Origin of the sequence: Oscillatoria nigro-viridis PCC 7112 (genome assembly GCF_000317475.1) — a bacterium.
Lineage (GTDB): Bacteria > Cyanobacteriota > Cyanobacteriia > Cyanobacteriales > Microcoleaceae > Microcoleus > Microcoleus nigroviridis.
In genome coordinates this window covers 6800272-6857942 of the sequence record NC_019729.1, presented here as the reverse complement: position 1 = coordinate 6857942, position 57671 = coordinate 6800272, and the positions used below count along the sequence as shown (strand labels likewise).

Genomic DNA, 57671 nt, shown 5'->3' with positions numbered 1-57671 from the left:
CAGCGCTAATGGCACGGGTGGCGGCGCGATTACTCTTCGCCACGCGGGGAGCACGACTACACCTTTTATTGTCGGCGATGCGACAACGAATGGGACGGCGGGAGCGATTACATCAGGTTCCGAGACTATTTCGCCAGAGTTTGCGGTGCCGGTGCCGCCTAGCAGTTACACTCAGGGCAATATTGCGATCGTTACTTCCGCGCCATCTCCAACGCCGGAACCGACACCAACGCCGGAACCGACACCAACGCCGGAACCGACACCGGAACCGACACCGGAACCGACACCGGAACCGACACCGGAACCGACACCGGAACCGACACCGGAACCGACACCATCTCCAACCCCGGAACCGACACCGGAACCGACACCACCACCAACCCCACAACCAACGCCGGAACCGACACCACAACCGACCCCATCTCCAACCCCACAACCAACCCCATCTCCGACACCACAACCGACACCACCACCAACCCCACAACCAACCCCATCTCCGACACCACAACCGACACCACCACCAACCCCACAACCAACCCCATCTCCGACACCACAACCGACACCACCACCAACCCCACAACCAACCCCATCTCCGATACCACAACCGGCACCACCACCAACCCCGGAACCGACACCATCTCCGATACCACCACCATCTCCAACACCACCACCATCTCCAACACCGGAACCCGCGCCATCTCCAATATCAGAACAAACGACATTACCGGATATTTCAATTACCAATGCACTCTCTCAATCTGACAATCTGAATAGCATTAATAGAATTGAATCTCTTTTTAACTACAGATCCGATTGGGTAAGCGAAGTTGTCCAAACGGCATCGCCTCTAAGTAGAGTTAGCCCCAGCGATATCACACGGCTAATCGATAGAGGCGATATCCCACAAGCCAGTTTCTTTATCGATATCTTCTACAGCGAACAAGTGGGGTCATACGTCAACCAGGAAATCAGGCGGGATTTGCAATCTTTTACGGCCATACAGCAAAGAACTAGAGTCATCGCCAGCCAAACTGGTAAAAAACCAGCCATTATTTACGCCTTAGCCCGCCCTGAACAATTAGACCTGATCGTAGTTCCCCCTACAGGCATCCCAATTTACAAAAGCATCCCCGCCGCCCGGCGCGAAACTTTGATGCAAGTCGCCGCCAATTTTAGGGATGAACTCCTTAATCCCAGAAACATCAATACTGAGAGCTATTTGCCAGCATCCCAACAACTTTACCAGTGGATAATTGCGCCCTTGGAAGCTGATTTGAAAGCTCAGGGAATCGATACGCTAGTTTTTAGTATGGATGCAGGGTTGCGATCGCTCCCCTTAGCCGCCCTCCATGACGGTTCTCAATTTCTAGTAGAAAAGTACAGCATCGGACTCATTCCCAGCGTCAACTTAACCGATACTAGCTATGCAAGTGTTAAAAATGCGGAAGTATTAGCAATGGGAGCCTCGCAATTTACCAATAACCAACCATTGCCAGCAGTGCCTGCTGAACTTAATGCTATTGCCTCCGAATGGAAAGGCGAATCCTTCCTCAACCAAACCTTTACTCTCAACAATCTTAGGTCGCAACGTACGGCCCAAGCCTTTCGGATTATTCACCTCGCCACTCACGGAGAATTTAAGCCAGGAGCACCGAGCAATTCTTATATTCAGTTATCAGATAGAAGGTTAACACTCGATCGCGTGCGCGAACTAGGCTGGAATCAGCCACCTAAAGTTGAGCTATTGGTGTTGAGCGCTTGCAGAACTGCTGTGGGTGATGATGACACCGAATTAGGTTTTGCGGGGTTAGCTGTGCAAGCGGGGGTGAAGTCCGTTTTGGCGAGTCTTTGGTACGTCAGCGATGAAGGTACTTTAGGGTTAATGGCTGAATTTTACGATCGGTTAAAAGTCGCGCCTATTAAAGCCGAAGCCTTGCGGCAGGCTCAAATTGCCATGCTCAAAGGTCAAGTTCGCATTGAAAATGGTCGTTTAATTTTGTCAAACTCAAATAAGGAGTTAAAATTGCCGCCCGAGTTAGCTAAACTAGGTAATGAAAACCTTTCCCATCCTTATTATTGGTCGGGCTTTACGATGATTGGAAGTCCTTGGTAATGTCATTGCGAGGAACAAAGCAATCGTAATACCAATTTAATGTGAAGTTGCACATATCTCGATCCCCCTAAATCCCCCTGGTTGTTGGGGGACTTTGATAAGACTCTTATCCCCCCTTCTTAAGGGGGGCTAGTGGGGATGGAGATTTAATAGTCAAACAGCAGTCTCTGACTGGGTTTGAGCTTAAGTTGACACTAATGGGAAATGCCTTGTCCCTACGGGGATAGAACGATAGGCGGGGGTACTTCATAAACGTGGAATCTGCTGTAAGTTCTATTTGAGTGAAATCTATAAAATTAAACAATTAAAGAGGTTGCATAATGATACAGCAAAAACTTATTTCAACTCTAGTTTTTATTGACTCAAATGTTGAAGATTACCAGAGTTTAATTAGCGGCGTTTCCCCTAATGCTGAAGTGATTATCCTAGATGAAACGCTCGATGGCATCGAGCAAATCACCGAAATTCTGGGTCAACGCAGCATCACCAGCTTGCACATAGTTTCTCACGGCAGAGAAGCAGCAGTAGAAATCGGCCGGGCAGAACTTAATATTGATAATCTAGAAACCTACAGCAACCAATTGCAGCAGTGGGGAAAAGCCCTTAACGAATCCGGCAGCATTCTGCTTTACGGCTGTAACATAGCCGCCGGCGAATCCGGCATTAAATTCCTACAAAAACTCAGCGAATTAACCGGGGCAAATATTGCCGCTTCCAATAACCTAACAGGGAGTGCAGCATTAGGTGGCGACTGGGAATTAGAAATTACTACAGGACAAATAAATACCGACATAGCCTTTGAAAAAGAAGTCCTAGAAAGCTACACATCAGTCCTGGCTACCTTAGCTGCTGAAGAATTTAAAAATTCAACCGTAATCGGGCCTTGGATATATGGAGTTGGCAACGCCTCTACAGCTAACCCAGGCTTAACCGCAGGTAGTACACCCAACAGCAGCGGCGTTATTCCCGCTTTAGGGACTGGCGATACACCCGGAACAGGTACTTTGAGATTAACCTCAAACGCCTTTGACCAAGCAGCTTTTGTAATCTACAACAACCCCATCTCTGCCACAGAAGGTCTGAGAGTTACCTTTGATTTCTTTGCCTATAACAGAGGTACTGTCCCTTCACCAGGGGATGGTTCCCTCCTTGGTGCCGATGGCATTAGTTTTTTCCTCATTGATGGAACAGCTACGCCAACACAAGCGGGAGGCTTTAGCGGCTCTCTCGGCTATGCTCAAAATACTAATTCAAATTCACCCGGTATTGTAGGAGGTTATTTAGGTGTCGGATTAGACGAATTTGGCAATTATTCTAGCACTGTTGCTGGAAAACAGGGGGGCACGGGGCAGCTATCTGATGCAGTAGGACTTAGAGGCAGCCAAAGCACATCTTATAATTTTTTAGGTAGCACAGTCGTTCCCGGTGGCATAGATAATATAAATGCAACCAGTCGCACGGATGCTAATACTAAAAGAACCGTTCAAGTTACATTATTCCCGACGACTTCAGCAACACCTAACCGTCTGACAATTGCCTTTGACTTGAACAGCAACGGCACATTTGATGCGGGCGAAACACTGCTCGACATACCAAATTTGGCAAGCGTAAACGGAGCAGTGCCACGTACTTTTAAATTTGGCTTTGCTGCTTCGACAGGGGGAAACACAAACATTCACGAAGTTAACAATGTCATCGTCCAAAGTATAGATCCGCCTACACTTGTAGCCGACGTTTCCATTGTTAAAAAAGGCCCGCTCTATGCCATACCCAATAGCACCATTACCTATACGATTACCTCCACAAATAACGGGCCCAACAGCGCCGAAAGCGTCCTGATTCAAGATCCGCTCCCAGAGGGCTTAACTTTCGTCAGCACTGACAACAACGGTAGTTTCAATCCCACAACGAGGACGGTCATCTGGCCGGCGATTCCGACTCTGGCTAACGGTGCTAGCGAAACCCGCACCATCACCGCCACAGTTTCCCCAACAGTCACCGCTCCCTTAACTAACAGTGCCTATAGCACCTCCAGCACTTTCGACCCCAATCTAGCTAACAACAATAGCTCCCAACCCTTCTCTCAAGTCTCAACTACAATTGTTGCTGCTCTTGCCGACCTAGTTACCACCAAAAGCGGGACTACCGCAGCAGCACCGGGTGCCACAGTTACTTACACAATTTCGACAGTCAACAACGGCCCGAGCACAGCCGAAAACGTCACCATTACCGACAGCATCGTTCCCGGCTTAACAGGAGTCAACGGCGGTATCTACGATGGCAATACAGGTATTGTCAGCTTCGCGCCAGTTGCCAGCTTAGCCAGCGGTGTCACCGTCACCAACACAGTCAGCTTCATCGCCCCTGCATCCGGCAGCGTCAGCAACACCGCCAGAAGTACCTCACCTACGGCTGACCCCACTCCGGGCAATAACGAAGCTACAGTCACCACAACTCTGACACCTAGTGCCGACCTCGTTACCACCAAAACCGGGACTGCGGCAGCAGCACCGGGTGCCACAGTTACTTACACAATTTCGACAGTCAACAACGGCCCCAGCACAGCCGAAAACGTCACCGTTACCGACAGCATCGTTCCCGGCTTAACAGGAGTCATCCCCTCCAACGGCGGTGTCTACGATGGCAATACAGGTATAGTCACCTTCCCGGCTGTCAGCTTAACCAACACCGCCAGCGTCACCAACACAGTCAGCTTCATCGCCCCAGCATCAGGCAGCGTCAGCAACACCGCCAGAAGTACCTCAACTACGGCTGACCCCACTCCGGGCAACAACGCATCTACAGTCACCACAACTCTGACACCTAGTGCCGACGTTGTTACCACCAAAACCGGGACTACGGCAGCAGCACCGGGTGAAACAGTCACTTACACAATTTCGACAGTCAACAACGGCCCGAGCACAGCCGAAAACGTCACCATTACCGACAGCATCGTTCCCGGCTTAACAGGAGTCAACGGCGGTGTCTACGATGGCAATACAGGTATTGTCAGCTTCGCGCCAGTTGCCAGCTTAGCCAGCGGTGTCACCGTCACCAACACAGTCAGCTTCATCGCACCCCCATCCGGCAGCGTCAGCAACACCGCCAGAAGTACCTCAGCTACCGCTGACCCGACTCCAGGCAACAACGAAGCTACAGTCACCACACCTCTGACTCCCACAACTCCCACACCAACACCGACTCCCACAACTCCCACACCAACACCGACTCCCACAACTCCCACACCAACACCGACTCCCACAACTCCCACACCTCTGACTCCCACAACTCCCACACCTCTGACTCCCACAACTCCCACACCTCTGACTCCCACAACTCCCACACCAACACCGACTCCCACAACTCCAACTCCGACTTTCACGCCAACACCGACTTTCACGCCAACACCGACTTTCACGCCAACACCGACTTTCACGCCAACACCGACTTTCACGCCAACAATTCCCACGCCGACTTTAGGTACTCCGGCTGTCATTTTCCTTGAACCACTTGGCAGTACCAACGTACTGGAAAGCTTGGGCAGCGATATATACAAAGTGCGGCTAAATACTCAACCAACTGCTAATGTCACCGTCGCCATTACTCCTGAAAGCCAAGTTACTGTCAGCCAAAGGGCCCTTACTTTTACTCCCGACAATTGGAATGTCGCCCAAACGGTAACGCTGACTGCGGTTGACGATGCGGTTGTTGAGGGCGATCGTCTAAGTCCAATTAGCCACGCCACTAGCAGCAATGACACATTGTATAATAATCTCGTCGCCCCTCTCACAGTTAATATCAGCGATAACGACAACTTAGGCGATGTCAAAACCTTGTCCCAAAAGTCAGTAATCGGTTTGACAGACAAGGACGATCGCGCCACAGGATCGGCATTGAATGATATTATCCACGCACGCCCCGGCAATGACTATCTTCATGGCAAAGCAGGCGATGACTTGCTTTACGGACAAAAAGGGGATGACGGCATCAGGGGCGGTGATGGCAATGACATTATTTTTGGCGGCCAAGGGAGTGAATTTATTAGTGGCGATCGCGGTATTGACTTGATTTACGGAGGTAAGGAAAACGATCGCATTTACGGGGGCGATGGCGACGATATATTGTTTGGCGACGGGGGCAATGACTACTTATTTGGAGAAATGGGGGCCGACACTCTCACAGGCGGATTGGGAAATGATGTGTTTGCGATCGCGATCGATACTGGTGGAACAGACTTAGCCGCCGCTGATGCGATCGCTGATTTTACCCTAAATCAAGACAAAATTGATTTAATTAGCCCCCTTGCTTTTAACCAGTTAAATATTGCTCAAGGAACCGGCGCGAATGTTAGCGATACTATAATTCAGTATCAGGTAACAGGGGAATATTTAGCTGTCTTGAAAGGAGTCACTGCCAGCAGTATAGTTCAGGCAGTAACTTTTTAGACTGCGTATGTTGTGGCGCTAAAGCGCTTTAGCGCCGCAACATAGCTACCTCATTTCGATCGCCTAGTTGGTAGGGTGTCTCAGCAGTCGATCGCACTTTGGCTGTGATTTTCAGGTATAACAACCGCTTAATGTAAATTGTGTAGCCTGTCTTTGATTTTTGTGCGAGTCACCAATGCAGACTCACAGCGTTCCCAGTACATTTTAGCCACGCGATCGCCCGGATTGTGACGCCAACACTCTTCAAAAAGCCGCGCCGCTTCAAATGACTTCCCTCCTGAGTAAAGTGCCCTAGCTTCTGCAAACAATTCCAGCGTAGCTAACTTGGGCTGTTTAATTTCTGGCGGATCTGCATCAAACACCTCATAAATCGTCACAGCTTCGGATTTTCCCTTGACTTTTACCGTATCGAGAGTGCGGATTGCGTACTGGGATGGATTTTTCAGGCGCGTATAAGTTGGCTGCGTAATTAATAGCGCCACCCCATAATTTTTCGTCAAACTTTCCACACGAGAAGCTAAATTCACCGCATCGCTAATGACTGTCCCGTCCATGCGATTTGGTCCTCCCACAGTTCCCAGCATCAAAGAACCCGTATTAATTCCAATCCCAATCTGAATCGGCGCACAGCCAGCCTTAGCGCAGTATTCATTGTATTCAGCGAGACGGTGCAGCATAGCAATTCCCGCTTTCACCGCATTATCCGCCTCACCGCTAAACAGCGCCATAATCGCATCGCCAATATATTTGTCGATAAACCCGTGATTTTCATTAATGACGGGTTCCATGCGAGAAAGATAAGAATTGATAAATTTGAAATTATCCTCCGGTGTCATAGTTTCCGAAAGCGTGGTGAAGTCGCGAATGTCGGAAAACAACACCGACATTTCTAACTGCACTTGGTCGCCCAGTTCCACATCAATGATGCTTGATTTCTCTAAAAACTGGAGAAATTGATGGGGAATAAATCGCTCGTAAGCTTTGTTAAGTTGAGCCAACCTGCTTTCATTTTCGCGTACTTCTGTATAAAGCTTAGAATTTTGAATCGAGATTGCTGCTTGTCCAGATAACACTTTTAATATTTCCACTCTTTCTGGCGTAAAAGCTCCCGCTGTCAAATTATTTTCTAGGTAAACAATACTAATGATTTGAGATTGATTAATCAGCGGCACACATAAAATTGATTTTGGCTGATGCTTTCGGATGTGGCGGTCGTTGGTAAATTGTCCCGATCGGGCAGCATCATCCAGTACCACGCTTTCTTGAGTGCGGCTCACATAATTGACAATTGCGACAGCAAGTTCTTGACAGGTTTCAACGGGGATTGACTGCAACACGGTGACGAGTTCGTCATCGATTTTCCCTTCAGCTTCAATGAACAGTTGTCCCTGGCTTAACAAAATCAGATAGCCTCGTTGCGCCCCTGCATTTTCCATCAAAATTTTCATCAAGCTAGACAGTAGCTTATCTAGCATAATTTCTCCAGAAATCGCCTGAGAAGCCTTCATGACTGCGGCGATATCTAGGTGATTTCCCGAACCAGTCGTTGTCATTGCTACGGTAGTTTGAGTGTTGTTCCTTCCCGGTTGAGTTACCGCAAATAAGTGTGGATATCGCGTTTCTAAATCCGTTACCTTAGCAGTGGCTCCCCATTCAATATAGCAATAATACGCCTCAAATATGTAGGCTTGAGCAACTTTTATTTTGCCCCATTCCGAGTAGAATTTGGCTGCTAGTTCGTTGGCCAGGGCTTCGTCATTAACATATTCGTTTTCTTGGGCTCCTTCAATTGCGCGATCGTACATTTCAATCGCCTCGGCTTTATTGCCCAACACCCGTTGCCGTTCTGCTTCCACTAAATACCATTTATGCAGATAATTCATGGGAGCATTTTGCGCCCACTTTTGCAGCGTGCTTTGATGGGTTTCCACTAAGGCAATAATTTCAGTTTGCTCAATGGCTGGCTGTTCGGGAAAAAGTGCCAGGTGCGTCAGGGCGGCATAAAAATGAAAAATTGGAACAAAAGCCGATCCAGATACTCCCATCAAATACTGTTTGACTTGGGTAATGTGGTCTAGGGCAGCCGTGTAATTACCATAGCAGTAAGCAAGCAGCAGTTTGAAGATGCAGGCACAGGCGATCGCCGTGAATTCATTATCCTGATAGTGTCTGGGAATCATCACCGTTTCATCGTAGGCAGAGCCTATTAACAAATCCGGCCGAATCTGGGTTTCCCTCAAGTTTTGCACCGTCTGCTGAATCATATCCAAATAAACCCGCGCAGAATATTGTTTTAACTGCGCCATGACAGCCCTGTAACTTGCTATTTCTGGTTCCCAAGTGTCGAGTTCTACCCCAGCGAATAAATGAGTATAAAAACAAATATATATGTTGTAGCCAGCGTCTACAAAGTCGCCTGTTTCCATGCCCAACCTATAGCCTTCTTTCAGCGTCGGTATCGTTGCCAAAAGAGCTTCTTGGCGATGCTGAATCCAACCACCAAACAACAGCAGAATTATAGACTTGAATTCCCGTACATTGAACCTATCTAGCAATGAAAGTGCCAATTGCCCAAAGCCATAGCCGGTTTCGACATCTCCTAAAAAGGTACATAACACCATCCCCTGCATCGCATACCCCACAGTAGAGGCGGGTGCATTCCCAAATTGCAGCGATAAACTCACCATCGTGGAGCTCAGCAGGGGAAGCAAACCGGGCATTCCCTGGAAAATGGGTGGAAATATCATACTAGACAGTTGTATAGCTGCCTGAGTCTGTGGATCACTCATCACAGGTAGGTCAACCAATTCCTCAATCTTTCTGCCGCTTAGTTGGTTTGTAAGGGCTTGTAGCGCTTTGCCAATTTTGGCTTCATCAGGCTCGCCAGGGAGTTCAATCCCCAATTGTAAGAGTGCGTCTCTTGCTACGGCTATCGTTTCTAACACCTTGCTCTGGGCTGTCTGAGCAGCAATTTTAATTTCGTAAATTTTAACTCTATCTAAAAATGTTTGGGCTTCTTGCAAAACCAGTGCTGCCATCTGTTCCATCCCCTCAAAATCACCATTTAAATAGGCAATTTCAGCAGCAGCTACATAAAGATTTAGGGTTAATTCATATTGAGTTTGCCAGCATTGAGGTGCCAGTAGATCGAGCCCCGTTTGTAGATAGATATTTGCCGCAGCGTAGGCGGTAGAATTTCTAGCCTTACGTCCAGCTTCTAAGTTGAGTTGGGCTAAGGCTGAGCGTTCAATTAATTGATGGATTAACTCAATTCCTTGATTTAAATGCCCCACAATATCAAATATTTTTTCCTCAGTTTCTATATCGGAAGAACTTTGTAGCAGTAACTGTCCTATTTTCAGATGAGTGGCTTGTTTTTGGTCGTCGGGAATCAATGAATAAGCCGCTTGCTGGACGCGATCGTGCAGGAACTTATAAGTGGGATTAGCAACAGACTGATTCGGGGATCGAGCATCTGCTTGAATTAAATCATAGCCTTCTGAAATCACTAAAATGAGTCCTTCTTGCAAGGCTTTCCACAGCGCTGATTCCGTTTGTTCTGGTAATTCTTCGCTGACTACTGCCAATGTCTCTAAATCAAACTGCGCCCCAATGCACGCGGCAAGTTTGAGAACATCCTGAGTTTCTTTCGGCAACTTCTGCAATTGCGCCGCCATAAACTCCACCACATCCGAGGCGTCGGCAAATTTAACTTGATTAATATCGCACTGCCACCCCCCTTGACTGCCCCCCTTACTAATAGGGGATTGAGGGGGGTTAAAAATAATTTGACCATCTTCATGCAACGCCTTGAGGAATTGAGTCGAGAAAAATGGATTACCTTGGGTTTTTTGATAAACCAATTCTGTCAGGGGTTCGGCTAAAGATAAATCGCAAATCAGCGTATCTGCTACCAACTGATTGAGATCTGCTAAACTCAACGGTTGCAGGGTAATCGTATTCACCGTGGCTCCCGACTTCACAATCTCATCCACAGTCAACATAAACGGATGAGCCGGTGATACCTCATTATCTCTATAAGCACCCAATACTAACAGATGCCCCGTATCTTCCATCAACAGTTGTAGCAATTTCAGCGATGCCGAATCTGCCCACTGCAAATCGTCCAGAAACATCACTAATGGATGTTCTGCTTGGGTAAATACTTGCACAAATTTCTGCATCAGCAGATTGAAGCGATTTTGGGCGGCACTCCCCGACAATTCTAGTGCAGGACTTTGAGCGCCAATGATGTGTTCTAATTCAGGAATTACGTCAATCAAGACTTGTCCACTCTCGCCTACTGCGGTGAGAATCAGGGTTTTCCATCTGTGTAACTGAGCGTCACTTTCTGATAATAATTGTCCCATCAATTCTCGAAATGCTTGCACAAATGCTGAGAAAGGAATATTGCGTTGAAATTGGTCGTATTTGCCTTTGATAAAATAGCCACGCTGTTGGGCGATCGGCTTGTGGACTTCGTTCACTACTGCGGTTTTACCAATCCCAGAAAAGCCAGCTACTAGCATCATTTCGGCACTAGCATTACGAACTCTTTCAAAGGCATTTAATAGATGCACAACTTCAGTTTCTCTGCCGTATAACTTTTCGGGAATCAGAAAATGGTCTGTAAGATCGAGCGTTCCCAACTCAAATTCTTCTATGCTATCGGTTTCTTGTAATTGAACCAGACACATTTCTAAATCCTGCTTGAGACCTAATGCAGTTTGATAGCGATTTTCCGCATTCTTCGCCATCAATTTACTGACAACTTGAGACACAATTACGGGAATTTCTGGCTTGATTTCGTGCGGGGGAACTGGTTGTCGGGCAATGTGGCAGTGAACTAGCTCTAAAGCGTCTTCTGTCTCAAAAGGCAGTTTTCCTGTCAGCAATTCGTAGAAGGTGACGCCGAGGGAGTAAAAGTCAGTGCGGTAATCGATAGAGCGATTCATTCTACCAGTTTGTTCCGGCGAGATGTAAGCGAGGGTTCCTTCTAAAACGTTGGGATTTTTCAGGGTTGGCATTTCTCGCGTTAGCTGAGTGGAAATGCCAAAGTCGATAATTTTGAGCTGTCCGGTCGCTGGATTGAATACTATATTAGAAGGGTTAATATCCTTGTGTATAATATTGGCGCTGTGAATTTGTCCTAAAGTTTCAGTGGCAGCGATCGCAATTTGCAGAAACTCCTTGAGGCTAAACTTTCGCTGCTGCATCCATATTTTCAAGGATTCCCCGCCAAAGTCCTCTACAAAAATCACCAGGCTGTTTTGGTATTTTTGCAAGTCATAAACTTGCACGACTCCCGCCTCTTTCAGCTCTCGGGTGATACGGTATTCGGTGCGGTAGCGTAGCAATTCTTGAGGTGTAGGGTAGCTTTCTTTGAGCAGTTTGAGGATGAGCGGTTGGCGATCCGCTTCCCGAATCGCCCGGTACACCAGAGAGTTGGCACTTTCGTAAAGCAACTTCTGGATGGCAATGCCTGGAATGGAGAGCATATTATTTATTTTTCTGGTAAAAATTAACGCACTGTCAAAACACACCGGGTTCGTTGTGTCGAGAATAGCGCTTTAGAAAGGAACAAATTATGTTTTTATAACACACTCTTAGTTTTTCGGCAGCGAAGTGGCTTTCAGGTGGTCTGGCAGAGTCAGGGTAAGGAGTTATAATGCGACGTATCTAAGCCTTGTTAATTCTCAACTCCATGAATTGTCCCCGTTTCGGTTCTCCAAACATCGTTAAAAATTTTCCCACCCCCCAGCGCTAAGCAAAACTTTAAATGTATATATTGTCACAGGTAGTTTGTTTAAAACCCCAGACATCAAAGGATTTCAGAAGAAACAAAAAAATTGAGAGATCGGCTTTTATTAGAAAAAATATCTTGAGTTGCGATTGTCACAGTCACGAGGGTCTCCCCCCGCTCGTTCCAATACTATAGCCTTTCTCAAAAAGGTGAGATACGAATTTTGACCTGGAAAGCTTGACAATACAGGGTTTCTGTATACCTCATTTACCTGAGAACCGCTATATGTGTTTTTCAACAATTAGCATCAGTCTCCCGGAAAGTTCATGTAAAGTCAAAAAACCAAGGCAAGCTAACGATCTAACGTGATGAAATGTAGTCTTTCGTAGAGCATCAGGGTAACAAGCCGTGGAAAGAGCTGCCAATTGATGCCTTAACCAAAGAAATTCTCGGGGTTTATAGCAATCCTAAATCAGTCGTAAATTTTTTACCCCACGCCAACCATCCCCCCAGGTTCGGGGAGGGTGTAAGAAATTCACAAATGATGCGAGGATTGGTATATAGGAAGTCGAGTTGAAATGGGTGCTAAAGGTTTTTGGGATTCCCTCCCAGAAGTTTACAGACAATGTGCCGTCCATTATACAGATTTTTGGGTCGGATATAAAAAAGTTTTGCCTCGCCAGCGACACAAATCTGTCGGGAAAGATACGGGCAAAACTTCTGATATCGAAAGATGCAAGAACTCCCTGATGTACAGGATATCTCGCTATTGTTGTAAGAAAGAGTCTTTCCTAATCTAAACTGATCTCCAATCCTGTGCGAGCCTTGTGGTATTTTATCGATCGTTACAACGCTTCTTTATCCCTAAAAATGTTTAGGATTTTTCGTTGTTATGCAGGACTACCAGACTTTGTGCTCGTGATTTGGGAAAGTCATTTATCTACTTCCGCTTACCCTTGCGGGCTACAAACTCCCGCAGCCGGAGTAAACTAGCCGTTTGCCCCAAATTCAGCGGCAGCAGCGACACTCCCTCCAACCGAGACTGCACCCAACCATCGCCCCAATACCACTCGTGAAATCCGTCAATTCCCTGACTCAACAACAGCCGCAGACAATTGTGCTCAACAATATCAACGTGATGCTGAACTGCCACGGGGCCCAGCCAACTTGTAAAGGTCAAACCTCGAGCAAATTCTTCCGGCAAACCGCCAGACAACTGCTGCGGCCACAGCCACTGCTGCAATTGACTCGGACGCAACAAGCTGTCTCTAATCGCTGTTTCGGAAGCTTCAAGCTCAATCCGCAGGTTGCTTTGTTGAAAATTACCGAGCATAAGAATTTTAGATATAACTGCAAGTAACTTTAATGTAACTTATTGCACTGGTTCTAACCTGTTGCGGGCGGGCAAGATGCCCACCCCACAAAAACCAAATGCACTCTTCGCTTCACAGGCCCGAAATGCTGTTCAGGGCGGGCGGGCTAGAAGCCCACCCCACAAGCAGAAAATTCATTCTTCGCGGAACGGGCCCGAAAGCCTGTTCTTAGAAAATAGTGCAAAATGTTCGATCGCACATCACCGTCTATCTACCTTCACCTACACTGAAAAATTTAAGATATTCGATCGCACCTACTGCCCGAAACCCGATTTTCGTATCGAACTGTTAAGCTCTGTTTCATTTCATTGAAATCTCCCCAGCTTCACCCCACGGCATCCAAAGTCCGTGATACCATCACACCTGAGTAATGCCTATAGAAAAAAACTGGAGAGAAAAGCTTTGACACTAAGGGTTGCAGTAGTAGGTTCAGGCCCTGCGGGTTCTTCCGCCGCCGAAACATTGGTAAAAGCAGGCATCGAAACATACCTATTCGAGCGTAAATTAGACAACGCCAAACCCTGCGGTGGGGCGATTCCCCTGTGCATGGTGAGCGAATTTGACTTGCCGCAAAATATTATTGACCGCCAAGTCAGAAAAATGAAAATGATCTCCCCCTCCAACGTCGAGGTGGACATCAATATTGAAAACGCACATGAATACATCGGTATGTGCCGCCGCGAAGTGCTTGACGGCTTCCTGCGCGATCGCGCAGCTTCCTTGGGTGCAAAACTGATTAACGGCACCGTTCACAAATTAGAGATTCCCGCCAACAACACCGACCCCTACATTCTCCACTACGCCGACCACTCCGACGGCAGTGCCATGGGAATTCAGAAAACTCTGAAGGTGGATTTGGTAATTGGGGCTGACGGCGCCAACTCCCGCGTAGCAAAGGCGATCGACGCTGGCGACTACAATTATGCGATCGCCTTCCAAGAACGCATCCGCCTGCCAGAAGATAAAATGGCTTACTACGAAGACTTAGCCGAAATGTACGTCGGCGACGACGTATCTACCGACTTCTACGCTTGGGTGTTCCCCAAATACGACCACGTAGCCGTCGGTACCGGCACGATGAAAGTCAATCAAGCAAGTATCAAAAAGCTGCAAGCAGGCGTCCGCGCCCGCGCTGCCAAAAAACTGATGGGCGGTGAGATTATTAAAGTGGAAGCTCACCCCATCCCGGAACATCCGCGTCCCCGCCGGGTTGTCGGTCGAGTTGCTCTCGTAGGCGACGCCGCCGGCTACGTTACTAAGTCTTCCGGCGAAGGTATCTATTTTGCCGCCAAGTCTGGCCGGATGTGCGCCGAAACTATTGTGGAGATTTCCAATAAAGGCGCGCGCATTCCGACTGAAGAGGAAATTAAGATTTACTTGAAGCGGTGGGATAAAGCCTACGGCATTACTTACAAAGTTCTCGACATTTTGCAGCGGGTGTTTTACCGTTCCGATGCGACTCGCGAAGCTTTTGTGGAAATGTGTGCCGATCGCGACGTGCAGAAACTCACATTCGATAGCTACTTGTATAAAACAGTGGTACCGGCCAATCCCTTCATTCAGATGAAGATTACTGCGAAAACCATTGGTAGCTTGTTGCGTGGGAATGCTTTAGCGCCTTAATTCCCAGCAGGAGATCGAACGCACTTTGTATAAAAAAGCGGGCAGTCACAAAACTGCTCGCTTTTTTTCGTCAAAATTCACAGGCGAGACGCCTGTGCCACGTGTGCTAAGGAAGAGGAGGAAGAAGAATTGTTAGTTCAAGTTCAATTGCACTAAGGTATCGGGGGCGAGGAAGTGGGAAATGTGATAAGCTCGCTCTTCTGTTTTCAGCAGGATTTTTTCGTAGAGGTAGCGGGTAGCTCGATCGCCCAAACTTTCTGCTTGTCCTGCTTGACGGCGCAGCAAACTTATAATAGCTTGTTCCGCCGTCAAATCGTGTTCTAGCATTTGGCGGCAGGAATACACGCCGTCTGGTTCCGGCTCGAAACAGCACAGTTCGGCTAACTTGCTAAAACCCGCTGCTGGTATGCCGCCCAACCCGTTTAACCGTTCGCCTAACTCGTGGACGCTATCTTGAGCTTCTCCGTAGCTTTCCTCAAAGAATTTGTGCAAGGAGTAAAATTCTGCCCCTTCCACCACAAAATGATGTTTTTGATATTGCAGGTATAGAGCCTGAAAACTGGCCAGCAGCGCGTTCATCCCTTCACAAATCGGTGCTGTGACTGAATGTTCCAGTAGAACTGGGTTTTCGGCTATGTGGCCAAATGGTCTCAATGCACTCTGAGTCTGGGCCATGTGTGTTCTCCTCTCAATAGGCAGTTTTGTTGCCAATAGAGTCAGTCTAGCACCCTAGATTTACCCGTCAAGCAGGGTCTGCCTCGATAGTGGAAGATTTTGTAGAGTAGGAAATTTTTTTGCTAAATCTATTGAGAATTATTAGCAGTTGGGTTATGCTTTAAAAAGATGCTCGTTCTAAACGCTTCCTGAAAGTGGGGCGAACCTTCTGAAGGCAGAAGGCAGAAGGCAAAAGGCAGAATTTTTCAGGAAGGGCTTTCGATCGTCTTTGATGTTCTGCTGAAATCTGGCTTTTAACTTCTACCCGCTACCAGTCAGGGTAAAAATTAATGCAAATAATTACTGTTGTTAAAAAATGAATCCAGCAGATCCAGAATTAGAAGTTTGTGACATTGTGCAAGTTAGTTGGCTAGATAGGTGGCAAGTTTACAAACGCTTGCAAGAACTAGAAATTCCCTGCTGGTGTACGGTTGACCAACCTTTGCGGGCAAAAGTCAACACAGTTAAACAAGCGGCTCAGTTAATGAGCGTGTTGAGGCAAGTCAGTGCGCCGAGGGGCGAACTGGTGCAGTGGCTGGAATGCTGCTGGCAAAGGGGCTAAAGGTAGAAGGAAGTTCGGCAACGAGCAGTGTAGAAGATGTAACGGATTTAAGGGATTTAAAGGAGTCATAACAATGTATAAATCTGGCAAGCAAGTGTCCGAATTCAGTTTAGAGGGAGAAATCCTCGCCCTGATTATTGAAGATGGCTGTAAACTTAAATATTTGCGAATTAGCAGCGATCGCGGAGTAGAATATCTTGTTAAACTTTGCAAGGAATTGCGGTCATTTCTGTCGCCTATTTTGACCCCCGGGTTGAGAGTTCAAGTTGTAGGTGAGAAAGAACTAAACTTGAAAAACGGTAAAATAAAACTTAAAGCTCGCAGCCTCAAGCTGGCTCAGGGCAACGACGATCGCTCGCACGAACACCTCGATTCCACCAATGTACCTGTTGGGGTATTGACATCCGACGATCGCGCGATCGGCAAAACCCAAGTCACCTCTCCCACAGCAGCTCAAACTGTAAAAGCTCCGGCAAAAAACCAAACCAAAATATTAGTATGTCAAAAATCCGACTGCCAGAAGCGGGGCGCTGGAGGAGTCTGTAAAGCTTTAGAAAATGCTTTGAATGCGCGCGGTTTAGAAGACAAAGTGACAGTACAGGGAACCGGATGTCTCAAACAGTGTAAAGCAGGCCCAAATATAGTTGTGATGCCGGACAAAACTCGCTACAGCCGCATTGCACCGGCAGAAGTTCCAGCAATTATTGACAAACATTGTGCAGTTGTTAAAGCTTAGGCGATCGCCGGGATACCGAAAGAGTGCGTTAGAGATCGGGAAAAATTATTTTGATAAGACTCGGGGCGATCGCAGGCGCATCTCACGCCTTAATTTGAGTTCGGGTTGAGTTCGATCGCGCCACTCGATTCAGAGGCTCTTGTCCGAAAAAATAGGAAAAATGACAACAACTGTCACTTAGGGGCTTTCTTCTGTAGAATCTCTAAGGATAGACTGTATCACAGACCCTGTGACTATTGGGATAAAAAGCCATGTCAGAAGCTGATCTTCGAGCCCATCAGCACCAACCGCACCCTGCTGTTCCATCCAATACCGAACCATTGCAGTCAAATATTGCTGATGCTGGGGGTTTTGAGCCGATCGCCCCCGATGCTGCAGACACTCCCGCAACGGTACTCCAACAGCCAGAAGAAGACTGGCAAACAGTAGATTTTCCCAACGCCATCGGCGTAGATGCAATTCCCACACAACCTGAAACAAAAAATTCGCAATCTCAGACACAGCCGACCGAGGCGGGCTCGCCCCCGATTTCAGACAATCTAAAAAATATGCTTGGGAATGCCGAACAGGCTAAGGGCAAAGGATCGACCCCAGTCACCCTCATGCAAGCGCTGCACGAATGCAACCGCGACCTTTTGCAGCGCATCGCGCAGCTAGAAACAGCTCTCGAAGAGTCCCAAAAAACCTTGCAGAATCGCGAAACTTTGCTAGCACAGCGGACTGCAGAACTCGAAAATACTCAAGAACAATTGACGCGGCTTTTTGGGAAAGTGGAAGTTTCCCATCAAACCCTCCAAAGTCAAGAAATTTTAGTCGAAAGTTTAAGAAGTCAGTTGGCAACCAGCCAAGTCAGGCTAGCGACTGTTGAGCGAGAATGTGCGTCTACTGTCGAGCGCTACAACGAACAGTTACACCAGTTAGTAGCCACAGAAAATATTTGCAGGGAATTGCGAGCCCGCTTGCACCGCCAGCAGCGCCACACCCTGCAATTCAAAGCTGCCTTGGAAAGAAGTTTGGACAGGCCGCAGGTGAAGTCGCCGAGGATCGAGCCGCCTGACAATGCTGCCGATACCGCCAGCGCGCAATTAGAATCTTTGCTGGCGGCGGTCAAAAGCTCTCAGATGCCGCTGCCGCCAGCCTTCAACGCTTCTCCTGTCCAACCTTGGTCGGAACCCGAAGAGCATCCAGAGGTAGCGGCTGCTGCCGAGGCGATCGAGCCTGAATCCCCAGCCAATACGGAACTCAACAAATTAGCCCAAGTATCCGTCATTCAATTGCAGGAGAGCGAAACCTACCAGCCTGATGAGCCGGCAACTGACTCGGCAGAACCGGTTGCGGAACCTGAACTGCCGGTGGCGGAGTCGGAACCCGAAACTGCTACCAAAGTGGACACCCAAGAATTGGCCAGGGCTTTTCAAATTTTGAACTCCGTTGAAACCTTTGGCATTCAAGAAGTGCGATCGAGTGTGGCAAAACCTACAGCAGTCGCGCAACCCGACTGGCTGACCTTGATTGCCAGTCCGCTGCGGGCTTCTAAAAAACGCCGATCGCTAGCTGAAATTGAATTGCCGAGTTTTCGATAGCGAACTGAAGTTGCTAGTGTTGAGTTTTGAGTCAAAACTCAACACTCTTTTCTCCCCTTTCCCATACCGTAGGTGAGAGCATAGCTGGTAGCCAACAGCCACAGCCAAACAGCCGGATACCGGGGTTCCAACCAAGGCTGTACGCTGCGGGCGAAGCTGGGAAGCCATCCGAAGAGGAAACTGGCCAAAGCCAGCAGAGTAAAATTCAAGTAACTTCCCAGCCAGCGCCAAATATCCCCCAAGCTGACAAAATCTAAAATCCACAAGAGGAGAGAAGGGTTTTTTCCGGCTGCTTCGATCGCCAGTCGGTTGAAAGTTAGCCAGTCGGTTCTGTCTTTGATAAAAGTTTCGGCGACGGCGAGTTTTTGTGCTGCCAAAATACCAAAAAAGGTATTGAGAATTGAATTAATTCTTTGGGGTGGCAAACTAAGACCCGTGGGAACCATCATGCCTTTAGAAAACAGCCAAGTTACTGAAACATTGCTCTGGTAGGCGCGAATTTGATTTAAGTGATTTGCCGTCAACAAATTGTGCTTTAAAGCTGTATCCAAAAGGTCTGTTAAGCGGAAAAGATTGCGGACGAGGGAGCCGAAGCCGGTGAAAACGAGGGGAGATTGCAAGGATGCTGCGTCCCCGATCGAGATTAGGCGATCGATCGCCACGGAGCGATCGCTGCTGTTAGTGCTAAAATGCCCCGGAATATAACCAAAGGTCGGTTTTTTCCACACCAATTTATCGACATCGCAGCGGCGGTATTCCGGCAAAATTGCGAAAAAATCCTCGTACATTTCCAGCAAAGAACCGGGATTCTCTGGATGTACTTGGTGGTAGTGAAATAGATAAACTGTCTGTTCTGTGCCGGCGCCGGGAAACAACTCCCAAATGAGCTGGCGCCCGCGGGAAATGTCCCCGTGAGTGCAGAGCACATCCCCGTACTCGCAATCCCATACTCCCGGCTCAAATCCTCCGTCGATGACTGCTCCCACTGTCGGACAAACGCTATCAAAAGTCCGCCCTTCGTTCAATTGCCAAGCGATCGGAGAAGCCGAACCCATTGCATCCACCAGCAACCGTCCTAATGCAGTACGATCGGCTTTTGTCGGCAAGTGGCGGCCCTGAACTACTACTTTTTCTGCTTCAACATCGGCTCTCAGAAACTCTGTTTCGTCCCAGATTTCTCCACCAGCTTCTGTTAGCTTAAGTCCCGCTAAATTCAGCAATTTCTCTCCGTCCAAAGCTAAATTGAGTACCTTTGGTGTGTGCAGAACTGGCGCTTTAGCAACGGGCGGATTGTTAGCATCAAAAAACTTGTTGTAGCCATCTTTGTATTCTCTGGCAATCAAAGTTTCGATTTCTGCAGCAGTAAATAAATCCAAATCAATTAAGCTTTGAATTTCGTCCCGCGAAATATTCCACTCGCGATTCATCCGCCCGAAAGGCGTTCGCTCAACTAGCAGCACTCGGTAGCCCAATCTCGCCATGACTGCCGCGTGAATCACTCCCAAGGCCCCGCCAATATAAATTAAGTCGTAAAAAGTATTGCCAGAATGGGACACCGAAATCGTGTCTTCTGCCTTCTTCCCTGTTCCCTCTTCCTTGAAAAACACTACTTGTTTTGGCTTTTGAGGATTGCGAGTGCCTTCGCGCCAACGCTGTTCCCACCAGTAGACGCGCTTGAGGTCGTATTCGCCTTGAGGCATTTTTTGGAAGTATTTGACGGTCAAGGGGTAATCGGGGGCAAGAGCCTCAAAAATTGACTGTTTGGAGAGGTCTATGACAGGGGGTTCCCGGTAGCGATCGGGAAACTTGTTTTTCACAGCAAGATTCAGAGCTTGCAGGAACTTTCTTTCTCCAACGGGCGCCTCTTCTAGACGAAAGACTTTTAAATAAGTGGTGCGTTGCAGTGACCAGACAAAGAGGGAAAGTTCTGTCGATCGGGAATTGTCGTTTTCGGAATTGGTGTTAGCGAAGGCGGGTTTTGGATTGGCATTTTGAGTTCCAGACAACACAACCTCGGCTGCTGTTGCGGTTGACAGCAGGCGAAAGCCATCAGGAGTAATAATTTTTTCTCCGATTCCGGGATCGAATTCGTCCTGCAACCAAGTGCAGACGGCTGCTGTATCCGGTGTCGGGACTTCTAGATAAAGAATTTCTTGCATGATTAGGGTCTCAATTCTGAATAAATTAATAAAGATGGGGGAGTTGACAAGGGAGCAAAGTAGGCTATACTCCCGAATACTTATTGAGTTTTAAATAAGTTTACAATGTTCTCAGATTTTTAGGTTTTCGATCGCTCTTGCTCTCGGTGGGGGCGCAACGGCTGAATATCTACTCCCTTTGGTATGCACTCCTATGAATTATCCCATTCCTACGAATCCTCAAGAAATGATTGCTTTGCGACAGCAGCCGCTGAATGAAGAATTGGTGGCGTCGGCGATCGCGGGTGTGATTCAAATAGCTCGATCGCGATCTCAGTCTTTGGATGAATTGAAGGCTGAGGTACTCGCCGACGACAATCTGCTCGATTTTGCTCAGAGGCTATGGCTGAGCGACATTGTGGCTCAAGCTTGGGAAAATTTGCCTTAGACTAGACTGCTGCTAAAAGATCTACTTAATTAGAGGTGAACTTAAAATGGTACAAACAAGATTAAAATCCTTAACTTTAGAAGAGTTTCTCCAACTACCCGAAACCAAACCCGCCAGCGAATACATTGATAATCAAATTATTCAGAAGCCAAGGCCACAAGGAAAACACAGTGCGACTCAATGCGAACTAATTATTTTCATTAACGCTATATTAAAACCCAAAAAAGTTGCACGAGCATTTCCCGAACTCCGGTGTACCTTTGGCGGCAGGTCAACAGTGCCTGATGTTTCAGTATTTGTCTGGAACAGAATTCCCGCCGATGATAACGGCGAAATTGCTAATGTCTTTCCCATAGCTCCTGATTGGACAATTGAGATTTTGTCGCCAGACCAAAGTCAAACTAAAGTTACTAAAAATATTCTGCACTGCTTAAATCATCAAACTCAAATGGGCTGGCCGATCGATCCCGACGAACAATGCGTTTTTGTTTATGTCCCCCAGCAACAGACAGCAGTATTTGATGAACCAAAAATGCTGCTACCTGTGCCGTCCTTCGCTAACGAACTGCGGTTGAGTGTCGGAGAATTATTTGGCTGGCTGCTGAATTGACACTCTCCTGGCTAAAGCCGAGGAGATTCTTGATTCGCAGAATCGACTTGCCGGTGCAGAATTACTTCAACATCGGTAGCGGTCAATTCTCCACAAGCGTTCGGATCTAAGATCCAAGTTCCGACGTGCCCCGCCGTACTCAATCCCCGACTCAGGATATTTTTAGCTGCGTTCCAGTCACGATCTAATACGCATCCACACCGACAAGCGTGGGTTCGCGTTGAGAGACTTTTCTTAACAATTGTTCCGCAACTAGAGCATTCTTGACTTGTTCCGTTAGCTGGTACGGCAATCGTAATTCTTCCGAATACTTTGCCAAAATATTCCAGCCAAATTCGGAACGTATACCAAGATGCGTCGTTAATCGATTTTGCTAGAGAGTGATTCTTCACCATATTTTTAATCCTCAAATCTTCGTAGACTACGCAGTCGTTAGACTGGATGACGCATCTTGCCAACTTCACGGCAAAATCTTTACGCTGTCTGCTGATTTTGAGGTGGCGCTTCCCTAGAATCGCTCTAGCTTTTTTTCTGTTTTGCGAACCCTTGACTCGTTTTGAAACTCGTTTTTGGGATTTCTTCAACCTGCGTTCTCCCTTGCGGAGGAAACGCGGGTTATCAACTGCAATGCCATTTGAGTCAGTGTAAAACTCTTTAAGTCCTACATCTAACCCGATGGTGTTACCCGTGATTTCAATCTTTTCAGAACGGTCAACTTGAATGCAAAACTGGACATAATATCCGTCTGCTCGCCTTACCAAACGTACTCGTTTGATTTGACTGCGCTGAGAGAAATGTAAGTCGCGCGTTCCTTTTAACTTGAGCGTTCCGATTCCTTTTTTATCGGTAAAAGTGATTGATTTCCGGTCGTATGCCAGACGCCAGCCCGTAGTCTTGTATTCGACGGAGCGGTTGTGTTTCTGGAATTGCGGGAATCCTTTTTTTCCTGGGACTTTCTTTTTACAGTTGTCGTAGAATCGGGAGATTGCCGCCCACGCTCTTTCTGAGCTCGATTGTCGAGCCATGCTATTCAAGTCATCGCCAAACGGAAATTCCTTAGCTAAAACAGCGCTATACTTGTTCAATGCGTATCGATCAACTTTTTCGTTGTCCATCCAAAACCGCAGTGCTTTGTTTCGGATGAACTGCACCGTTCTAATTGCTTCGTCTACAGCTTCAAATTGCTGCTTTTTACCGTATGCTTTCAACTCGAAAACTAACATGACTTCGACCTCATCACGATAGTCTTATGCTACCAGAGTCGGCTTAATATCCCTCTAGTTGTTCACAAAGATTTACATGGTTTTACTTGACAGCGCCATCCTGAGAGCTCAGAAAATAGACTGGGAGGCTAAAGCCTCTTTGTCCCTTTCATCCCCGGACTAAAGTCGCGGGGTTTTCAGGGTATTATTTATAATCTTCGGAAGAGTGTCCTATTTTTAATATTTTTTACTTTTCCCTACTGACAACAGTCAACAGTTAACAGTCAACAGTCAACAGTTAACGGACTAACGCAACTCAACTTCTCGCTTGACTTCTGTCAAAACTCGATCGCCCCGCATCAATCGGTATTCGGCCCGCCAAACTCCGGGAGTCAGAGGAGAATTCGTACTGTTTCTTTTGCCGACATAGCCCAACCAAGTACGGCTGGGGGCTTTAATTTCATTGGTTCGATCGGCGATGGTTGTGCCGTTGGGTGCAAATAATTTGTATTGTTCGCGATCGCCCTTGAGCACTCCGTAACTTTGCACCCAAAACAACAAAGCTGGACTGTTTGCAGGGAGTTGAGTCTCTGAAAATTGTCCTTCCCAGACAGCGTTGATATCGGGTGGCTTATTGGCAAAACCGGCCCTAATTAAACCTGTGGAAATATAGTCCAGAGGTTTGTCCCAAATTGGATTGCGGGCGATGTTGCAGCCTAACTTGGCGTCGGGGCCGACAAAGGGATCTACGGGTTTGCCTTGATAGCGAAAAGTTACGTGTACGTGGGGGAAAGATGCCATCCCAGAGTTTCCCACCATGCCCAAAACTGTGCCTTTTTGTACCTGCGTACCCGGTTTGACGGCCACGCTGCCTTTGCGGAGGTGGCAGTATTGGGCTTCCCAACCACCGCCGTGGTCGATTACCATGCCGTTGCCGCATTCTGTGCCTGCGATGCTGGCTTTGTCTGTATCGTTTTGTAAACGCCGATCGACCACACCATCTCGCGATCGCAAAACTTTGCCTGCTGCGGAGGCAATAACTGGCACTCCTTTTGCCATTGCTTTGGCGTCGGGAATCGCAAAGTCTGTACCGTCGTGGCCGTCGTAGGTTTGGCGCCCGCAGCCAAAATCGACGGCGGTGGGGCCTGGATCGCGATCGAAATACAGCAACACAAAACAGTCTTTGCCTAGGGTACAGTCGATCGGCTTACCGAATTGCGGGTTGTTGGGCTTTTGGGCGACTGCGGAAGAGACGAGACGCTGGGCGATCGTGTGGGCTTCGGCGATCGGCGCACTTACTCCGCTGTTATTAGCACAGCTAGAAATACTTGTCAACCCCACGGTCAACAAAATTGCAGAAATGTGTTTTTTTGATAGTATAGTCATTCGCCCGTTGGAGGTAAAAGCTGAGGTAGGTAGTGAAAAATCAATTAATCATTCAGAATAGAGTTGCTCAATCATCTAGACGACTGGTAAGGCTTTTTCGTTTCCTATATTTGTTGTATTATTTTGAGTTTGAACTTTTAAAATTTTAATTACTTCAAGAATGCGCTCTAAAATTCGATCGCTCATTTCGATAATTCGGCTGGCCGGGCTTGCTGTGGCGGCTTTGGCGATGTGGGGATTTTCCACTATTGCCGAAGAGGTCTTGGAAAAGGAAAGTTACGCTTTCGATACCTCTATTTTACTATATCTTAGGAGCCTGCACACTCCGCTGCGCGATCGAATAATGCTGGGCTTTACCTTTTTGGGCGAGCCGAAGTTGCTGCTAGTGATTTGTCTGACGTTGGGTATTGTTTTGCTAGCGCGCAATCACCGATCGGAAGCTGCAACTATTGCCATCGCCGGCGGTGGAGCGATGGGTTTAAATTTACTGTTAAAAAAACTTTTTGCCCGCGCTCGACCTCAACTTTGGGAGCGCGTTGTTAATGTAACATTTTACAGTTTTCCTAGCGGACACGCGATGATTTCAATGGTTATTTACGGTTTGCTAGGATATTTTTTGGGTGCACGTTTTCCCAAGCAGCGCTGGTCGATTTACAGCTTGACAGTTGTATTGATTGCTGCTATTGGTTTGAGCAGGCTTTACCTAGGAGTTCACTGGCCTACCGATGTTATTGCTGGTTATACGGCTGGTGTGGTGTGGCTGATCGCCTGTATTCTCAGTTTGGAAATATGGAAGGAATTGCGTTCTTTGACTACGGCTTCTAAAGAAGAGTTTTTGTCACCGGACAATTCTCAAGAATAATTTTTAAATTTCTACTCAAGACTGACTATTTGCTTTTGGGTAAAACACATGGCAATCCCTTTTTCGTAGTAAGCTGCCTCGTTAATAAAAATTGGATATACGGTCGATTTACCTTCATACAATACCGACTCGCCATCAAAGGTCAAAAACATCGGATCGCCGGGATTCAGGGCTTGATAATCTCTGGATTGCAGGTGAGGATGAATCATTGCCTGAATTTCTCCCTTCTCGTTTCTGGGATAGTCGATCGCCCCAATGGTGTGATAAATAGTCAGGGGATTTTTTGCAGGAGGGATTGTGCCTTGATTGTAGGCTTCTACGCCGTCTAAAATTCGGCTGACAACTTGCTCAGTTTGCTGAAATAAAGACGCATCTAATACGCCTTGCGGGACTGCACCAACTTCCAGCGTACCGCCTAATTCCGAAAGCGATCGCAGCAAATTACTATCATGACTCTTGGTTGTAGAAGCGAGTAGCTTGAGGTGGGGATGCACAGAGGTTAAATAAGCTGCTAGTTGCAGGTTAAATGGATGATGGCTGGCGAGAATAAAAGTTAGCCCCATGTTGGAGGTGGTGCTGTGCAAATCGATAATTACCTTGGGCTGATGAGTGTTTTTTGAGCTAAAAATGCCGTAGATTTCTTTCGCCCGCTGGGCTTCATAGCTGGAGAGATGGGGATTTTCTAAATCTTCCTGTCGAAAGCAGCGGTTGAGGTCGATATCGACGTAGCGCGTCCCGATTTCGCAAGCTTTGGGATTGGCTAGCAGGGTGATTGTTTCAAAAGTCGATCGCCCAATTAACTCTGGCGCGCGATCGAATTTATTCACGAGGTAAATTCCTGTGAGTTCGTTTCCGTGGGTTCCTCCCACTATGGCAACACGTTTAATTTGATTCATAAACAAATAACTTCCTATTCCAACTGCCGCAATATCTCTCGAAGTCTGTTGACTTGAGATTAATAACGTCTTACTATCCAGATTAGCTAAGGTTCTAGTATATGTCCAATATTTAATTAAGTAGTACGTTATATTTAAAAGATATAGTAGTGGCTAATTAATGGAACTTCGACATTTGCGGTATTTCATTGCAGTAGCAGAAGAGTTGAACTTCAGTCGCGCTGCGGCACGTTTACACATGGCGCAGCCTCCTCTCAGCCAGCAAATTATGGCACTGGAAGATGAAATTGACGTGCAGTTGTTCGACCGCACCAAACGACCCCTTCAGTTAACTTGGGCAGGACAGGTTTTTTTAGAAGAAACTCGTTCGATCCTCGCGCAGGTGGACAATGCTGTCAAAAGCGCAAAACGCGCCAGTCGCGGAGAAATCGGGCGTTTGATTGTCGGTTTTAACAGTTCGATGGCAAACTGTTTGTTGCCGGATATTTTGCGAGTTTATTGCGATCGATTTCCGAAAGTGGAATTGATTTGGCGGGAGTTAGCCACCTCGCTGCAATTGCAAGCCCTGCGCGATCGGCATTTGGATGTTGGGTTTTTCCATTTAATGTCCTCAATGATTCAAGAATCCGATTTATGTTCAGTGACAATTTGGCAAGAACCTTTGATTGCGGCACTACCAGAAAATCATCGGTTAGTTAACGAACTTCAAGTTTCTTTAAAAGAACTTGCAGAGGAATCGTTTATTCTTCCCTCTCGTCGATTTGCGCCCGGCTTGTCCGAACAAATAGAACATTTGTGCCAACAATTTGGTTTCTCTCCTAATGTTATTCAAGAAGGGACAATGATGCTGACAATACTCGGCTTAGTCGCGGGCGGCGTGGGAATTGCTTTGCTGCCGGCTAATGCTCAAAATATTCAACGGAAGGGCGTTATTTATAAAAGTATTGCGGAATCTACGCCAACTGTTCCGATGGCAGCGGTATGGAGGGCAGACGATAATTCGCCGATTTTGCGCGAGTTTTTGGAAGTGACAAAGGCGATGGCCAAATAGGTGAGATACAGCCGATAAATTACCAATTACCAAAAGGTATCTCCCGACTCCAGAAAACCGCTGTAGTATTATAAACTATCTGTATAGGATTTATCGAGGTGTTGCCATGCGGAAAATTGTACTATTCATTGCATCTAGTCTGGACGGTTATATCGCCCGAACGAATGGCGATATTGACTGGCTGTTTACAGACCAAAATTACGGTTATACTAAATTCTTAGATAGCATCGATACGGTTCTCATGGGTCGAAAGACTTACGAACAAGTTCTAACTTTTGGCGAGTATCCGTACCAGGAAAAAAAGAGTTATGTTTTTACGAAAAATCTAGATTTTCAAGCCACTTATGATGTCGAAGTGGTAACACATTTAGACAGTTTTGTCAATGATTTGCGCTTGCTTGAGGGCAAAAATATTTGGTTAGTGGGAGGTTCTTTGCTGATTCGCGATTTCCTGAATCAAAACTTTGTCAACGAGGTTATTCTCTCGGTGCACCCGATTATTTTGGGCGAGGGAATCCCTTTATTTGTTAATCCCATAAATACTACAGCTTTGCAGTTAACTGGATGTCAGACATACAGTTCTGGTATGGTTCAGCTATCTTACGATGTCACCACTTGAGGGCGCGCCCAATTGCTAAGTCGCTTGCAAAATACTGTCACTTGATTATCAAAAAACGTAGGATAAAACTTAGTAATTTGGCTGATGATGAAATGTGTTTGTTACTTTTTGTTATTAATATTTTTTTTCTGGGTGGCGCTTCCTGCTGAGGCCTCTGTATGCCGCAATTATCGAGGAAGCGAGATTTGCATTGTCGATATCAAACGCAGTGCGAAAAACTATTGGGAATACAGGGTAATTCTGAGTGTTGACGGAGTGAAACAGCCTCTGGAAGTCTACAATTGCCGCGATCGCACTACGGTTAAGAAAGATGGCACTGTTTTGGCGTTTGGACAAAACAACCCTGGTGAAATCGTCTGCCGTTTTTTTAATCAGAAATAAGTAAATGAAGTTATTGTAGGGTGCGCTTCGGGGTGAATGTGGCTACCACAAACTCAAGAATTTTTCCCGAAGCGCAGCCTACGTTAGAATTTGCCGTCTACTGCTGAAACGCAGCGTTCGCAAATTAGCGGATGTTCGATCGACTCTCCGACGTGAGTAGAGTAGTTCCAGCAACGATCGCACTTTTCGCCGTCTGCTTTGACTACACCAATCGCCAACTCGGGAGACTGATAACTGTACGGCAATTCTTGCATAATTGCATTCGATTCTACCAGTTCCACTTCCGAAGTAATGAACAAATACCGCAGTTCGTCTACACCGTTGCCGGTCATTGTAGAATCGTGCCCTGCAGCTATTTCAGCAGGAATTTCTGGTTTGGGTTCGATCGCAACTAATTCTGCTTGCGGGATTTGGGGTGTTTCTACAAACACTTTTTCGGCTGGGGCTGTTTGTGCGATCGGCTGTGTTTCTACAAGCACAAGCGCTGTATCCAATGCCGGTGCGAGGACGATCGCCTTTGTTTCTGCAAGTACAAGCGCTGTACTCCGGCCCACCACATCTGCTATCAGGAAATCAATTTGTTCTGCAATTTCTTGACGGTTGGCGGCAAACAACAAGTGACGGAAAGCAAACCAGATTGTAAATAAGATGCCGATGACTTCAAAGAGGCCTCCCAACACCGGAATCTGATTCATCGTATCCAAAATCGCCAGCGTTACTCTGCCCGTTACTAACACAGAGGCTAACAGCCCAAGTGTTACCAGCGCTTGTTGGTATTCTGTAAAAAAGTTGCCCGCGTATTCAGGTAAATTAGCCACAAACTCGGCGGCTCGATCTAAGATTGGCCCAGAATCTGAAGCCGACAGTTCAGGGGCGGAATACTCTACTATCTTAGAAGATCGATCGCCCTTTTCTGCGATCGTTTCCGCCTCAACATAAACTGTGTTTTCTGTCAAGACTTTGGCAACTTTTGCCGCTTGTTCTTCCTGTCGATCTTGTGCTGCTTTTGCTTTCTCCTCTGCCGCTAACTCGATGACTGAATTTTGCGATCGCACGTAATCCACCAATTCTTCGCTGCTGGGATTCAAAGCTTGCAATTGCTCTCTTTTCTCAACATCGGGAACGTACAATAAAACCTTAGCTTCCAAGGAAGAACCGATCGCCTTTTCAATCCGGGCTTTTTCCAAAACCTTGTTAACTTCGCCGCGCACTTGCCGCAAATACTGCCAGCGCGCAGCCAATTCTGGATTGTGCCACGAAGCATCAATTTGCACCCAGCCGGCTTCAAACACGGACTTGTAAGGAGTCGGATAGGGAAGGTACTGCCAAATATCCTCGGCCATGTGACACAAAACAGGTGCGATCGCCCTTGCTAAATTCTCCACAGCAATTGCAATCACCGTCTGACAACTGCGGCGGCGACGGGTATCTGTCGCGCTGATGTAAAGTCTGTCTTTGGCAATATCCAAGTAAAAATTCGACAAATCCACCGTGCAAAAATTCTGCACAGTTTGGAAAAATCTGGAAAATTGGAAGCTTTCAAAAGCATCTTGGACTTCCGCAAAAACTTCGCCCATTCTGTGCAGCATATAGCGGTCGAGTTCCGGCAATTCCTCGCAAGCAACGGCATCCTTTGCCGGATCGAAGTCGTGCAAATTGCCCAGCAAAAACTTAGCTGTATTGCGAATTTTCCGGTAAACATCCGACTGCTGTTTGAGAATGTTTTTGCCCAAAGGCACGTCTGCAGAGTAGTCTACCGAAGACACCCACAACCGCAAAACATCGGCGCCGTATTCCTTAATTACGACGGCCGGATCGACGACATTTCCTTCAGATTTGCTCATCTTGCGCCCTTTTTCATCGAGCACAAAACCGTGAGTCAAAACAGTTTTGTAAGGAGCAACGCCGTTAGTTGCTACACTAGTCAGCAAGCTGGATTGAAACCAGCCGCGGTGTTGGTCTGAACCTTCCAAATAGATATCAGCAGGATAGTTTAATTCCGATCGACCTTTGGCAACTGCGGCCCAGGAAGAACCGGAATCAAACCACACATCCATCGTGTCTGTGCCCTTGCGGTAAGTGCGGCCGTTATTGCGGTAAGATTCCGGCAGCAATTCATCGATCGACAATTCCCACCAAGCATCCGAACCGCGTTCGGCAAAGATGCCTTGCACGTGGGCGATGGTTTCTTCATTTAACAGCGGTTCGTTGGTTTCTTCGTCGTAGAATACGGGAATGGGAACGCCCCAAGTCCGCTGGCGAGAAATACACCAATCCGATCGATCGCCCACCATTGCAGTAATCCGATTTTCCCCTTGGGCGGGAATCCAATTCACATCGGCGATCGCTTTTAAGGCTTCATCTCGGAACCCTTCAACGGAGGCAAACCACTGTTCCGTCGCCCTAAAAATAGTCGGCTTTTTCGTGCGCCAATCGTAAGGATAAGAGTGAGCGTAACTTTCCTCTTTAATCAAACAATTTGCTTCGGCAAGGGCATCAATCACTGCCGCATTGCCATTTCCTAGGACATTTAAACCTGCGAACTGTCCGGCTTCTGCGGTGAAATTTCCGTTCTCGTCTACGGGCGTTAAAACTGGCAAACCGCAGCGTTTTCCTACTATAAAGTCTTCTTGTCCGTGGCCGGGGGCAGTGTGCACCAATCCCGTCCCGGAATCAGCGGTAATGTAGTCGCCACCGGCAACAATTGGACTTTCGCGATCGAACAGCGGGTGTTTGTAGATGCAGCCTTCTAATTCTTTGCCTTTGAAGGTGGCAAGTATTTTTAATTCAGTGTTAAAAGTTGCCGACAGCCGATCGACCGCATCGACAGCTACTAACATAAATTGTTGCGCGATGTGGGAATTTGCCGGCGGTTCCACCACCGCATAAGTCAGTTCGGGATTGACTGCGATCGCCAAGTTTGCCGGAATCGTCCAGGGGGTAGTCGTCCAAATCGCCGCCCAGAGGCTCGGCATATAGCGCTTGAGCTTCGTTTGCAGGGATTTTGACAATTTTTTCACGTGGAAGCCCACGTAGATGCTGCGCGACGTGTGGCCTTCGGGATATTCCAATTCGGCTTCGGCGAGGGCTGTTTTCGAGCTCGGGCTCCAGTGAACCGGTTTAAAGCCGCGGTAGATGTAGCCTTTGAGAACCATTTGACCGAAAACGCCGATTTGGGCGGCTTCGTATTCGGGTTTCAGGGTTAAATACGGGTGTTTCCAGTCGCCCCAAACGCCGTAGCGCTGGAAGGATTCGCGCTGCTGTTCCATTGTTTGCTGCGCGAAGGCGGAGGCTTTGCGGCGGAGTTCGATCGGCGTAAGATTTAGCCGATCGTCCGATTTCATGTTCTGCAATACTTTAAGTTCGATCGGCAATCCGTGACAATCCCAACCCGGCACGTAGCGGACTTTTTTGCCGCGCAGGATTTGGTAGCGGTTGATAAAGTCTTTGAGGATTTTGTTGAGGGCGTGGCCGATGTGGAGTTGTCCGTTAGCGTAGGGTGGGCCGTCGTGGAGGACGAACAAATCGCCTGGGTTATTTTCCGAAAGGCGATCGTAGATTTCTCGATCTGCCCAAAATTGTTGCAGTTCTGGTTCCCGTTTGACGGCGTTGGCGCGCATATCAAACTTGGTTTTGGGCAGATTTACCGTGTCTTTGTAAGATTTAGCTTCCATTTTTGACAAACTTTTTATGTAGTTAGTTGTTAGTAGTTAGCGGTTATTTGAGAGATGATATCAAGTCCGGTTAAATAATCATAATTAAGTTTGTAGTGACAACTTTAGTCCTCTCTCGTCCTTGAAGAGCTGACAACCAGATATTCTAGTATAGGCGATCGACCGCACATTCGATCGAACCAAATCCGTAGAGCTCTCTCTCTTCTCGGACTCTGCGCCCTCTGCGCCCTCTGCGGTTAAATCATTCATAAACCGAGGTGGCGCTACTCACTCAGCCAACTGAACATTTCACCGACGGTGAGATTAAAGGATGCCGCGAAGGTGGGAACGGGGATGCGATCCCTGTCTAACTCGTTTGACGGCGAGTCCGACAGGGATTGAAATCCCTGTCTCATAGCGCAAGTCCTCTGCAAGAGGACTGAGGAGGTTGATTGACGTGCAATGCACAACTCAACATCGAGTTAAATAGAGACTTGCAGTCGGTTTTAGGGGAAACTCAACATCGAATTGAATTGACACTTGCAGTCGGTTTCAACCGACTTTCGCTATGAGACAGGGAATTCATTCCCTGTCGGACTGTCTGTCTCATAGCGCAAGTCCTCTGCAAGAGGACTGAGGAGGTTGATTGACGTGCAATGCACAACTCAACATCGAGTTAAATAGAGACTTGCAGTCGGTTTTAGGCGAAACTCAACATCGAATTGAATTGACACTTGCAGTCGGTTTCAACCGACTTTCGCTATGAGACAGGGAATTCATTCCCTGTCGGAATGTCGGAATGTCGGAATGTCGGACTAGGGCAAGTGAAAACCCCTCAGAGAAATACTCCCAACCCCCGGCTAACGGCATTTCCCATGCGATCGCACAATGACGCGGCCGGCACTCCCTGTCCTTGCTGTTCCCATTTTTCCACGAGTTGGCGGCCCAGGGGAGTGAGGCGAAAACTGTCGGTAATCCCTTGTCCGTCTACTTCCCGCCGCAACACGCCGACTTGGATCAGCCACAGCAGGGAGTTTTCGGCTGCGAGTTCGGATACGGGCGATCGGGTGTAGCCGCTTTCGACACCCGCATTTGAGGCGATCGCACTTAGGAAAACACTGTTATCGCGGATGGTCTGGAAGAAGTGTAATTCAAAAGGGGAACAGCGGACGGCGCGATCGGCTCTTTTGACAGTGCGATCGGGATAACTAATAGATTTAAACGCTTCGGATGGGATAAAAGTCATTGAGAGAACTTTTGAGTAGCTACTACTTTTATCATCACCTATTTATAGTCAAGAGAGTAGATTTCTGAAAAATATAGACACAACTGAGCCGTTGAAGTGGTGGGTGTTGGGGAGGATCGATCGTTCAACCTCCAACACCCACATCCAAAAAAGCGATTCCTAACGGATAACTACGCTAACGCATATTAATTATTGAGTAACTCTTCAATTTTTCTTTCAAAATCATCACATTCTTGTATCAATCGAATTATTACTCGACCGAAATAATTAACATCTATCAAACTCATCTCTGCGTTATGAATAATTGAAAACGTTTGTTTGCCTCCGAGTTTTTGCAAAGCCCAAAAACCCAGTTTATATTCAGCATTTTTTCCAAGAAGAAACGTAGATAGATTATGGGGGACATCATCTATATCGTCAAATTTTAAACCACTAGGACAAGAAAATTCAAGAGTAGAATCATACTTGACAATCAATAAAGTTTGAGTAGTTCCAGACTCCATATCAAACTTAATTACAGCTATTTCATTATCAATCCTAGAAATATTCCAGCCAATATCTCGGCAGTACCCCTCGATCGTCGAGCGGAATTTAAAGGAAGAAAATAAATCTTTATCAATAGCCATAGTTTCATCTCCTGAATCAATCGGTTTACTTGTAGCTAATCTTGTCCATTCTCGTCCCGTACAAACCTGACACTCTGAAGGCTTCATCAGTGAAACAACTTCATTCCCACAACCTTTACACTGATAGGTTTTTTTCATAAAAAAGTGATTTGTTTATAATTTCGACTTCAGATTGATAATTAGCTTATTTCTACCATCTTTAGGTGGAGCGCCATTATTATAAAAATATTTAATTTTTTGATGAACTTGATTAATATCAGGTCTTTCTTCATAATTTAAAGCTAACATCTCTGCTATTAATTTACGCACTTCTGTATCTAGCGGATCTTCAATGAGAGTACCGCGCAATTTAGTTGTATTTTTAATCGATGGTAATTCCAGTTTTTTTCGATCCAGAATAGCTTCGTGAGCATAAGTATACTTTTCTGATAACATCGGACGAGTACCTGTCCAATATTGAGTGAAAATTAAACCCAGGGAAAAAATATCGGATTTTTTAGTGGGTGCAGGCGTCTTTCCTGCTGTGGCAATATGTTTGGCAAATTCTGGGGAATAATATACCGGATCGCCGACTAAAAATTCTGCCGCGATCGATTCTCCTTCAAGAATGCTGCTATCAAAATCAATAATTTTAGCAACTTGCCTCCCTTCCCATTTTTGAATCAGCACATTATCTGGTTTTAAGTCAAGATGGACAATCCCATTTGAGTGTAAAATTTTCAGTGCGCCTGCTGCTGTTAGCATGACAAATAAACGCTCTTTGGGCTTTAGTGTATGTATTTCCTTTGATAAGGAACTGGTATCGACTTTTTGGCAGACTTTGAAAAAATGTTCGCCATAATCATCACCGTACTTAAAAAAGTCCACCATCACTACTACTGATCCCCCTGCACCACAAGCAGATAGTGCTGTTTGAATAGCTAGCTGCTTTCTAGCAAATTCTTCACACTGATCGCGCCGCTTTTGTTTTCCTTTTTCGCTTCCTGGTGCATCTTTGCCTGGATAAACTGGACTGAGGAATTTTTTGACAAAATATTCGTTGCCATTGTATATAGCAAAACCCCATTGACATTGACCACCGTTAGCACTATCAAAATCACGGGTTACTACATATTTTTCCGCAATAACATCACCTTTTTTGTAAGACATCTGTTATTAATATCTCCTGCCGTTCAACTTATTCATAATTTTATAATACATTTGTTGCGCTTCTTGGTGCATTTTATGATCCAGTTGCAAAGAATTTTCCAAGACTCTTTGAAGACTATTCAAGGCTGCATTGAATTCTCCTTCTATTTCTTGTAGCTGTGCCATAAAGTAGTAAATTACAGTATTTTTACCATAAGGTAAGAGTTTATTATTATGAACTAGACGGTGACAAAATTGTATAGCTGAATTAGCAGAGTCGCATTTATTGCCTGTGGATTTCCTCAGAGACATCACAAAAAAGTTCAAGTGCTCCTGCCAGTTGTCTAATTTGTCTGAACCCTCACTCTTAAAAAATTTTTGATAACAATCAACTGACTTATTTGGGTTATTTAAATAATAGTAAATACAACCTAAAATTTGATATGATTCCACAATTTTTTCGACAGCTATAAGTTTTTCCACAGCCGACTTGTTTAAAACAAGTTCCTCAAAGTTGGAAGCCGCTTTTTTGAATAACTCTCCTCTGTTATAATTGCTTTCGGTAAAAGCTAATTTAGTGTAAATCAATCCTAAAAGATATTTAGCTTTACTGTGATGAACCTCAATCTTCAAAACTTGAATGCACACATTTTCAGCTTCTTTTAAGCGATTATTTTCATAATAAGAGTAAGCCTGGTTCAATAAACTTTGAATTTCTTCAGCTTTTGCTGCTGCTTTTTCTCTAGATGTTTGGCTAAGTTCTTTAAATGGATTTGTACTAGAACTAGAAGTGACTGAAGCGACTGAACTGGATGAATAATCTTCTGATACGGGTAGTTTAGGAGTAGCTATTGGCTGAATATCTTGAATAAATTGAAAATAATATTCATAATCAATTCTATACTTTTCCCACAGAGTTTGTACATCCTCATAGCGAGCATTAGCCGTAGGAGCAATAAAGTTTTCTTGGAGATACTGCAAACGTTCTTGATAAGAACTCTTTAAGTGCTTTATCCCATTAAATCCTACTGGATAGAGAATTAAAGAAACATCATCTTGCTTAATCTCTGTGTATCTTTGTTTAATTAATTCTTGCCAAGTATTTTTATCCATTGTATCCCCTTCTGACTTATAGAGCCTCTCTAGCAACAACTTTTCAAATTCCCAAGGAGCCGAAAAATACTGAAAACAGCCGTCAGTACAAGCTAAAAAACAGCCAGGTTCTTTAATATCATAATGCTGAAAATGAATTTGCCATGTCGGATTTATATCGGCGGTTAAATATTGAGACATGGGTGGATCTTGTCTCAGCATTTCTAAGGCATCTTTGGGAGTTACTAAGTCATCTTTGGTAAGTTGTTGTAAACCTTTAGTTGGACTGAGAAAATAAATTCGTGAATCTCCCATCCAAGCCAAGTTAGCTTCAAAAATTCTTTCTTGTCCTTTTTGCTTGGGAATGCTAGCCAGGGCGATCGTTGTACAAAGTTTATGTTCCACTAAAGAACCTTTTAGCCGAGATGAAGTTTTCGGCTGCATTTCGATATCTGCTTTAATTTTCAGCGATCGGCAAATCTGCTGTTGCAATTGAATGACATTTTCTGGCTTTATTTCACCGCGCCATTGTTTGAAGAATGTTTTGCTGATTTGACATGATTCTTCTGAGGCAATACGTCCCCCTGTTTTACCACCGTAACCAGCCGATCGGCCTCCTAATCCGTCAAACACGCCCATCAAGAAAGTTTGTCCAAAATCTTCAGCTAGGTTGGCATCTTCGCCTTTGTCTTCAGCAACTTCTATATTTACTACTAAATTAAATTTAGTCATAGCCATAATTGATGGTTTTTTTGAAGATTGTAGGTAATTTTAAAAGTTAACTTAATACATATTTCTGTAATTAAGTTAACTTAGATAGCTAATTAACAAACCTGCTTATATGCTCCCCGATATCGCTTCTAAAATTTGATCTATTTCTACTTCTTCTAATCCATTACCTGCTTCCGAAACATAATGAATCGTATTTTCCCAGCTACTCATCATTGTCCATGGTTCAGCATCAGGTGCAAACAGTAATAAACGCTTGGCTGATGTTGGTATATCGTGCCAGTAATCAGTCAAATCATCAAAGCTTTTTGGTATATCATTAGGATAGTGACTGGGTTTAGGGCTTTTGTCTAAACTATGAGCGCTAGCATCGGTGTAAACAACGACCACATATCGCTGCTTGCTAAAGTCTCCTTTTTCCCAGTTTGACTTAAGTGCTAAGCCAACCGCTTCTAAGCCATTTTCCGGTTCATCCCCACCACCGTCAGCTTTAATTGGAGAGACAAAATTAGCAAAATCGGAGGACTGCGATCGCAAGTCAAAAAATTCTGAACATTGCATCACTTTATCGGCGGGATCGGCCCAATAATCCCGAAATACAATTACCCTAGCTCTGAGTTGATCTATTTTTTTACTCTTTTCTTTCATCTTAGCTTCTAGCTGCTCGTAAAACTTGAGAGCGGCTGACTTCACTTCTTCAATTAAATGACCCATTGAACCAGTGCCATCAATACACATCACCAAGTCCACTGCATACTTAACACTTTGACCATCACTCATAAACTTTTACCTCTCTTGTAATTAACTTATGTTGAACTTTGTCTGAGCAAGATGAATTTTTTTGAAATTTCTAATTCGCTCACTCTATACCTAAATCTTCAATTTTGAAATTGCGTTGGACGTTTCCCGCTGGTAGGATCTTGAAAATTTCGGATTTTTCAATTCTTTTTAATTTTTCATAACTTTCAATCACTTCATAAGAAAAGAAAAAGTCATCTTGGTGGCTGGATATCACAGTTCCAATGCGCTGCTTATCTTTACCACTAAAATGTTTTTGCAGTCTTGTCTTAATACAACTTCCGGGTGTCCCTTTGGCCCTTCCTACATAAGCAGTATCAATTTCTCCATCAAAATCATGGTATATTGCGTAAATGCCAGAGAGACCGGATGGAATCGATCTCAGATTAGCATCAGTCATTTTTTGGGGCATTGACATATTAAAGTGCTTTGCTCAAAACAAGATTGTAAATTTCAGTATACATAATTTTTAAAGCGAGCACAAGCTTAAAATGTCTTATTTTATCTTGTGTTTTTTCCAATAATCAAATCAAAATCAACAAAATTTAATATAATGTCTTAAAATATACTATAATTACCCAAATTTACTGTGGATACATTTTATGGATGTTACAGAGGTTTTACAATGTGCCGATAGGTTGGTATTCACCAAAACGGGAAAACACTTGGATGATATTCAAAAAGCTGTAATTACAGGGGTTTACCAGGGAAAAACGTATGATGAAATTGCTGATGATTGTAAGCGTAGCGAAAGTCGTGTTAGAAATATTGGGCGTCAGCTATGGCAAATTTTCTCTAAACAGTTAGGCGAAGATATTAATAAGCATAATTTTCGCTCTACTATAACAAGGTTGAATACAACATCACCACAAATTATTAATGTAGCTAGCAATCATAACTTTAATTTTTGCTCATCCGCTTATCAAGCAAATAATGAAAATTCCAATTCCAATGTTAATCATAAATCTCTGTATCACGATTTAAGCCTAGCCCCTAAAATCACCAGTTTTTACGATCGCACAACCGAACTTCAAACCCTCTCCCGCTGGTTAATCGACCAAAATGTTCATCTAGTCTCAGTTTTAGGATTAAGTGGAATTGGCAAAACCACGCTAGTTAAACAGTTTGTTGACCTAAATTTACAACATTTTGAGGTAGTAATCTGGAAAAACCTCAAACTATCTCAATCTTTAGATGGCATTATTAATGAAACTTTAATCGGTGTCGATCGCGATTCTATTCAAACTGATAATAAGTTAACTCAGTTTTTTAATCTTTTGCGTCAACAAAGATGTTTAATCGTCCTTGATGATTTCCAAGAATTATTTAGTAAGGGAGAATTGGCAGGAGAGTTCAAAACAGAATATAAAACTTACCAAAATTTATTGACAACGATCGCAAATATAGAACATCAAAGTAGTTTAATCTTAATTAGTCAGGAACCATGTCAAGAAATGATTAGTCTGGATGAGGATTTATATCCTATTAAGTGCTTAGAGTTACAAGGATTAGACAATACAGAAATCGTAAAAAAATGGGGATTCAAAGATGATGAAGCCTGGACAGATTTGAGTGATTTATACGGAGGTAATCCCGTTTATTTAAAAGATATTGCAAGTTTAATTAAAAATATATTTGGGGGCAAAGTTGCTGATTTCTTAAAAGAAGATAGTTTAATTGTCACTAAGGATATGAAATCTCGGTTGACTGAATTATTCAAACGGCTATCACCCACAGAGCAAGAGATTCTTTTACAATTAAGTAAATTCGATGTACCTGTGTCAAGAGAAGATTTAAGCCAAAGTTTATCTCTGTCATCAACGGACTTAATGAATGGGTTGCGATCGTTGGGTCAACGTTATTTACTCCAAAGAATAGAAGGAGAGAAAGTATTGTTTGATTTATCTCTTGTTGTTCGAGAATATGTTAGAACTTGTTGTCAAGATTAATTAACTCAGGACTTACCCACTCCTACCAAAGAAACCGGGTTTTTTACCTTGTCTGCGGGTTGGAACTCAGTATTTTCGTAAAAAAACCCGGTTTCTGCCCCCCTGCGTAAGTCCTGTAAGTCTAATTATTTTAGGCATAAACTTTCCTAAGTTCATAAGTATCTGAAGCTTCTGCATCTTCTAAAGTAAGAAATTCCTGTAATTCCTTAATAGAAAGAGGGCTGAGATAAACATCAGAGTCTGATTCATAGACTTCGGAAAATGACTCAATAGCTTGTTTTAGTTGATCGATAGATTGTTCGGGAGTCTAACCTTGTCCAACCAATCCATTTTCTAAACACAAAGAAACCAAATAATCAGCATTTTTTCTAATAATTACAGTGTAGAAATCAATCATATTCTGTTGGGTAAATTAAACATGGATCTTATACATATCGCCGGCTGTATACTATAAAGTCAGGACAAGCGTCATGTCCGATTGCGGTAACACCTGGACATGACGACTACTCCAAATGTTGAAACAGCCAACAAGGGAGCATATTTATTATGTCACAATCTCGGTATGATGAAGAAAAAAATGAGACGCGCCATGCAGCCACAAGCGAAGAGGCTTGCATTAATATGGAAGAAAAATACGGTTGGCCGCTTAAAAATATAGAAGAGACTGGCAATTATATTTTGAGCGTAGATTGCATTTTTGAGGGAAATTGCGAGTTTCCGCCCTCGCCAATGGACTTGAGTCAAGGTGATTACCTGAAGGAGAGAAAAGAAGATGCGTAAATACATTATTTTCCGAGCAGACAAAGGTGAACTGGAAAAATACCGATCGCTCACCGAAACAAAATTAGGAGAAAGCTTTTACCGAGTAGCTAATGCCGGATCTGTTAAGTCATTGATTTGGACAATAGCCGAGCATTATGACTCTAGTGGCAAGCCATCCCCAGCACCGGGCTATCGTTTAACCGAAAGCGTTGTTGTCCCAAGTGCGATCGATCCAATCTTTCCCAGTGCATCAACTCATTTCAGAGACAGCGGCTGGGAAGTTGTCAAAGTTCAGGAATATACCCCTGAAATTCCCGCTCCCTATGGTGCAGAGTTTGACTCAATTTGTATTTGCTATTGCGCTTACAAACCAATAGAAAATTCTCCACTCAAGCAATACGAGCGATCGCCCGTCACCATTGATTCATTCGGAGGCGATCGAACAGCTTACGATCGCTGGCTAGAGTCCCAAAAACAACCGACTGAAGTTTAATTAATAAGACTTACCCACAGCCAATCAGAAACCGGGTTTTTTGTTGAAAAGACGCATTACAGCGTGCCGAAATCTCAAAAACCCGGTTTCTTTGCTTTTGATGCGTAAGTCCCGATTAAATCAACTCACCTCGCCCGGTTTATAGAAACCCTACACAATTAAACCAAAAAATCAGCACTTTTTCTAAAAATTACAGTGTAGAAATCAATCATATATTATTTGGTTGATTAAGTTTAATTAACTCAGAAAATTTTGAAAACACACCAATAATTTAACACGCGATCGCCCATTTGAGAATTACCTCCGCAGATAGACCTCCTTCCCAGAAAGCTATAGAATACTTAGGATGGAGCAATCTATTTACCCACTATGACAGAAGACAAAACATTGACAACCGCTGACGGGATTCCAGTTGCAGATAACCAGAACTCCTTGACAGCAGGTGAACGCGGGCCTATCCTCATGCAGGATTTTCACCTGATGGAAAAACTGGCTCACTTCAACCGGGAACGGATTCCTGAGCGCGTTGTCCATGCAAAAGGAGCCGCTGCATTTGGCACGTTCACCGTCACCCATGACATTACTCGCTACACCAAAGCTCACCTATTCTCAGAAATTGGCAAACAAACTCAAGTTCTCCTCCGCTTCTCTACCGTAGGCGGCGAACAAGGTTCAGCGGATGCCGAACGGGACCCCAGAGGTTTTGCGATTAAGTTCTACACCGAAGAAGGCAACTGGGATGTAGTAGGCAACAACACGCCTGTTTTCTTCATCCGCGATCCTCTCAAATTCCCTGATTTGATCCACACCCAAAAGCGCCATCCCCAAACCCATCTCAAAGATGCTGACGCAAAGTGGGATTTCTGGTCTCTGAGTCCAGAAGCTTTGCATCAGATAACTATTCTGTTTTCCGATCGCGGTACGCCGAAAAACCACCGCCACATGGACGGTTTTGGCAGCCATACCTTCAGCCTAATTAACGATCGAGGAGAACGAGTTTGGTGCAAATTCCACTTCAAAACCATGCAGGGTATTGATAATTTCACCGCCGCAGAAGCGACGCGGATCAAAGGCGAAGACCCCGATCATGCGACTCGCGACTTGTTTGAGGCGATCGACCAAGGTAATTATCCCAAATGGCGGTTTTGCATTCAAGTAATGACCGAGGCCCAAGCCGCAGAATATCGCGAAAACCCCTTTGACTTGACAAAAGTGTGGAAGCACTCAGAGTTTCCGTTAATTGACGTGGGAATTCTTGAACTCAATCGCAATCCGCAAAACTTTTTTGCTGAAGTGGAACAGGCGGCATTTTCTCCTTCTAATGTCGTTCCAGGTATTAGCTTCTCTCCCGACAAAGTGCTGCAATCTCGCATCATGTCCTATCCAGATGCTCAACGCTACCGTCTCGGTGCAAACTATCAGCAATTGCCCGTCAATCAACCAAAGTGTCCGGTGATGCACTACCAACGGGATGGCGCAATGGCACTGGGTAACAACGGCGGTAGCGGGCCGAACTACGAACCCAACAGCCACGAGGATGCGCCGAAGCAAAACTCGGCCTATGCTGAGCCAGCTTGGGACTTAGGAAATGTCAAAGTCGATCGCTACGATCACCGCAAGGGCAATGACGATTACACCCAAGCAGGAGACCTCTATCGCTTGATGAAACCCGACGCACAGCAGCGGCTTGTCGCTAACATTGCGGACAGTTTGAGTGCAGCAAAACCGGAGATTCAGATGCGCCAACTGTGCCATTTCTTCCGCGCCGATCCTAATTACGGCCGCCAAGTTGCAGAAGGTTTAGGAATTGCGATCGATCCGTCGATGATGTCCGCTGCTACTCAACCTGTTGGTGTGTAGAACCCGCGAACATTCAATTAGACATCTGCTAAAAAGCAGATGTCTATTCTCACATCCTGCACTATACTCGCTGAACAGGCTTTCCGGCCTGTTCCACAAAGACTAGATTTTCTCGCTTCACAGGCCGGAAAGCCTGTTCAAAAAACGATGATGGACAAGGGTGCAAGAGCTCAGTTATTGAAACTATGCGTGTAATAGGCACTCTTAGCCCGCGTCTTAGGTGCAAGTTAAAAGCAGTAAAGCTTAACGTCATGGAGTTGGGGGCGATTAACAGCGGGATAGCTTCGCTTCACGCGATTTTTAACAAAGGTCTCTTGCAAAGCGACAGAACCCACTAAAATAAGTTGAGGAACTGCAAGAAAAACCAAACAAGGGAAACAAAACTATGACATTACCAGTTGGGTGCGCTGCCCCTCAATTTACCGCCAAAGACACCAACGGCAACACAGTCTCCCTGTCCCAATTTGCCGGTAAAACCGTAATCTTGTATTTCTACCCCAAAGACGACACCCCAGGCTGCACGAGACAAGCCCAAAGCTTCAAAGCAGCCCATGAAGAATACAAAGGCAAAGATATAGTAGTTCTCGGTGTCAGCCGCGACAACGAGGAATCGCACCAAAAGTTCACAGAAAAATACGGTTTGCCTTTCCAGCTATTAGCAGATGTTGATGGCACGATTACCAAAGCTTACGATGTCGAGAAAGGCGATTATGCCAAGCGCGTTACTTTCGTCATCGACGGTACCGGCAAAATTATTCAGGTTTATGAAGGAGAAAATCTGAAAGTTGACTCTCACGCTCAAGATATTCTCGTCACCATAGTTTAGTCGAAGTTTAGCCGATCGCGCTAACCTTCCTGGACGCACCAAACGGCTAAAAACCCGGTTTCTTCCTAAGATGCCTCGTTGCTATAGGCAATATTCTCCTAGGAACCGGGTTTTTTTCGTAAGTCCTGACAATCAAGCATCCAGGATACAATCCCCCGGATTTTTCTCGCGCAAGTCAATGCTTCAATTATTTAATCTAAAATCTAAAATCTAAAATCGCGCAATCGATTGACTCAGCAAGTGAGGGGTCAAGGGTACAGGGGGAAACAACTTACTGGAACTAAATTCCTTCCCTCAAAACTTGCACCGCAAATCCTCTCAACCAGGCATATATTCGGTTAAGGTGCTTGTGGTACGCCTAAAGTGAGATTTGTGGCGCAACTCCCGCCAATAATTAAAAACTTATGCTGTAAAAGGCATTAACCGCCCGTAGGCTGAATCTAGGGGCGATTTTGTCCTGGTTCGAGTCATTGTGTTTGATAAAATCAGAAGTTATCCTTGCTTTAGCTGAATAATTAAGTAGGTAGGGAGATATATAATGACAAGCAGCAACATTATTTTGAGTTACTTAGGCCCGCGAGAACTTGAGGTCAATAGAGCCGCTGTCTTAGTTGGCACTTTTGACAAAAATCTAGTGGCAGCCATTTCAGCATTAGAAGGCTCAAATGCCCTGAATGTCGGGATAAATCTCTCTAGAGGCATTTGGAACATCGGTTTAGAAAAAGGATTCGATAGCGCAGGAACTCGCACAGTGCAGGTGAGGGCAACTGATAAGACTGGCAAAGTTATCGGCCAACAAACAATTAACATCAAAGTTAATCCTGCTTCTGGGTCACCCGCTCAATTTTTGACGTTAATTACTGTCACAGATACCAAATTCAAAGCCGGAACACTGCCCGCCAGCAATCTCAACGAGCTGCAAAAAGCGGACGTACCAGTAGGGAAAATTTATCAAGTTAGCGACTACGAGTTAGAAGACGGACATCTGAATGTTCAACTAAATAATGCAATTTCTCCGGTAGGAACCTCTGGTTTTTTCTACGAAAAACACGTAGTTATAACCAAAGGCGCAAAAATTCTCATATTCGATCGCGCCGAGTTGCCTGCCCCGCCGCCTGGAATGCAGTTACTGTGGGCGATCAAAAAGACCTGGTTAAAGTTAACCCCCGCAGATTCTGCAACTTTAGGACAAACTCAGAAATTACAATTTAACCTGGGAGAAACTTTCAATATTCTCGGCTACGCTTGCGTGGAAAACCATTTCCGAGTCGCTTTTGCTCGGCCAGTTCCTAACTTAGGAACTTCGGGATTTCTGTACTGGCAGCACGTCCAAATTTTGCGAGACGGGAGGGGAATTGAGTATGATAGAAACGCAGTTACGATGACAATCATCAAAACGACTGTGTTTAAAAAGCGCCCGGTAAATGCGGCTAGCCTCCCACCCCAAGAAAAAATTACCTTGCCGGCGGGAATGATTTACGGAATTGCCGGATTCTCGATCGAACAAAGCCACATAAAAGTCTCTCTGACCGAGAATTTGCCGCAATTTGGCAATACCGGTTTCATTTATCCCGATTTTGTGCAATTCAGCCGCGGCGGCAAATCTTTTAATCCCGCTGTGAATTTAACTTATCAAGGGCCGTCAGAAGTTTTGGTAAATCAGCCGATCGTCCTTCGGGGTACTTTTGACCGGCAACAAGCAGCAAAAATTGAGGTGATAGCTGAGGATACATTGCCCCTAACCGTCACGCTAAACCAAGAGACCAGCACTTGGCAAGTTAATTTGTCTAAAGGATTTAGCGTAGCGGGAGCTCGGTGGCTCAGGTTGCGGGCAACTGACAGCAAAGGCAACGTTACTGGCAGCCAAATAATTTACATTACCGTAAGTTCCGATCCGCTGACTGTCGGACGAGGTTTGACCTTAAAGATAGTTTCTGACACTTTGTTTAAGGTAGCTCCCCTTGATTCTTCCCGGCTCAACAATCAACAAAAAGTTCTGGTCAAAGCAGGTCAGACTTTGGCGGTTAGCAAATACGGATTTATTGACGGGCATCTCAAGGTGGTTGTGGATTCAGCAATTTCGCCGATCGGTACTTTTGGCTATTTTTACGAACCCGACGTTCAGCTTGCTAAAGGTACTCAAATCCTAAGATTTGACCTAGCAGACGTACCGAATAGCAACGTCAGCGCTCAACTGTTGGTAACTCAAACAACTCAGATTAAAGCTAAACCCGAAGATTCATCGAAACTGCCTGCCGATCAAATTGCTGACCTACTTTTAGGCACTACCTATGCCATTACTGGTTATGCCTGCATTTTGGGGCATTTCCGAGTAACTCTCGCCGAATCTATTCCCGGTTTCGGCAATATCGGATTTATTTATTGGCAGGACGTTAAAATTAAAAAAGACGGCAAAGAAGTTCCCTTTGACCCCGCTGCTTTGACGATGACAATCCTGCAAGCAACTGTGTTTAAAAAACGGCCGGTAGATGCTGCTAGCCTGAGCAGTACCGAGAAAACTACGCTGCCTTTAGGTCGAGTTTACGGCGTGAACAGCTACGGTGCGGAAGGATCTCACCTGAAAGTTTCCCTGACTGAAGAACTGCCGAATTTTGGCAATACAGGTTATGTTTTTCCTAGTTTTGTTCAGTTCAAGCGGGGAGATAAAATTTTCGATCCGGTTCCGAACAATGTGGAATTGAACGTGCCGTATTTTTCGCAGCGGGACAATCCGCGTTTTGACTGGTCTACTTGCAACGTAACAGCGATCGCGATGGTATTTTATTACTACGGCGTTCGTTCTGAGGGGGGCGGACAATTGGAGGATGAGTTGTTGCAGTGGTGTTTCGACTATGCCGGCCAGGGTTCTCAAACAGATCACAACGTGCTTTCGGCGCTGATTCAGGCCTACGGGTTTAAGACGAGTTTTAGTACGACCCGCACGTGGGCCGAGGTGCGATCGGAATTGCTGAATCGGCGGCCGGTAGTTTTAGCAGGAGATTTTACTGCTGCCGGTCACATTCTTACTGTAATTGGCTACAATTCTCAGGGTTATATCGTGCAAGATCCTTGGGGAGATGCACTCACTGGTTACAGCAATACTGAGGGGAGAAAGTTGATGTATCCCTACAGTTACGTCAATCAAGTGGCTGGGCCAGATGGGAATGTTTGGGCGCATTTTATTTCTCGATAATTTACCAGTCTTATCGATCGCCCCTATTATCAAGTCCGTCGATCGCTTACGATACAAGCTTACTTGTCCTGAGTCAATCGAAACGCAGTGAAGCGAAGCATCGGGCGAGATGCTTCGCTTCACTTGCTAGGGACTAAGTGGGTGGACATATATATTGCGTGTCATTGTTCGTTAAATTTCGCAATCGCAGAGACTAAGCGATTGCTTAGTTCCTCTCTTCGGACATGATGGCGTTTACTGATATCCATCTACTTATTTATTAATAAATATTTACAGAGTTTTATTCGATAAACCCTTATTGTTGAGACAACAAATTTTTTACTCTTTTTTCAATTCGCAGTAGGTATCTGATGCCAAACTTTAATTGTCAAGTTTCAGGAAGTGCGCTCGCCTTTATCGATTCTCAAGTTGCAGATTATCAAAGTTTGATTGCCGGAGTAAAACCGGGTACGGAAGTAGTGGTTTTGGATGGGAACCGGGATGCGATCGACCAAATTACTCAAATTTTAGCTCTTCGTACCAATATTGACAGCATTCACATAGTTTCTCACGGGGCTCCGGGCAGCTTGCAACTGGGCAAAACCAGATTGGGTTCTGAAAATCTGGAAACTTATGCCGAGAAATTGCAGCAGTGGCGGAGTGCCTTAACTCTGGGTGCGGACATTCTGATTTACGGTTGCAATGTCGCATCAGGGCCTCGCATTTGTCCGAAAGTCCGCCGGGGAATTAATTCCCCGTCTCATAGCGCAAGTCGGTTGAAACCGACTGGGGATCACCTCAATAAACAGTTGAATAAACAGTCCTCTTCAGAGGACTTTCGCTATGAGACGGGGGTTGAAACGAACGGCGGATCGGAGGAATATGCCAGAGACGATCGGCGCGCGATCGATAATGAATGTGCGATCGATCTCGAAAACGCAAAAGATCGTGAATATGCGATCGATGTATCTCGCATTTACCCGAAAGTCCGCCGGGGAATTAATTCCCCGTCTCATAGCGCAAGTCGGTTGAAACCGACTGAAAACAAGGCGGGTATTCAGTCCTCTTCAGAGGACTTTCGCTATGAGACGGGGGTTTCAACCCCTGGCGGAACCGATGAGTACGCGATAAACGATCGACGCGCGATCGATCCTAAATATGCGATCGATCGTGAAAACGCCATAATAGATCGTGAATGCGCCAAAGACGCTCGACGCGCGATCGATAATCAATATGCGATCGATCGCAAACACAAAATAGACGGTTTCACCTTCATCCAGCGCATCGCCCAACTCACAAATACCAACGTTGCCGCCTCCAAAAACCTCACCGGAAGTGCAGCAAAAGGCGGCGACTGGGAACTAGAAGTCACAACCGGGAAAATAGCAGCCTCTTTAGCATTTCGGCCCGAAGTTCTAGCAGCATACAACCATGTCCTTGCAACCTTAAGTGAAGCCAGAAACTATAGTTCGGGCCAAGGAAGGATTTCTGACATTGGTACGGGCGATTTTAATGGTGACGGTTTCCTCGACTTAGTAGTGCCAATGGGGGAAAACAACTTCCCAAAAGATCTTGCCATATTGTTGGGGACGGGTACTACGGGGAGCTTTGGTACTCCTATCAGCTTATTTAAGCCAGGTAAAGAGAATCCCAATGGCGTTGCAGTGGGCGACTTTAATGGAGACGGCAAACTCGATTTAGCTACAACGAATTTCGGTTTTTCCAATAACGGCAATTTCGTTTCGATCCGACTGGGGACGGGTACTGGCAGTTTTGGCGATCCTACCAATTTCGGTCAAGGGATAGATCATAAGTCGATCGTAACCGGTGACTTTAATGGAGATGGCAAGTTAGATTTAGCCACAACTCCTTACTCCATTTTTGATAACTTCATTTCAATACTTTTTGGAGACGGTACTGGTAGCTTTGGCACTCCCGTTAAGATTAGTACACAAACACCAAAGTTTACTGTTGCCACAGCCGACTTTAACGGCGACGGCAAAGTGCGATTCGTTCAGTCGAAACCGAGAAATTGGGGGATGACTGGCTTCTACAGGGTAATCCATGAGGATTGAGTTCGCACTTTAATCCCTTGTAGATGACAACTTCATAACCTTGCAGGTGAGCGTTAGTATCCTAGAAAACGATAAGTCCTGCCCCTCAGACGTAGAGGTGAAAGCATATCTCCCACTGTAGAGACTAGCCATCAATCGGTGAAGCGGAGATAAAAGCGGAAAGAGCCACTAGCCTAAAAGTGGTATCCCGTGAGCAAGTTCCTACGGATAGCAAATGCGAAGTCACTGCCTGAATCACCGTTACGGCGAACCAGCGAAATAAGGCTTTATGCGCTGGTAGTCCCAAAAGGGCATTAGTACAGGGTGGTATGAGAATTTTGCCCGACATACCTACGTTACCCAAAAACTCGGTGAAGAGGTGACATCCTAACGGAACAGACCAATGGTTATGAGGAACGAAGTAACCCACCTGATTACTCTCGAAGAGGTCGAATACTTCGAGCAGTCAGCTAAGACGAAACATCTGGACTTCCAGGTAACAGGTGGTAGAGATTGAGTCAAAAGCCAACGCCTCACTGCAATGGTGAGGATATGCTAACGGACTTACGGTAATACGGATGGTATAGCTACAAGTAGCAATGAATATGTTATGAACACGGTAGAAAAACCGATGTATGAATGGAACGATATCAACTGGCGAAAGCTAGAGCGTAACGTTTTTAAATTGCAAAAGCGGATATATCAAGCGTCTAATCGTGGTGATGTCAAGCTAGTACGCAGACTCCAGAAACTGTTGATAAGTTCTTGGGCAGCAAAAGCATTATCGGTTCGTCGGGTAACACAAGATAATCAAGGAAAGAAGACGGCAGGCGTGGACGGTGTTAAATCGCTGACCCCAAAGCAACGTCTCGCACTGATAGATAAAATATCATTGGGTTCAAAGGTTAAGCCAACACGCCGAGTTTGGATACCCAAACCAGGGACAGATGAGGAAAGACCGTTAGGCATACCGACAATGGAAGACCGAGCCTTGCAAGCGTTAGTCAAACTGGTGTTAGAACCAGAATGGGAAGCGCGATTTGAACCTAACTCATACGGGTTCAGACCAGGACGCTCGTGCCACGATGCAATAGGAGCAATATTCAGTGCGGTAAGTCAGAAATCAAAATATGTGCTGGATGCCGATATCAGTAAATGCTTCGACCGCATTAACCATGATGTACTTCTCTCAAAATTAAATACCTATCCTACCCTACGGAGACAAATCCGGGCTTGGTTAAAAGCTGGTGTTATGGATGGAAACAAGCTGTTCCCAACTGATGAAGGGACACCACAGGGCGGGGTGATTTCACCTCTACTTGCCAATGTCGCCTTACATGGGATTGAGGAATTGATTATGGGTTTAGCCCCAAAATTCGAGATGAGAGACTCTCGTGGTCATACTTATGGATTACGAGACAAAATCAAATCGATTTCACTGATACGATATGCGGACGATTTCGTAGTTCTCCATGAGGATGTAGAAGTTGTGAAGCTGTGTAAGGTTGAGATAGAGAAGTGGTTAAGTGACATTGGGTTAGAATTAAAGCCGAGTAAAACAAGATTAGCCCACACCCTGAATAAACTAGATGATGAAAAACCTGGATTTAACTTTCTAGGATTCAACATCAGGCAGTTTCCAGTAGGAAAACACAACTCAAGTAAGGGAACTAGAGGCACTTTATTGGGCTTTAAAACTATTATCAGCCCTAGCAAGGAAAGTCAGAAAAGGCACTACAGAAAAGTTGCGGAAGTAATAAATAAATCGCGTGGGTTAAACCAAGCGACTTTAATAAAAAATCTCAATCCTATCATTAGGGGTTGGTGTAACTACTTCTCAACAGTCGTCAGCAAGAAAATATTTGATAGGCTGTGGCACTTAGTGGTTTGGAAGCTTCTCAAATGGGGTCGCCATCGTCATAGGAACAAGGGCAGAGGATGGACACGCCTTAAATACTTCAAAACCGTAGAAGGCAATAACTGGGTGTTCGCAACCGGAGAGGGTAACAATCCTCTAAAGCTCATACAACATAGTTCCACTGAAATAAAGCGCTATGTAAAAGTAAAAGGGATGGCATCACCCTATGACGGTGACTGGATATATTGGAGTTCAAGAATGGGAGTACACCCAGAAATACCCGTAAGAGTAGCCAAACTACTCAAGCGACAAAAAGGGAAATGCGCTCACTGCGATAACTACTTCAAAGATGGAGATTCGATAGAGGTTGACCACATCGCCCCCAAATCGAAAGGTGGAAAGGAATCGTATGATAATTGGCAGCTACTCCATCGACATTGCCACGACACAAAGACTGCCAATGATGGCAGTCTTGGTAACAAATCTAGCTGCAAAAGTGCTAAACCTAAGCCACCAGTGGAACCAAGCCTTTGGGCTTGGGAAAACGATATGTTGGTAATGACGTACTGATGACAACAGCCGTTTTATTGAGGAGCGGAATGATGGGAAACTATCACGTTCCGTTTTGGAGAGCAGTGGAGGAGGCGACTCCTTCACTGACTTTAATCTCGATTTAGTCACGTCTAACAATGAAAAGACTAATAACATCTCCGTTTTCTTAGGAGATGGTAAAGGCAACTTTAACTCCCCCGTTAACCTTAGCTCCCCCACTAACAATGGCAGCATCGGCGGGACTCAGCGAACCGTCGTCACAGGCGACTTTAATGGTGACAGCAAACTCGATATCGCCACTAATAACAGCACCGATAAATCTGTCTCAGTCTTCTTGGGAGATGGTACGGGTAATTTTGATACTGCTAACAACTTTAATGTCGCAACTACTGGAGGATTTCCCCAATCTGTGGTTGCAGGGGATTTTAATGCCGACGGCAAACTCGATTTAGCCACGTCTAACTACTTTAGTACCTACCTTTCAGTTTTGTTAGGAGATGGTACGGGTAAATTTGGTACTCTCAGCAACTTTACGATCCCGAATTCTTTCGCATATGCTTATATGCTTGCGAGAGATTTTAATGCTGACGGCAAGTTGGATATAGCTACGGCTTTCGATCAAACTGTCTCGGTTCTGCTGAATACATCGAATACAGTTAATTTCGGTGCGGCCACTTACAGCAGCGTGGAAGGAACGACAGACACAGTAGTTAATATTCCCGTCAACATCACCGGTGGCACTCCCTTAAACGATGTAGTTGTGCCAATTCTCCTCGACTCCAGCAGCACAGCCACCCAAAATACAGACTACACCTTTTCCCCTACTTCGATTACCTTCCCCGCCGGTGCAACAGGTGACGCACTCACCAAGAATATTGCAGTTACTATCAAGCCTGACAATCTCTCTGAAAACCCCGAAACTGTAATTTTCAACCTTGGCACAATTACCGGTGGCATTGCGGGGTTCACAAAAAAAACAACACTAACTATTTCCGATCGGGTTTCTGTTGCTTATGCCATTGCCGCCGATACTGCCACCATTGACGAAGGCAATATCGGCAAAAAACCTCTAACTTTCACTGTGACTCGCAGCAACGTCACTAACGGGGCAAGTAGCGTCAAATATGCGATCGCAGGAACAGCTACCAACAGCAGCGATTATAACAATATCGGCGGCACTTCTGGGGCAAAAACTGCTACTGGCACGATTAATTTTGCGACTGGTGAAACATCAAAAACCATCACTCTGGATGTGTTGGGCGACACCACGGTTGAACCCGATGAAACTATTACCGTCACCCTGTCAGATCCCACAGGCATCGCAGCGGTAACACCAATAATTACCGCTGATACCGCTACCACAACTATTATTAACTACACTGCACCGACGCCAGCGCCGACGCCGACACCAGAACCACCGACACCGACACCGCCAACGCCGACACCAACGCCAACGCCGACACCAGAACCACCGACACCGACACCAACGCCCACACCAGAACCACCAACGCCGACACCAGAACCACCAACGCCTACACCAACGCCCACACCAGAACCACCGACACCGACACCAACGCCCACACCAGAACCACCGACACCGACACCAGAACCACCGACACCGACACCAGCGCCCACACCGACGCCCACACCGCCGACGCCGACACCAGAACCACCGACACCGACACCAGCGCCTACACCAACGCCGACACCGACACCGCCAACGCCGACACCAACGCCGACACCGACGCCAGCGCCAACACCGCCGACACCGCCGACGCCAACACCGACGCCAGCGCCAACACCGCCGACGCCATCGGAAACTCCGACGCCATCGGAAACTCCGACGCCAGCGCCAACACCAGCGCCTACACCAACACCGACGCCAGCGCCAACACCAGCGCCTACACCAACACCGACGCCAACTCCCACACCATCGGAAACTCCGACTTCACCAACTCCCACGCCATCGGCAACTCCGACGCCAACGCCATTGGAAACGCCGACACCAACTTCAACTGAAAGTGATTGCATTTGCAATACTATTGAGTATCCAAATTTGGATGTACCCAATGAAGCTGAAAATATTATCACCAGCAACGGCAGCGGTGAAATCCAGTTTGGTACTCCAGACAATGACGTTTTTTACGGCAGTTCCAATCCGAACATATTCGATGCGGGTTTCGGCAATGACAACTTATATGGGGGCGAAAACAACGATACTTTTTACGGCAACAAACAAAATGATTTTGTTAGCGGCGATCGGGGAGATGATATCCTGTCTGGTGGCAAACACAATGATATCATTTTGGGCGGTGAAGGTGAAGATCTCATTTTCGGCGATCGGGGCAAAGATTCGATAAATGGCAAGGAAGACAATGACTTACTTTTTGGCAATTCCGGTGCTGATTTTATCGACGGCGATAAAGGAAATGATATCGGATTGGGGGGTAAGGGAAATGATATTATCTCGGGCAGCGAAGGTGAGGATAGTCTTTACGGTAACTTCGGAGATGATAGTATCTGCGGAGGTGATGGCAAGGATTTCTTAAGCGGAAATCAGAATAACGATTTGCTAGATGGATGCCTTGGGAATGACACTATTTATGGTGGCAATGGTAGCGATTCATTGCTGGGAGGTAGCGGTGATGATGTTTTGTATGCCGGCCGCGGTGATGACAGTTTGAATGGCGGTGATGGCACCGATCTTCTACTGGGTGGTAACGGTGATGATTTGCTGACTGGCGGTTTGGGAAGTGATGTTTTGTCAGGAGGTGCTGGCAACGATCGATTCTTGCTTTCCACCAATTCTGGCATCGATACTATCTTGGATTTTGAGGAGGGCAAAGATTTGCTAATACTGGCCAACAATCTCACTTTCTCCCAACTGTCAATTACTCAAGAAAACAGTGCAAGTTTCATCCGTTTGTCAGCAAGTGGTCAGATTTTAGCTTCTCTGAATGGAGTGTCTGCCAGCCAGATTAATGCTGCCAATTTCAATCTAGCTTAGAGGAGTAGTAGATACAGCAGATTGCAGTTTATGAAGTGCAGGACACGGCATTGCCGTGTCCCTACGGGACTCGATCTAAAATCCATTTTAGCTAATCTTGCACTTAATTTTGCGTTTCGCTGCGCCAATGCCTAGAATCGCAAATCCGGCTAAAGTACCGAAGATAGTAGCAGGTTCTGGTACTGGTTCAGCATAGCCTTGTTCAAACGATCCTTTAATGGCGATCGCATCGTTAGCGCATTCGGCAAAAAAGTTAGCAATGTAGTTCCCCGAAGGCATTGAGGATTTATTGAAACTGAATCCAATTGTTTGAGAACCTACTGCATTAAACTGACCGAAATTAAGACCTAGGGCGCTCAAAGTAGCTGGCGTTAAAAAATTAATTTCTCCTACTTTTGTACCCGTAGCTATTGAGTTGAGAACCGTCCAGTTACCTGTTTGTTCAAAATAGGGGTCGGTGGCAGCTAAATCGCCTGTAGACGGCGTTCCACCTGCTGATAGAACGCGATCGTTGAATAGACTTAGATTTGTAAATCCAGAGTTAGTTTGGGTGACGTTTTTAGCAGTAACGTTACTGTAAACGCCTGTTGTAGCTACGCTGGAGTCATTTCCTCCTGCAAAGCGGATACCAAACAAGCTGCCGCTTGCGTTAGCTGTCTTGAAGTTTTGACCGGAAAAATTGAAGAATAAATCGCCGTAGTTGATGTTGCCTCTTTGAGCTAGCGGCTCGGCGTATCCTGCTAAACTTAGATTGGAGTTGATGGCGATGAAAGCTGTATCTGATGTTTCTTTGATGGCGATGCCGTAAAATTCAAATTCCCCGCCGCCGATTTGGGGCCCTGTCACGCCGTCGTTGAAGGAATCGATCGCATAATTCCAGCCGTTGGATAGCGTTGCTGCTGTAGCTTTTTGTGGCTGTAGTGCGAAAAGGGCACAGAAAATAGCTACTGAGTAAGTCCAGTGGATGCTGTTTTTAGCAATGGATTTCATAAAATGCTCCCTGGGAATCATTGTTAAATTGTCCAGTCTGCTCGATCGACTATTTTTGATTTTTAGTAAATCACAAATTCCGGCCGAATTTATTAAAATTTCGGTAAATATTTTGTCGGGCGATCGCGTAATAAGTAAATCCACCTGATTAAACATAAGATATGGCTCGCTCAAAAGCTTGCTGTGTATGTTTTATTCCTTCTGATTTATTGTTGATTCCTTCTACTAACTATTCACCCATAATTTGAATAAATACAGTTCTATTTCGCGGCCCGTCTAAATCGAAAAATAAAACAGATTGCCAAGTCCCCAATGCTAATTTACCTTCAGCAATTGGAATTACTTCGCTGGTATTGAGCGTCATTGCCATCAAGTGAGAGTGAGCGTTGATCGGTTCATCGGGCGGAACTATTCTTAAATGCAAGTCGTTGTGCAGGTATTTGTCGCCAAGAGGCGCTAATTTTTGCAGGTATACTTTAATATCTGTTAGCAATCTTTCTTCATCTTCATTGATTGCTAAAGCTGTAGTAGTGTGTCTGGAAAATACTAGCACCTGTCCATTTTTGACCGCACTGCTGTCAATAAAATCGACAATTTGGGGCGTGATATTGTAGATACCGATGCCAGACTCTGTTAGTATTTCGATTGTTTGATTAATAATTTTCATGAGTTGCCTGTCAATCGATTGCGCGATTTTAGATTTTAGATTAAAGAATTGAAGCATTGACTTGCGCGAGATAAATTTGGGTGCAAGTTTCTCGGATACACGTTTTTGATTTCTCCACGGATGAATCACGTGGCGGGTATCCTGGATGCTTTCGGTCATCTCCCGCCCGGTTCAATAATGATAATTATGTTTGTAGTGAGGACTTCAGTCTTCAAAGTCCTAAAATGCCGATCGCCCAAAATTCTATTATAGGCGATCGACCGCACCGACTCGCTCGCCGATCGATACTCACTGTGGAGCGGCACTTTTTCTGTAAGTGCCGCACTTGTTGCCAGAATTGGATAATCAGAAATTTTTTTGGCCCTGCCCAAAAATGGAGCCAAGCCCCCGACTGCTGTAGTGGAGGGAGAAAACTTGAAACCCTTCGACTCTCGGGCAGGTGAACGGGTAACGCTCTTGTTCAAGATCCCAGATTCATCTGTAGACTTGCATTGGGTTCATTCAGAAACTATTCAGGAAAAGCATCAGCGTTCATCTCTGTTTATCTGCTTTTCATCGGCGGTCAATTTATCGATCGAAGATTGATGCAATGCAAGTCTTGTGGAGTAAATCGAAAATCGAAAATCGACTGACCAAGAATTTCAAAGGTGGTACAAGCCCCGGAATTTATCCGTGGAATCAATCGAAAGCATCTCAAATCGAAAATCCTCAAGAAAGAGCATTTATCTCGCGCAAGTCAATCTAAAATCTAAAATCTAAAATCTAAAATCTAAAATCGACTGACGGCGAGGAACGATCGCACGTTTTTAGAACACCCAATCAACTTCCGGCCCTACATCCGCTGCAGCCATCGTGGGTTCCTTTTAACTCGGCCGGTGGTTTCTGCACTCTTATGCGCTGCATAAATCAATCAAATTTTTAAATGCTGTTAATATATCGCCGACAGTTCGTTGACTATCTTGACTCTTCCCTTGATCGCAGAACGCAGCAGGCGGTCGATCGAATGTCTGCATTCATCGTCGAGAGAGTCGTCCAAAACAGCGGCCATCAAGCCGTAGCGATCGGCTAAAGTCAAACAGCCCGTCTCCGTCACAGAGGCAAGCATTTCGGAAATAGCGCCGGGGAGAAGTTGAACTAAAAACATGAGACATTCCCTGAATTCGATACTTATATCATCTCTCGTTCTCCGAAAATTAATAGTGACGCTCGCATAGCACACAACGTGATGTTTTGAGGCAAACTGTGTGACAGAGACCGCTCTGATGTTGTGACGATCGCGTTTTAAGTCTGCGATCGCAGTCACAAAATTAATCTTAGATATTCCAATATCCCCTCTCCCCTCCTAAATCTAAAGATTTATAGAGATTTTTCGGTTTTGTGGGTGTCTTTACCCATTTCCCATGTATAAAACGCATCGGCCCTATGCGAAATATTCATAAAACTCAATATTTTGTAAAAATAGCTACGAATATTTACAATCGTGGGCTTTACATTAGCTCATAACAAAGGTGCATCGAAACGCAGCGATCGACCGAATCATCGGTAGCAACTATAACCATAAATAGTTGGGCGACGTTCGAGCCAGCGCCCAGTCAAGCTCAAATGTACAGAAGACCAACCATGCTTAAAAGAAATTCGATCTAGTAACTAAATATACAGTTTTAAATCCATACACTAACTAAGGTTAGCAGGAAACACACACTTTATGCTCCAAGTCAATACTT

General features: G+C 45.6%; 40 protein-coding genes (1 of these 40 running past the window's edge). 21 read left to right on the top strand and 19 right to left on the bottom strand.

Going from position 1 to position 57671, the window contains the following annotated elements:
• Both OSC7112_RS34825 and OSC7112_RS37380 read left to right on the top strand, forming a co-directional pair.
• A protein-coding gene (locus OSC7112_RS34825; protein WP_015179145.1) for a CHAT domain-containing protein crosses the window boundary here: on the top strand, window positions 1-2113 show its 3' portion. The gene continues 1724 nt to the left of window position 1, outside the view; only the last 2113 of its 3837 coding nucleotides appear in the window; its start codon lies beyond the left edge, outside the window; the stop codon is at window positions 2111-2113.
• A gap of 320 nt (window positions 2114-2433) precedes the next feature.
• A complete protein-coding gene (locus OSC7112_RS37380; RefSeq protein WP_015179144.1) occupies window positions 2434-6558 on the top strand; it encodes a DUF4347 domain-containing protein in 4125 nt (1374 codons plus the stop codon).
• A gap of 128 nt (window positions 6559-6686) precedes the next feature.
• On the opposite strand, the gene OSC7112_RS28475 is transcribed toward OSC7112_RS37380, so the two are convergent.
• Window positions 6687-12056 (bottom strand): AAA family ATPase, encoded by a 5370-nt coding sequence (locus OSC7112_RS28475; RefSeq protein WP_015179143.1) that lies wholly within the window; start codon window positions 12054-12056, stop codon window positions 6687-6689.
• Window positions 12057-13241: 1185 nt separating this feature from the next.
• Window positions 13242-13634 (bottom strand): hypothetical protein, encoded by a 393-nt coding sequence (locus OSC7112_RS28470; protein WP_015179142.1) that lies wholly within the window; start codon window positions 13632-13634, stop codon window positions 13242-13244.
• Window positions 13635-14076: 442 nt separating this feature from the next.
• On the opposite strand from OSC7112_RS28470, the gene chlP reads away from it, so the two are divergent.
• Window positions 14077-15297, top strand: a complete 1221-nt coding sequence (gene chlP, locus OSC7112_RS28465) for a geranylgeranyl reductase (protein WP_041622782.1) — start codon at window positions 14077-14079, stop codon at window positions 15295-15297.
• A gap of 132 nt (window positions 15298-15429) precedes the next feature.
• Here the strand turns inward: chlP and dpsA are convergent, their stop codons facing one another.
• Window positions 15430-15972, bottom strand: a complete 543-nt coding sequence (dpsA, locus tag OSC7112_RS28460; protein ID WP_015179140.1) for a DNA starvation/stress protection protein DpsA — start codon at window positions 15970-15972, stop codon at window positions 15430-15432.
• Window positions 15973-16327: 355 nt separating this feature from the next.
• On the opposite strand from dpsA, the gene OSC7112_RS28455 reads away from it, so the two are divergent.
• The 3 genes from OSC7112_RS28455 (at window position 16328) to OSC7112_RS28445 (ending at window position 18892) form a co-directional block, all read left to right on the top strand.
• A complete protein-coding gene (locus OSC7112_RS28455; protein WP_015179139.1) occupies window positions 16328-16573 on the top strand; it encodes an Asr1405/Asl0597 family protein in 246 nt (81 codons plus the stop codon).
• Between the two features lie 73 nt (window positions 16574-16646).
• Window positions 16647-17309 (top strand): (2Fe-2S) ferredoxin domain-containing protein, encoded by a 663-nt coding sequence (locus OSC7112_RS28450; RefSeq protein WP_015179138.1) that lies wholly within the window; start codon window positions 16647-16649, stop codon window positions 17307-17309.
• Window positions 17310-17560: 251 nt separating this feature from the next.
• Window positions 17561-18892 carry a hypothetical protein gene (locus tag OSC7112_RS28445; protein ID WP_015179137.1) on the top strand — a complete coding sequence of 444 codons (1332 nt, stop codon included), beginning with the start codon at window positions 17561-17563 and terminating at the stop codon, window positions 18890-18892.
• A gap of 38 nt (window positions 18893-18930) precedes the next feature.
• Here the strand turns inward: OSC7112_RS28445 and OSC7112_RS28440 are convergent, their stop codons facing one another.
• Window positions 18931-21051, bottom strand: coding sequence for an FAD-dependent oxidoreductase (locus OSC7112_RS28440; RefSeq protein WP_015179136.1), 2121 nt, complete (start codon window positions 21049-21051; stop codon window positions 18931-18933).
• 193 nt (window positions 21052-21244) lie between these two features.
• Between OSC7112_RS28440 and OSC7112_RS28435 the strand changes: the two genes are divergently transcribed.
• Both OSC7112_RS28435 and OSC7112_RS28430 read left to right on the top strand, forming a co-directional pair.
• Window positions 21245-21478, top strand: a complete 234-nt coding sequence (locus OSC7112_RS28435; RefSeq protein WP_015179135.1) for a hypothetical protein — start codon at window positions 21245-21247, stop codon at window positions 21476-21478.
• Window positions 21479-21524: 46 nt separating this feature from the next.
• On the top strand, window positions 21525-22088 hold the full coding sequence (locus OSC7112_RS28430) for a Uma2 family endonuclease (protein WP_015179134.1): 564 nt from the start codon (window positions 21525-21527) through the stop codon (window positions 22086-22088).
• A gap of 11 nt (window positions 22089-22099) precedes the next feature.
• Here OSC7112_RS28430 and OSC7112_RS28425 read toward each other — a convergent pair whose 3' ends face one another.
• Together OSC7112_RS28425 and OSC7112_RS28420 are read right to left on the bottom strand one after the other, a co-directional pair.
• Window positions 22100-23311, bottom strand: coding sequence for an RNA-guided endonuclease InsQ/TnpB family protein (locus OSC7112_RS28425; RefSeq protein WP_015179133.1), 1212 nt, complete (start codon window positions 23309-23311; stop codon window positions 22100-22102).
• A 285-nt stretch (window positions 23312-23596) separates the two neighbouring features.
• Window positions 23597-24676 (bottom strand): M23 family metallopeptidase, encoded by a 1080-nt coding sequence (locus OSC7112_RS28420; RefSeq protein WP_015179132.1) that lies wholly within the window; start codon window positions 24674-24676, stop codon window positions 23597-23599.
• 160 nt (window positions 24677-24836) lie between these two features.
• On the opposite strand from OSC7112_RS28420, the gene OSC7112_RS28415 reads away from it, so the two are divergent.
• Window positions 24837-25538, top strand: a complete 702-nt coding sequence (locus tag OSC7112_RS28415) for a phosphatase PAP2 family protein (RefSeq protein ID WP_015179131.1) — start codon at window positions 24837-24839, stop codon at window positions 25536-25538.
• Between the two features lie 11 nt (window positions 25539-25549).
• Here the strand turns inward: OSC7112_RS28415 and OSC7112_RS28410 are convergent, their stop codons facing one another.
• Window positions 25550-26434 carry an aspartoacylase gene (locus OSC7112_RS28410; protein ID WP_015179130.1) on the bottom strand — a complete coding sequence of 295 codons (885 nt, stop codon included), beginning with the start codon at window positions 26432-26434 and terminating at the stop codon, window positions 25550-25552.
• Window positions 26435-26594: 160 nt separating this feature from the next.
• Between OSC7112_RS28410 and OSC7112_RS28405 the strand changes: the two genes are divergently transcribed.
• From OSC7112_RS28405 to OSC7112_RS28395, 3 genes are all read left to right on the top strand, one after another.
• Complete coding sequence (locus tag OSC7112_RS28405) at window positions 26595-27485, top strand: LysR substrate-binding domain-containing protein (RefSeq protein WP_015179129.1); 891 nt, start codon at window positions 26595-26597, stop codon at window positions 27483-27485.
• A 106-nt stretch (window positions 27486-27591) separates the two neighbouring features.
• On the top strand, window positions 27592-28104 hold the full coding sequence (locus OSC7112_RS28400; protein ID WP_015179128.1) for a dihydrofolate reductase family protein: 513 nt from the start codon (window positions 27592-27594) through the stop codon (window positions 28102-28104).
• A gap of 108 nt (window positions 28105-28212) precedes the next feature.
• On the top strand, window positions 28213-28485 hold the full coding sequence (locus OSC7112_RS28395) for a hypothetical protein (RefSeq protein ID WP_223300709.1): 273 nt from the start codon (window positions 28213-28215) through the stop codon (window positions 28483-28485).
• Between the two features lie 83 nt (window positions 28486-28568).
• Here OSC7112_RS28395 and ileS read toward each other — a convergent pair whose 3' ends face one another.
• The 8 genes from ileS to OSC7112_RS28360 form a co-directional block, all read right to left on the bottom strand.
• Window positions 28569-32159, bottom strand: a complete 3591-nt coding sequence (ileS, locus tag OSC7112_RS28390) for an isoleucine--tRNA ligase (RefSeq protein ID WP_015179126.1) — start codon at window positions 32157-32159, stop codon at window positions 28569-28571.
• A gap of 263 nt (window positions 32160-32422) precedes the next feature.
• Window positions 32423-32554: a hypothetical protein gene (locus OSC7112_RS41980; protein ID WP_263053562.1), complete on the bottom strand. Its 132-nt coding sequence runs from the start codon at window positions 32552-32554 to the stop codon at window positions 32423-32425.
• Between the two features lie 419 nt (window positions 32555-32973).
• Complete coding sequence (locus tag OSC7112_RS28385) at window positions 32974-33384, bottom strand: Npun_F0494 family protein (RefSeq protein WP_015179125.1); 411 nt, start codon at window positions 33382-33384, stop codon at window positions 32974-32976.
• A gap of 185 nt (window positions 33385-33569) precedes the next feature.
• A complete protein-coding gene (locus tag OSC7112_RS28380; RefSeq protein WP_015179124.1) occupies window positions 33570-34148 on the bottom strand; it encodes a hypothetical protein in 579 nt (192 codons plus the stop codon).
• Between the two features lie 15 nt (window positions 34149-34163).
• On the bottom strand, window positions 34164-35159 hold the full coding sequence (locus tag OSC7112_RS28375; protein WP_015179123.1) for a protein kinase domain-containing protein: 996 nt from the start codon (window positions 35157-35159) through the stop codon (window positions 34164-34166).
• A 6-nt stretch (window positions 35160-35165) separates the two neighbouring features.
• Complete coding sequence (locus OSC7112_RS28370) at window positions 35166-36968, bottom strand: protein phosphatase 2C domain-containing protein (protein WP_015179122.1); 1803 nt, start codon at window positions 36966-36968, stop codon at window positions 35166-35168.
• A 99-nt stretch (window positions 36969-37067) separates the two neighbouring features.
• The gene (locus OSC7112_RS28365; protein WP_015179121.1) at window positions 37068-37739 is read right to left on the bottom strand and encodes a VWA domain-containing protein; all 672 of its coding nucleotides are present in this window, start codon (window positions 37737-37739) and stop codon (window positions 37068-37070) included.
• Between the two features lie 79 nt (window positions 37740-37818).
• Window positions 37819-38157 (bottom strand): hypothetical protein, encoded by a 339-nt coding sequence (locus tag OSC7112_RS28360; RefSeq protein WP_150111620.1) that lies wholly within the window; start codon window positions 38155-38157, stop codon window positions 37819-37821.
• Window positions 38158-38359: 202 nt separating this feature from the next.
• Between OSC7112_RS28360 and OSC7112_RS28355 the strand changes: the two genes are divergently transcribed.
• The 9 genes from OSC7112_RS28355 to OSC7112_RS37375 all read left to right on the top strand — a co-directional run bounded on the left by OSC7112_RS28355 (window position 38360) and on the right by OSC7112_RS37375 (window position 54290).
• The gene (locus OSC7112_RS28355; protein WP_015179119.1) at window positions 38360-39706 is read left to right on the top strand and encodes a helix-turn-helix domain-containing protein; all 1347 of its coding nucleotides are present in this window, start codon (window positions 38360-38362) and stop codon (window positions 39704-39706) included.
• Between the two features lie 546 nt (window positions 39707-40252).
• Complete coding sequence (locus OSC7112_RS28345) at window positions 40253-40486, top strand: hypothetical protein (protein ID WP_015179118.1); 234 nt, start codon at window positions 40253-40255, stop codon at window positions 40484-40486.
• Window positions 40479-40961 carry a hypothetical protein gene (locus OSC7112_RS28340; protein WP_015179117.1) on the top strand — a complete coding sequence of 161 codons (483 nt, stop codon included), beginning with the start codon at window positions 40479-40481 and terminating at the stop codon, window positions 40959-40961. Before OSC7112_RS28345 ends, OSC7112_RS28340 begins: the two co-directional genes overlap by 8 nt.
• Before the next feature lie 369 nt (window positions 40962-41330).
• Window positions 41331-42821 carry a catalase gene (locus OSC7112_RS28335; RefSeq protein ID WP_015179116.1) on the top strand — a complete coding sequence of 497 codons (1491 nt, stop codon included), beginning with the start codon at window positions 41331-41333 and terminating at the stop codon, window positions 42819-42821.
• 385 nt (window positions 42822-43206) lie between these two features.
• The gene (locus OSC7112_RS28330) at window positions 43207-43647 is read left to right on the top strand and encodes a peroxiredoxin (RefSeq protein ID WP_015179115.1); all 441 of its coding nucleotides are present in this window, start codon (window positions 43207-43209) and stop codon (window positions 43645-43647) included.
• A gap of 538 nt (window positions 43648-44185) precedes the next feature.
• Window positions 44186-46840 (top strand): C39 family peptidase, encoded by a 2655-nt coding sequence (locus OSC7112_RS28325; protein WP_015179114.1) that lies wholly within the window; start codon window positions 44186-44188, stop codon window positions 46838-46840.
• Between the two features lie 350 nt (window positions 46841-47190).
• Window positions 47191-48894: a DUF4347 domain-containing protein gene (locus OSC7112_RS28320; protein ID WP_015179113.1), complete on the top strand. Its 1704-nt coding sequence runs from the start codon at window positions 47191-47193 to the stop codon at window positions 48892-48894.
• A gap of 589 nt (window positions 48895-49483) precedes the next feature.
• Entirely contained in the window at window positions 49484-51301 is a 1818-nt protein-coding gene (gene ltrA, locus OSC7112_RS28315) for a group II intron reverse transcriptase/maturase (RefSeq protein WP_015174099.1), read from the top strand.
• Window positions 51302-51356: 55 nt separating this feature from the next.
• A complete protein-coding gene (locus OSC7112_RS37375) occupies window positions 51357-54290 on the top strand; it encodes an FG-GAP-like repeat-containing protein (protein ID WP_015179112.1) in 2934 nt (977 codons plus the stop codon).
• An 87-nt stretch (window positions 54291-54377) separates the two neighbouring features.
• On the opposite strand, the gene OSC7112_RS28305 is transcribed toward OSC7112_RS37375, so the two are convergent.
• The 4 genes from OSC7112_RS28305 to OSC7112_RS28290 all read right to left on the bottom strand — a co-directional run bounded on the left by OSC7112_RS28305 (window position 54378) and on the right by OSC7112_RS28290 (window position 57091).
• Complete coding sequence (locus OSC7112_RS28305; protein ID WP_041623586.1) at window positions 54378-55280, bottom strand: PEP-CTERM sorting domain-containing protein; 903 nt, start codon at window positions 55278-55280, stop codon at window positions 54378-54380.
• A 229-nt stretch (window positions 55281-55509) separates the two neighbouring features.
• Window positions 55510-55947, bottom strand: a complete 438-nt coding sequence (locus OSC7112_RS28300) for a secondary thiamine-phosphate synthase enzyme YjbQ (protein ID WP_041623584.1) — start codon at window positions 55945-55947, stop codon at window positions 55510-55512.
• Window positions 55948-56102: 155 nt separating this feature from the next.
• Window positions 56103-56411: a hypothetical protein gene (locus OSC7112_RS28295; protein ID WP_041622780.1), complete on the bottom strand. Its 309-nt coding sequence runs from the start codon at window positions 56409-56411 to the stop codon at window positions 56103-56105.
• Window positions 56412-56875: 464 nt separating this feature from the next.
• Window positions 56876-57091, bottom strand: a complete 216-nt coding sequence (locus OSC7112_RS28290; RefSeq protein WP_015179109.1) for a hypothetical protein — start codon at window positions 57089-57091, stop codon at window positions 56876-56878.
• Window positions 57092-57671 lie beyond the last annotated feature (580 nt).

Coding starts and splice junctions, on each gene's coding strand:
- OSC7112_RS37380 (WP_015179144.1), top strand. CDS start 2,434: ATGATACAGCAAAAACTTATTTCAACTCTAGTTTTTATTGACTCAAAT.
- OSC7112_RS28475 (WP_015179143.1), bottom strand. CDS start 12,056: ATGCTCTCCATTCCAGGCATTGCCATCCAGAAGTTGCTTTACGAAAGT.
- OSC7112_RS28470 (WP_015179142.1), bottom strand. CDS start 13,634: ATGCTCGGTAATTTTCAACAAAGCAACCTGCGGATTGAGCTTGAAGCT.
- dpsA (WP_015179140.1), bottom strand. CDS start 15,972: ATGGCCCAGACTCAGAGTGCATTGAGACCATTTGGCCACATAGCCGAA.
- OSC7112_RS28455 (WP_015179139.1), top strand. CDS start 16,328: ATGAATCCAGCAGATCCAGAATTAGAAGTTTGTGACATTGTGCAAGTT.
- OSC7112_RS28450 (WP_015179138.1), top strand. CDS start 16,647: ATGTATAAATCTGGCAAGCAAGTGTCCGAATTCAGTTTAGAGGGAGAA.
- OSC7112_RS28445 (WP_015179137.1), top strand. CDS start 17,561: ATGTCAGAAGCTGATCTTCGAGCCCATCAGCACCAACCGCACCCTGCT.
- OSC7112_RS28440 (WP_015179136.1), bottom strand. CDS start 21,051: ATGCAAGAAATTCTTTATCTAGAAGTCCCGACACCGGATACAGCAGCC.
- OSC7112_RS28435 (WP_015179135.1), top strand. CDS start 21,245: ATGAATTATCCCATTCCTACGAATCCTCAAGAAATGATTGCTTTGCGA.
- OSC7112_RS28430 (WP_015179134.1), top strand. CDS start 21,525: ATGGTACAAACAAGATTAAAATCCTTAACTTTAGAAGAGTTTCTCCAA.
- OSC7112_RS28425 (WP_015179133.1), bottom strand. CDS start 23,311: ATGTTAGTTTTCGAGTTGAAAGCATACGGTAAAAAGCAGCAATTTGAA.
- OSC7112_RS28420 (WP_015179132.1), bottom strand. CDS start 24,676: ATGACTATACTATCAAAAAAACACATTTCTGCAATTTTGTTGACCGTG.
- OSC7112_RS28415 (WP_015179131.1), top strand. CDS start 24,837: ATGCGCTCTAAAATTCGATCGCTCATTTCGATAATTCGGCTGGCCGGG.
- OSC7112_RS28410 (WP_015179130.1), bottom strand. CDS start 26,434: ATGAATCAAATTAAACGTGTTGCCATAGTGGGAGGAACCCACGGAAAC.
- OSC7112_RS28405 (WP_015179129.1), top strand. CDS start 26,595: ATGGAACTTCGACATTTGCGGTATTTCATTGCAGTAGCAGAAGAGTTG.
- OSC7112_RS28400 (WP_015179128.1), top strand. CDS start 27,592: ATGCGGAAAATTGTACTATTCATTGCATCTAGTCTGGACGGTTATATC.
- ileS (WP_015179126.1), bottom strand. CDS start 32,159: ATGGAAGCTAAATCTTACAAAGACACGGTAAATCTGCCCAAAACCAAG.
- OSC7112_RS41980 (WP_263053562.1), bottom strand. CDS start 32,554: ATGAGACAGGGATTTCAATCCCTGTCGGACTCGCCGTCAAACGAGTTA.
- OSC7112_RS28385 (WP_015179125.1), bottom strand. CDS start 33,384: ATGACTTTTATCCCATCCGAAGCGTTTAAATCTATTAGTTATCCCGAT.
- OSC7112_RS28380 (WP_015179124.1), bottom strand. CDS start 34,148: ATGAAAAAAACCTATCAGTGTAAAGGTTGTGGGAATGAAGTTGTTTCA.
- OSC7112_RS28375 (WP_015179123.1), bottom strand. CDS start 35,159: ATGTCTTACAAAAAAGGTGATGTTATTGCGGAAAAATATGTAGTAACC.
- OSC7112_RS28370 (WP_015179122.1), bottom strand. CDS start 36,968: ATGGCTATGACTAAATTTAATTTAGTAGTAAATATAGAAGTTGCTGAA.
- OSC7112_RS28365 (WP_015179121.1), bottom strand. CDS start 37,739: ATGAGTGATGGTCAAAGTGTTAAGTATGCAGTGGACTTGGTGATGTGT.
- OSC7112_RS28360 (WP_150111620.1), bottom strand. CDS start 38,157: ATGACTGATGCTAATCTGAGATCGATTCCATCCGGTCTCTCTGGCATT.
- OSC7112_RS28355 (WP_015179119.1), top strand. CDS start 38,360: ATGGATGTTACAGAGGTTTTACAATGTGCCGATAGGTTGGTATTCACC.
- OSC7112_RS28345 (WP_015179118.1), top strand. CDS start 40,253: ATGTCACAATCTCGGTATGATGAAGAAAAAAATGAGACGCGCCATGCA.
- OSC7112_RS28340 (WP_015179117.1), top strand. CDS start 40,479: ATGCGTAAATACATTATTTTCCGAGCAGACAAAGGTGAACTGGAAAAA.
- OSC7112_RS28335 (WP_015179116.1), top strand. CDS start 41,331: ATGACAGAAGACAAAACATTGACAACCGCTGACGGGATTCCAGTTGCA.
- OSC7112_RS28330 (WP_015179115.1), top strand. CDS start 43,207: ATGACATTACCAGTTGGGTGCGCTGCCCCTCAATTTACCGCCAAAGAC.
- OSC7112_RS28325 (WP_015179114.1), top strand. CDS start 44,186: ATGACAAGCAGCAACATTATTTTGAGTTACTTAGGCCCGCGAGAACTT.
- OSC7112_RS28320 (WP_015179113.1), top strand. CDS start 47,191: ATGCCAAACTTTAATTGTCAAGTTTCAGGAAGTGCGCTCGCCTTTATC.
- ltrA (WP_015174099.1), top strand. CDS start 49,484: ATGAACACGGTAGAAAAACCGATGTATGAATGGAACGATATCAACTGG.
- OSC7112_RS28305 (WP_041623586.1), bottom strand. CDS start 55,280: ATGAAATCCATTGCTAAAAACAGCATCCACTGGACTTACTCAGTAGCT.
- OSC7112_RS28300 (WP_041623584.1), bottom strand. CDS start 55,947: ATGAAAATTATTAATCAAACAATCGAAATACTAACAGAGTCTGGCATC.
- OSC7112_RS28290 (WP_015179109.1), bottom strand. CDS start 57,091: ATGTTTTTAGTTCAACTTCTCCCCGGCGCTATTTCCGAAATGCTTGCC.